The organism is Streptomyces sp. NPDC002092 (assembly GCF_053593775.1).
In genome coordinates this window covers 1-57,671 of the sequence record NZ_JBSFDG010000030.1, presented here as the reverse complement: position 1 = coordinate 57,671, position 57,671 = coordinate 1, and the positions used below count along the sequence as shown (strand labels likewise).

46 protein-coding genes and 3 pseudogenes (1 of these 49 running past the window's edge) are annotated in these 57,671 nt (G+C 71.0%); 33 read left to right on the top strand and 16 right to left on the bottom strand.

Annotated elements, in window-relative coordinates; all coding sequences use genetic code 11:
* From ACWCRD_RS41770 to ACWCRD_RS41750, 5 genes are all read left to right on the top strand, one after another.
* Positions 1-457, top strand: partial view of an NADPH:quinone oxidoreductase family protein gene (locus ACWCRD_RS41770; protein WP_450970899.1) — the 3' end only. 521 nt of this gene lie to the left of the window's left edge; only the last 457 of its 978 coding nucleotides appear in the window; its start codon lies beyond the left edge, outside the window; the stop codon is at positions 455-457.
* Positions 454-1,635 (top strand): acyl-CoA dehydrogenase family protein, encoded by a 1,182-nt coding sequence (locus ACWCRD_RS41765; protein ID WP_450970898.1) that lies wholly within the window; start codon positions 454-456, stop codon positions 1,633-1,635. The genes ACWCRD_RS41770 and ACWCRD_RS41765 overlap by 4 nt, the downstream gene beginning before the upstream one ends.
* A complete protein-coding gene (locus ACWCRD_RS41760) occupies positions 1,632-2,732 on the top strand; it encodes an acyl-CoA dehydrogenase family protein (protein WP_450970897.1) in 1,101 nt (366 codons plus the stop codon). The genes ACWCRD_RS41765 and ACWCRD_RS41760 overlap by 4 nt, the downstream gene beginning before the upstream one ends.
* 181 nt (positions 2,733-2,913) lie before the next feature.
* Entirely contained in the window at positions 2,914-3,774 is an 861-nt protein-coding gene (locus ACWCRD_RS41755; RefSeq protein ID WP_450970896.1) for a phosphatidylinositol-specific phospholipase C/glycerophosphodiester phosphodiesterase family protein, read from the top strand.
* A 111-nt stretch (positions 3,775-3,885) separates the two neighbouring features.
* Positions 3,886-4,080, top strand: coding sequence for a hypothetical protein (locus ACWCRD_RS41750; protein ID WP_115914139.1), 195 nt, complete (start codon positions 3,886-3,888; stop codon positions 4,078-4,080).
* Between the two features lie 26 nt (positions 4,081-4,106).
* Here the strand turns inward: ACWCRD_RS41750 and ACWCRD_RS41745 are convergent, their stop codons facing one another.
* The 4 genes from ACWCRD_RS41745 to ACWCRD_RS41730 all read right to left on the bottom strand — a co-directional run bounded on the left by ACWCRD_RS41745 (position 4,107) and on the right by ACWCRD_RS41730 (position 7,721).
* Positions 4,107-5,258: a phosphodiester glycosidase family protein gene (locus ACWCRD_RS41745; RefSeq protein ID WP_450970895.1), complete on the bottom strand. Its 1,152-nt coding sequence runs from the start codon at positions 5,256-5,258 to the stop codon at positions 4,107-4,109.
* Between the two features lie 192 nt (positions 5,259-5,450).
* Positions 5,451-5,810 (bottom strand): DUF779 domain-containing protein, encoded by a 360-nt coding sequence (locus ACWCRD_RS41740; RefSeq protein WP_450970894.1) that lies wholly within the window; start codon positions 5,808-5,810, stop codon positions 5,451-5,453.
* A gap of 87 nt (positions 5,811-5,897) precedes the next feature.
* Positions 5,898-6,431 carry a GNAT family N-acetyltransferase gene (locus tag ACWCRD_RS41735; protein WP_450970893.1) on the bottom strand — a complete coding sequence of 178 codons (534 nt, stop codon included), beginning with the start codon at positions 6,429-6,431 and terminating at the stop codon, positions 5,898-5,900.
* 12 nt (positions 6,432-6,443) lie between these two features.
* The gene (locus ACWCRD_RS41730; RefSeq protein ID WP_450970892.1) at positions 6,444-7,721 is read right to left on the bottom strand and encodes a YhgE/Pip domain-containing protein; all 1,278 of its coding nucleotides are present in this window, start codon (positions 7,719-7,721) and stop codon (positions 6,444-6,446) included.
* Positions 7,722-7,857: 136 nt separating this feature from the next.
* Between ACWCRD_RS41730 and ACWCRD_RS41725 the strand changes: the two are divergent.
* The 3 genes and pseudogenes from ACWCRD_RS41725 to ACWCRD_RS41715 all read left to right on the top strand — a co-directional run.
* Positions 7,858-8,154: pseudogene (locus ACWCRD_RS41725) on the top strand ((2Fe-2S)-binding protein); the annotation flags it as partial.
* A 113-nt stretch (positions 8,155-8,267) separates the two neighbouring features.
* On the top strand, positions 8,268-11,642 hold the full coding sequence (locus ACWCRD_RS41720) for a pyruvate carboxylase (RefSeq protein WP_450970920.1): 3,375 nt from the start codon (positions 8,268-8,270) through the stop codon (positions 11,640-11,642).
* Between the two features lie 200 nt (positions 11,643-11,842).
* A complete protein-coding gene (locus ACWCRD_RS41715; RefSeq protein ID WP_450970891.1) occupies positions 11,843-13,774 on the top strand; it encodes a glycosyltransferase family 2 protein in 1,932 nt (643 codons plus the stop codon).
* A gap of 63 nt (positions 13,775-13,837) precedes the next feature.
* Here the strand turns inward: ACWCRD_RS41715 and ACWCRD_RS41710 are convergent.
* From ACWCRD_RS41710 to ACWCRD_RS41700, 3 genes and pseudogenes are all read right to left on the bottom strand, one after another.
* Positions 13,838-14,005 (bottom strand): annotated as a pseudogene (locus tag ACWCRD_RS41710) (glycine betaine ABC transporter substrate-binding protein); the annotation flags it as partial.
* On the bottom strand, positions 13,972-14,109 hold the full coding sequence (locus ACWCRD_RS41705; protein WP_450970890.1) for a hypothetical protein: 138 nt from the start codon (positions 14,107-14,109) through the stop codon (positions 13,972-13,974). The pseudogene ACWCRD_RS41710 and the gene ACWCRD_RS41705, both read right to left, overlap by 34 nt.
* 92 nt (positions 14,110-14,201) lie before the next feature.
* Positions 14,202-14,489 (bottom strand): sulfatase-like hydrolase/transferase, encoded by a 288-nt coding sequence (locus ACWCRD_RS41700; RefSeq protein ID WP_450970889.1) that lies wholly within the window; start codon positions 14,487-14,489, stop codon positions 14,202-14,204.
* 202 nt (positions 14,490-14,691) lie between these two features.
* On the opposite strand from ACWCRD_RS41700, the gene ACWCRD_RS41695 reads away from it, so the two are divergent.
* From ACWCRD_RS41695 to ACWCRD_RS41675, 5 genes are all read left to right on the top strand, one after another.
* Positions 14,692-15,777 carry an S-(hydroxymethyl)mycothiol dehydrogenase gene (locus ACWCRD_RS41695; RefSeq protein WP_450970888.1) on the top strand — a complete coding sequence of 362 codons (1,086 nt, stop codon included), beginning with the start codon at positions 14,692-14,694 and terminating at the stop codon, positions 15,775-15,777.
* Positions 15,777-16,406 carry an MBL fold metallo-hydrolase gene (locus tag ACWCRD_RS41690; protein WP_450970887.1) on the top strand — a complete coding sequence of 210 codons (630 nt, stop codon included), beginning with the start codon at positions 15,777-15,779 and terminating at the stop codon, positions 16,404-16,406. Before ACWCRD_RS41695 ends, ACWCRD_RS41690 begins: the two co-directional genes overlap by 1 nt.
* Before the next feature lie 199 nt (positions 16,407-16,605).
* The gene (locus ACWCRD_RS41685) at positions 16,606-16,968 is read left to right on the top strand and encodes a bifunctional 3-phenylpropionate/cinnamic acid dioxygenase ferredoxin subunit (protein ID WP_030928447.1); all 363 of its coding nucleotides are present in this window, start codon (positions 16,606-16,608) and stop codon (positions 16,966-16,968) included.
* On the top strand, positions 16,965-18,125 hold the full coding sequence (locus tag ACWCRD_RS41680; protein WP_450970886.1) for an NAD(P)/FAD-dependent oxidoreductase: 1,161 nt from the start codon (positions 16,965-16,967) through the stop codon (positions 18,123-18,125). The genes ACWCRD_RS41685 and ACWCRD_RS41680 overlap by 4 nt, the downstream gene beginning before the upstream one ends.
* Before the next feature lie 172 nt (positions 18,126-18,297).
* On the top strand, positions 18,298-19,428 hold the full coding sequence (locus ACWCRD_RS41675; RefSeq protein WP_450970885.1) for an aromatic ring-hydroxylating oxygenase subunit alpha: 1,131 nt from the start codon (positions 18,298-18,300) through the stop codon (positions 19,426-19,428).
* Position 19,429: 1 nt separating this feature from the next.
* Here ACWCRD_RS41675 and ACWCRD_RS41670 read toward each other — a convergent pair whose 3' ends face one another.
* A complete protein-coding gene (locus ACWCRD_RS41670) occupies positions 19,430-20,176 on the bottom strand; it encodes an IclR family transcriptional regulator (RefSeq protein WP_232653007.1) in 747 nt (248 codons plus the stop codon).
* 202 nt (positions 20,177-20,378) lie between these two features.
* Between ACWCRD_RS41670 and betA the strand changes: the two genes are divergently transcribed.
* Both betA and ACWCRD_RS41660 read left to right on the top strand, forming a co-directional pair.
* Entirely contained in the window at positions 20,379-22,046 is a 1,668-nt protein-coding gene (betA, locus tag ACWCRD_RS41665; protein ID WP_450970884.1) for a choline dehydrogenase, read from the top strand.
* Positions 22,047-22,052: 6 nt separating this feature from the next.
* Complete coding sequence (locus ACWCRD_RS41660) at positions 22,053-22,889, top strand: 5,10-methylenetetrahydrofolate reductase (RefSeq protein WP_450970883.1); 837 nt, start codon at positions 22,053-22,055, stop codon at positions 22,887-22,889.
* Between the two features lie 211 nt (positions 22,890-23,100).
* On the opposite strand, the gene purU is transcribed toward ACWCRD_RS41660, so the two are convergent.
* Positions 23,101-23,973 carry a formyltetrahydrofolate deformylase gene (purU, locus tag ACWCRD_RS41655; protein ID WP_450970882.1) on the bottom strand — a complete coding sequence of 291 codons (873 nt, stop codon included), beginning with the start codon at positions 23,971-23,973 and terminating at the stop codon, positions 23,101-23,103.
* Positions 23,974-24,191: 218 nt separating this feature from the next.
* On the opposite strand from purU, the gene ACWCRD_RS41650 reads away from it, so the two are divergent.
* The 10 genes from ACWCRD_RS41650 (at position 24,192) to ACWCRD_RS41605 (ending at position 39,752) form a co-directional block, all read left to right on the top strand.
* Positions 24,192-25,661 (top strand): aldehyde dehydrogenase family protein, encoded by a 1,470-nt coding sequence (locus ACWCRD_RS41650; protein ID WP_450970881.1) that lies wholly within the window; start codon positions 24,192-24,194, stop codon positions 25,659-25,661.
* A 20-nt stretch (positions 25,662-25,681) separates the two neighbouring features.
* The gene (locus ACWCRD_RS41645; protein ID WP_450970880.1) at positions 25,682-26,770 is read left to right on the top strand and encodes a quaternary amine ABC transporter ATP-binding protein; all 1,089 of its coding nucleotides are present in this window, start codon (positions 25,682-25,684) and stop codon (positions 26,768-26,770) included.
* Entirely contained in the window at positions 26,770-28,770 is a 2,001-nt protein-coding gene (locus ACWCRD_RS41640; RefSeq protein ID WP_450970879.1) for an ABC transporter permease, read from the top strand. Before ACWCRD_RS41645 ends, ACWCRD_RS41640 begins: the two co-directional genes overlap by 1 nt.
* 13 nt (positions 28,771-28,783) lie before the next feature.
* Positions 28,784-29,746, top strand: a complete 963-nt coding sequence (locus tag ACWCRD_RS41635; protein ID WP_450970878.1) for an ABC transporter substrate-binding protein — start codon at positions 28,784-28,786, stop codon at positions 29,744-29,746.
* A gap of 230 nt (positions 29,747-29,976) precedes the next feature.
* The gene (locus tag ACWCRD_RS41630; protein ID WP_450970877.1) at positions 29,977-32,415 is read left to right on the top strand and encodes a GcvT family protein; all 2,439 of its coding nucleotides are present in this window, start codon (positions 29,977-29,979) and stop codon (positions 32,413-32,415) included.
* Positions 32,416-32,535: 120 nt separating this feature from the next.
* The gene (locus ACWCRD_RS41625; RefSeq protein ID WP_450970876.1) at positions 32,536-33,396 is read left to right on the top strand and encodes a bifunctional methylenetetrahydrofolate dehydrogenase/methenyltetrahydrofolate cyclohydrolase; all 861 of its coding nucleotides are present in this window, start codon (positions 32,536-32,538) and stop codon (positions 33,394-33,396) included.
* Positions 33,393-34,679: a serine hydroxymethyltransferase gene (gene glyA / locus ACWCRD_RS41620; RefSeq protein WP_450970875.1), complete on the top strand. Its 1,287-nt coding sequence runs from the start codon at positions 33,393-33,395 to the stop codon at positions 34,677-34,679. Before ACWCRD_RS41625 ends, glyA begins: the two co-directional genes overlap by 4 nt.
* A complete protein-coding gene (locus tag ACWCRD_RS41615; RefSeq protein ID WP_030928490.1) occupies positions 34,676-35,908 on the top strand; it encodes a sarcosine oxidase subunit beta family protein in 1,233 nt (410 codons plus the stop codon). Before glyA ends, ACWCRD_RS41615 begins: the two co-directional genes overlap by 4 nt.
* 12 nt (positions 35,909-35,920) lie before the next feature.
* A complete protein-coding gene (locus tag ACWCRD_RS41610) occupies positions 35,921-39,157 on the top strand; it encodes a sarcosine oxidase subunit alpha family protein (protein WP_450970874.1) in 3,237 nt (1,078 codons plus the stop codon).
* Positions 39,150-39,752 carry a sarcosine oxidase subunit gamma gene (locus ACWCRD_RS41605; RefSeq protein ID WP_450970873.1) on the top strand — a complete coding sequence of 201 codons (603 nt, stop codon included), beginning with the start codon at positions 39,150-39,152 and terminating at the stop codon, positions 39,750-39,752. The genes ACWCRD_RS41610 and ACWCRD_RS41605 overlap by 8 nt, the downstream gene beginning before the upstream one ends.
* A 122-nt stretch (positions 39,753-39,874) precedes the next feature.
* On the opposite strand, the gene ACWCRD_RS41600 is transcribed toward ACWCRD_RS41605, so the two are convergent.
* From ACWCRD_RS41600 to ACWCRD_RS41590, 3 genes are all read right to left on the bottom strand, one after another.
* A complete protein-coding gene (locus ACWCRD_RS41600) occupies positions 39,875-41,251 on the bottom strand; it encodes an alpha-lytic protease prodomain-containing protein (protein ID WP_450970872.1) in 1,377 nt (458 codons plus the stop codon).
* Between the two features lie 216 nt (positions 41,252-41,467).
* Positions 41,468-42,700, bottom strand: coding sequence for a PP2C family protein-serine/threonine phosphatase (locus ACWCRD_RS41595; protein ID WP_450970871.1), 1,233 nt, complete (start codon positions 42,698-42,700; stop codon positions 41,468-41,470).
* Between the two features lie 196 nt (positions 42,701-42,896).
* The gene (locus tag ACWCRD_RS41590; RefSeq protein ID WP_450970870.1) at positions 42,897-44,099 is read right to left on the bottom strand and encodes an erythromycin esterase family protein; all 1,203 of its coding nucleotides are present in this window, start codon (positions 44,097-44,099) and stop codon (positions 42,897-42,899) included.
* Between the two features lie 58 nt (positions 44,100-44,157).
* Between ACWCRD_RS41590 and ACWCRD_RS41585 the strand changes: the two genes are divergently transcribed.
* From ACWCRD_RS41585 to ACWCRD_RS41575, 3 genes are all read left to right on the top strand, one after another.
* Positions 44,158-44,889, top strand: coding sequence for a TioE family transcriptional regulator (locus tag ACWCRD_RS41585; RefSeq protein ID WP_450970869.1), 732 nt, complete (start codon positions 44,158-44,160; stop codon positions 44,887-44,889).
* Positions 44,890-44,951: 62 nt separating this feature from the next.
* Positions 44,952-45,602 carry a DUF6629 family protein gene (locus tag ACWCRD_RS41580; RefSeq protein WP_450970868.1) on the top strand — a complete coding sequence of 217 codons (651 nt, stop codon included), beginning with the start codon at positions 44,952-44,954 and terminating at the stop codon, positions 45,600-45,602.
* A 168-nt stretch (positions 45,603-45,770) separates the two neighbouring features.
* Positions 45,771-46,694, top strand: a complete 924-nt coding sequence (locus ACWCRD_RS41575) for an RNA polymerase sigma-70 factor (RefSeq protein ID WP_450970867.1) — start codon at positions 45,771-45,773, stop codon at positions 46,692-46,694.
* 5 nt (positions 46,695-46,699) lie between these two features.
* On the opposite strand, the gene ACWCRD_RS41570 is transcribed toward ACWCRD_RS41575, so the two are convergent.
* Positions 46,700-46,954: an EF-hand domain-containing protein gene (locus tag ACWCRD_RS41570; RefSeq protein ID WP_450970866.1), complete on the bottom strand. Its 255-nt coding sequence runs from the start codon at positions 46,952-46,954 to the stop codon at positions 46,700-46,702.
* An 88-nt stretch (positions 46,955-47,042) separates the two neighbouring features.
* Positions 47,043-49,109, bottom strand: coding sequence for a SpoIIE family protein phosphatase (locus ACWCRD_RS41565; protein WP_450970865.1), 2,067 nt, complete (start codon positions 49,107-49,109; stop codon positions 47,043-47,045).
* 249 nt (positions 49,110-49,358) lie between these two features.
* Here ACWCRD_RS41565 and ACWCRD_RS41560 point away from each other — a divergent pair, with 249 nt between their 5' ends.
* Positions 49,359-51,830 (top strand): SpoIIE family protein phosphatase, encoded by a 2,472-nt coding sequence (locus ACWCRD_RS41560; protein WP_450970864.1) that lies wholly within the window; start codon positions 49,359-49,361, stop codon positions 51,828-51,830.
* A gap of 35 nt (positions 51,831-51,865) precedes the next feature.
* Positions 51,866-52,414: a dihydropteroate synthase gene (locus ACWCRD_RS41555; RefSeq protein WP_450970863.1), complete on the top strand. Its 549-nt coding sequence runs from the start codon at positions 51,866-51,868 to the stop codon at positions 52,412-52,414.
* 22 nt (positions 52,415-52,436) lie between these two features.
* On the opposite strand, the gene ACWCRD_RS41550 is transcribed toward ACWCRD_RS41555, so the two are convergent.
* A complete protein-coding gene (locus tag ACWCRD_RS41550; RefSeq protein ID WP_450970862.1) occupies positions 52,437-53,234 on the bottom strand; it encodes an IclR family transcriptional regulator in 798 nt (265 codons plus the stop codon).
* 277 nt (positions 53,235-53,511) lie between these two features.
* On the opposite strand from ACWCRD_RS41550, the gene ACWCRD_RS41545 reads away from it, so the two are divergent.
* The 3 genes from ACWCRD_RS41545 (at position 53,512) to ACWCRD_RS41535 (ending at position 56,368) form a co-directional block, all read left to right on the top strand.
* On the top strand, positions 53,512-54,693 hold the full coding sequence (locus tag ACWCRD_RS41545; protein ID WP_450970861.1) for an NAD(P)/FAD-dependent oxidoreductase: 1,182 nt from the start codon (positions 53,512-53,514) through the stop codon (positions 54,691-54,693).
* Complete coding sequence (locus tag ACWCRD_RS41540; RefSeq protein ID WP_450970860.1) at positions 54,690-54,914, top strand: hypothetical protein; 225 nt, start codon at positions 54,690-54,692, stop codon at positions 54,912-54,914. The genes ACWCRD_RS41545 and ACWCRD_RS41540 overlap by 4 nt, the downstream gene beginning before the upstream one ends.
* Positions 54,915-54,985: 71 nt before the next feature.
* A complete protein-coding gene (locus ACWCRD_RS41535; RefSeq protein ID WP_450970859.1) occupies positions 54,986-56,368 on the top strand; it encodes an L-serine ammonia-lyase in 1,383 nt (460 codons plus the stop codon).
* A 643-nt stretch (positions 56,369-57,011) separates the two neighbouring features.
* Here the strand turns inward: ACWCRD_RS41535 and ACWCRD_RS41530 are convergent.
* Positions 57,012-57,205, bottom strand: a pseudogene (locus ACWCRD_RS41530) (DNA-directed RNA polymerase subunit alpha); the annotation flags it as partial.
* Between the last annotated feature and the right edge of the window lie 466 nt (positions 57,206-57,671).

Here is a 57,671-nt window from a genome sequence, read left to right as displayed (position 1 = left end):
GGAGTCGGGCTGTGACGTCGTCATCGACCGCAAGAGCGAGGACGTCATCGCCGCCGTCAAGGAGGCCACGGGCGGCCGCGGCGTCGACGTCGTCTACGATCCGGTCGGCGGCGAGGCCTACGCCCAGTCGACCAAGGTCGTCGCCTTCGAGGGCCGGATCGTGGTCGTCGGCTTCGCCAGCGGCGTGATCCCCAGCCCGGGGCTCAACCACGCCCTGGTGAAGAACTACTCGATCCTCGGCCTGCACTGGGGCCTGTACGGCACCAAGAACCCGAAGCTGATCGCGCACTGCCACGAGCAGCTCACCGAACTGGCCGCCCGGGGCGCCATCAAGCCGCTGGTCAGCGAGCGCGTGCCGCTGGCCGGGGCCGCGGCCGCCGTGCAGCGCGTCGCCGACGGCGTGACCACCGGCCGGGTGGCCGTCCTGCCCTCCCTGGAGAACGGAGCCGCCGCATGACCGACGCAGCCGAACTGCGCAGCCGCACACAGGAGTTGCTGTCCGCCCACCCGCCGGCGACCACCGACCGCCTGGACTTCCTCAAGGCCCGCTTCGACGCGGGACTGGCCTGGGTGCACTACCCGCAGGGCCTGGGCGGGCTCGGTGTGCCCCGCTCCCTCCAGGCCGTCGTGGACGCCGAGCTGGAGGCCGCCGGCGCCCCCGACAACGACTCGCGCCGCAACGGCATCGGGCTCGGCATGGCCGCCCCGACGATCCTCAAGTACGGCACCGAGGAGCAGAAGCAGCGCTATCTGCGGCCGCTGTGGATCGGCGAGGAGGTCTGGTGCCAGCTGTTCAGCGAGCCCGGCGCCGGCTCCGACCTCGCAGCCCTCGGCACCCGGGCCGTGCGTGAGGGCGACGAGTGGGTGGTCAACGGGCAGAAGGTGTGGACGTCGGGCGCGCACAACGCCCGCTGGGCCATCCTCATCGCCCGCACCGACCCGAACGTGCCCAAGCACGCGGGCATCACGTACTTCATCTGCGACATGACCGACCCCGGCGTCGACGTCCGCCCGCTGCGGCAGATCACCGGTGAGGCCGAGTTCAACGAGGTGTTCCTCACCGACGTCCGCATCCCCGACTCCCGCCGCCTCGGCGAGATCGGCGACGGCTGGCGCGTCGCGCAGACCACCCTGAACAACGAGCGCGTCGCGATCGGCGGCATGCGCCTGCCCCGCGAGGGCGGCATGATCGCCCCCGTCGCCAAGACCTGGCGCGAGCGCCCCGAGCTGCGCACCCACGACCTGCACCAGCGGCTGCTGAAGCTGTGGGTGGAGTCCGAGGTCGCCCGGCTCACCGCCGAACGGCTGCGCCAGCAGCTCGTCGCGGGCCAGCCCGGCCCCGAGGGCGCCGGCATGAAGCTCGCCTTCGCCCGCCTCAACCAGGAGATCAGCGGCCTGGAGGTCGAACTCCTCGGCGAGGAGGGCCTGTTGTACGACGACTGGACCATGCGCCGCCCCGAACTGGTGGACTTCACCGGCCGTGAGGCCGGCTACCGCTACCTCCGCGCCAAGGGCAACAGCATCGAGGGCGGGACCAGCGAGGTCCTGCTGAACATCGTCGCCGAACGCGTCCTGGGCCTCCCGTCCGAGCCGCGCACTGACAAGGACGTCGCATGGAAGGACCTGACCCGATGACAGCACGGCGCGCACAGCCCGATCTTCTCTACTCCGAGGAGGAAGAGGCGCTGCGGTCCGCCGTACGGGACCTCCTCGCCGACCACTGCGACGCCCCCGGCGTCATCGCACGCACCGAGTCCGACGCCCCGCACGACCTCGCCGCCTGGAAGGCCCTCGCCGACGGCATGGGGCTGGCGGGCCTGCTCGTGCCCGAGGCGCAGGGCGGCCAGGGCGCCACCCACCGCGAAGTCGCCGTCGTACTGGAGGAGCTGGGGCGCGCGGTCGCCCCCGTGCCCTACCTCTCCAGCGCCGTCGTCGCCACCGAGGCCCTGCTGGAGTGCGGGGACGAGGAGTTGCTCGGCCGGCTGGCCACCGGGCGGGCCATCGGCGCGCTCGCGGTGGCGCTGCACCGCGCCCCCGGCACCGCCTTTCCCGCCGTACGACTGGAGAACGGCACCCTGCACGGGGAGCTGACCGGCATCGCGGACGCGGCTGCCGCGGACGTGCTGCTCGTACCGGCCGAGGACGGCGGGCTGTACGCGGTGGACGCCTCCGAGGCCACCGTCACCCCGCAGGTGTCCCTCGACCTCACCCGGCCGCTCGCGACCGTCACCCTGAACGGGGCGCAGGGGCGCCGGCTCGGTGACGCCGAACCCGCCGTACGACGTGCCCTGCGGGCCGCGGCCGGGCTGCTCGCCTCCGAGCAGTTCGGGCTCGCCGACTGGGCGCTGACGGAGACCGTGCGCTATCTGAAGGAGCGCAAGCAGTTCAACCGGCCCGTCGGCGGCTTCCAGGCCCTCAAGCACCGCCTCGCCCAGCTGTGGCTGGAGGTCGTCAACCTCCGTGCCGCCGCCCGCAACGCGGCCGACGCGCTCGCCAACGGGGAGTCCGCCGAGGAAGTGGCGGTGGCGGTGGCCGTGGCGCAGGCCTACGCGGCGCCGGTCGCGGTGCACGCCGCCGAGGAGGCGCTCCAGCTGCACGCCGGTATCGGCATGACCTGGGAGCACCCGATCCATCTGAACCTCAAGCGGGCCAAGGCCGACTCGATCGCCTACGGCACGGCCGGCGCCCACCGGTCCGCCGTGGCCGAACTCGTCGACCTCCAGGCACCCTGACGTCCCCTGACGGTCACCCGGTGAAGCCCGCCCCACCTGGGGCGGGCTTTTCCATGCCGTCCTGCGGCAGGAGTGAACGGACAACGGCAGTCCGGCCAACTCCTGGCAGGCGCAGGTCCATCGGGGCTCTTTCCGCCCGATACTCCCTGTGGTTCGGACCCGCCCCACAGGGAGGCAGAACATGGCCCTCGTCACCCGTCGCAGAGCCCTCACCGCGTTCGGCGCCACACTCGCGGCGGTGCTCGCCCCGCCCGCCGACAGCGCGTTCGCCGGTGAACACAAGCACCGTGTCCCGTTGTGGCGCGCCCACGCCCACAACGACTACGAGCATCCGCGCCCCCTCTTCGACGCCCTCGACCACCGCTTCGGCAGCGTCGAGGCCGACATCTTCCTCGTCGGCGACCAGCTCCTCGTCGGCCACACCGCGGACGAGCTCGACCCGAAGCGGACCCTGGAGTCCCTCTACCTCGACCCCCTGGCCGCACTCGTGAAGGCCGACCACGGTTCCGTGTACCGCGGCAACCGCAGGCCGCTCCAGCTGCTCATCGACATCAAGACCGAGGGCTCGTCGACGTACCTCGAACTCGACCGCCATCTCCGCCGCTACCAGCACCTGTTCACGACCTACGCCCACGGCCGTGTGCACCCGGGCGCGGTCACCAACGTGATCTCCGGCGACCGTGCCGCCCGTATCCCCATGGAGGCCCAGACCGTACGGCGGGCCTTCTACGACGGCCGGCTCACCGACCTCGGCACCTCGGCGCCCGCCTCCTTCATCCCGCTGATCAGCGACAACTGGCAGCTCAACTTCACCTGGCTCGGCGAGGGCACGTTCCCCGACGCCGAGCGGCAGAAGCTGCGCGGCATCATCGGCCAGGCGCACGCGCGCGGGCAGAAGGTGCGCTTCTGGAACACCCCCGACCTGGCCGGCCCCGCCCGGGACGCCCTGTGGGCCGAACTGTTCGACGCCGGTGTCGACTACTTCAACACCGACGACCTCGCCGGGCTCGAGGCGTTCCTGGACGCCCACCGGGTGGCGTAGACACCACACGTTCGGCGGACAGGTCAGCCGCACGGACGAACCCTCCGCTACGCCACACTTGCGGCCGAACGCCGCGAACCGGAAGTGGCGGCGCAGCGGAGGAGGTTGACAATGGCGATTTCCATCTCAGTGGTGGTGCTGCTGCTGGTCCTGGCGGTGATCTTCACCCGTAACGGCGGGCTGAAGATCTCCCACGCCCTGGTGTGCACACTGCTCGGCTTCTACCTGGCCGGCACGAACATCGCGCCCACCATTCACAGCGGCGTGACGGCGACCGCAGGCATCGTCAGCAGCCTCAGGCCCTGAGACTCACGACGGTTCACGACGCCGTCTCATGAGGTCGAGAACACCCCGATTCCGTTCGGGACCGGCCGTTCCGCACCGCCGGACGGATGATTGCGTACGGAGACGGTGGCCGCCCCGGGCGGGCGGGCGACCAGGGTCGTCGATCCGCCGCCGTCCAGACTGAAGGCGTCGGTCGAGCCCAACGCCCGCATGGTGTCGGCCACTTCGGCGATCGTCAGGCCCTTGCGGTAGGCGGGCGCACCGTCCAGGGCGAACAGCAGCAGCCGCTTCCCGCCGCCCGCGATGCCGACGGCCGTACGCACCGCCCCGGTCGCGTCGTCCAGGCCCGGGAGGGGCTGGCCGCCCTTCAGGACGGGGTAGCCGCCGAGCGCGAAGCTGTACGCCTTGCGGGTGGTGGCGGAGACCAGCCGGTGCGTCACCCTCACCGGCTCGCCCTTGAAGAACTTCCGCAGCCGCTGCGCGCCCGCCTCCCGGCCGACGAGCACCGTGGTCCCCGCGGCGATGGCGCCCTTGCCGGGAGTGCCGGACGTGGCGACGACCCGGCCCCTGCGGACCGTCACCTCGTAGGTTTCCGTGCTGCAGGCGGCCGCCCGGTCGGTGTCCGTGCCGCAGGTGGCGCGGACCCGGGAGACGCTGCCCCAGTCGGAGGTGAAGGCGCCGACCGCATTCTCCGGCAGCGCGTACTGGTTGAACCCGCCCAGCCGCAGCTGTCCCGCCGGAGTGCGGACCGACCCGGCGAGGGTCAGACGGTCCAGCCGGGCCCTGCGGTCCACGCCCACGCCGAGCACGTCCCGGGTGGTGGTCCCGGGTGGCAGGACCGGCCCGAAGCGCTGGCCGTCCGGCACCGACGCCTTGAGCACATGGCCGTTGGCGATCGCCGGACCGTCGGTCGAGCCCGTCACCTCGACGCCCGGGTGCTGGGACTCGGAGATGTCGAAGAAGTCGCCGTTGATGCCCGCGACGGCCCCTTGTGCGTCGGCCATCCTGGAGACGGCGGCACGTGCGGCCACGGCTCCCGGATACAGCAGGCCGAGGCGTACGTGCTTGTTGCGCAGGTCCACGGTGAGCAGATGGGCGTGGGCCACGCCCTTGGCTCCCTGGACGTCGAACTGCTTGTAGGTGACTCCCGGCGCGAGCGCGGTGCCGCTCTCCACACCGCTGGCCGGTGCCGCCCCCACCAGGGCCGCACCGGCCAGCGCGCCGAATGCCGTGAGAAACGCCAGTGCCGATCTGACCGACGTCCGAACCGTTGCCTCGGATCTGCCTGCTGCGAAACGCTTCTGATGACGCGTCACAGTTCCCCCTGAGGGATCGTCAACTGTCTCAGGTCTCAGGGGAAGTGCATCAGATCGCGGTGGTCCGCGGGACGGCTATGCGCCGACTACGCGAGAACGGGTGAGAAAACGCACCCCCTCGGGTGCTTCCAGCGAGAAACCGCTGCCACGGCCTGCTACGACGTCCACGATCAGCCGGGTGTGGCTCCAGACCTCGTACTGGCTGCGCGACATCCAGAACGTCACCGGCTCCGGCACCCCCTCGACCTGCAGCTCCGCGAGCAGCACATCCGAGCCGCCGGTGCGGAACTCGCCCTCCGGGTAGCACATGGGCGCGCTGCCGTCGCAGCAGCCACCGGACTGGTGGAACATCAACGGACCGTGCGTGGCACGCAGCCGGCGCAGCAGGTCGGCGGCGGCGGGGGTGAGCTCGACGCGCGGGGTCTCCTCATGCATACGTTCAGGGCAGCACGGCGGAGGTTGCGAGAGGGTTGCACGCGGCCACGACGTCGGCGGTGGCGGTCGCTGGGGGCTGGTCGGCCGTCACAGGGAGGGCCCGGGCGCCGCATAGCAACGCAGCGACACCACCTGCCCCGGTGCCCAGCGCTGTTCGACGACTTCGAGCAGCTCCCAGCCCAGGCGTTCGTACAGGGCCGTCGCCGTGGTGTCGGAGTCGACGACGTCGAGCACGGGATGCAGCCCCCTTGTCCGGGCCTCCTCGACGGCTCGTGCCATCAGGGCGGCGCCCAGCCCGTACCCGCGTGTGGCCGGTGACACGAACAACCGGCCGACCACGGCGGTGACGTCGACGCCGACCCCCGCGCGGGCGGCCCACACCGCGGGCGCCGCGTCCCCATCGGTAGCCCGGGACAGACTGAGATGGCCGGCCACGGAGCCGTCCAGCTCGGCCACCCAGGCCGCCAGCTGAGAGCGTGTGGTCAGCCAGTCGGCCGGGCGGCGGGGCCAGTTGACCGGATAGCCGCTGTGTCGGTGCACGTCGGCGAGAACCTCGACGCAGGCGGCGAGGTCACCGTCCGTTCGCGGCCGGACGAGATCGGACGGGTCGGTGGTCCTCATGATCAGCAAGTATCAGGTACGGTCAGGGACCGGCTGCGGCGTCAGTCGTTGGAGTCCCCTGCGGTCGTAGTAGCGCGTCATCGCGAAGCCGAAGAGCAGGCCCAGGGCCGCGCCGATCGCGATCATGATCCAGGAGCGGGTCAGGCCGGCGTCCCCGCGGGCCTCGAAGTACAGGATGGCGCGGACACCGTCGCTGAGCTGGCGCATGGGCTCGAAGTGGGACAGGAAGCGGTAGAAACCGGGGACGGCCTGGAGGGGGACGGTGGCGCCCGAGGACGGCAGGCCCAGGACGATGAACACGAACATGGACACCAGCTGGCCGATGCCTCCGAATGCCGCGTTGATGGCCTGCACGCCGAGGCCGACCGCGAGGGAGGCGCAGTAGGAGTAGATCCACAGCAGCGGAATGTGGGTGGCGTCCATGCCCAGGACGCTGATGGTGGCGAGCATGACCAGGCAGACGCTGATGACCGTGATGCCCGCGGTCATGGCCATCTTCAGCAGCAGGGTCTGGGTGCGGTTGATCGGGACGGTGGGGCGGCGGGTGTGCCAGGGGCCGATCTCGTTGTCGGCGTAGCCGAGGGCGGTGTCGACGGCGTTGTTGATGACGTTGCCGCCGAGGAAACCGGCCAGCACGAGCAGCAGCGTGTAGTAGAAGGCGCTCAGCCCGAGGCCGCTGTGGCTGCCGATCGGGTGGCCGACCTGGGTGACGACGTTCACCGGGTCGGCCAGCAGCAGCTTGGTCGTGGAGTTCGCCCGCGTTCCCACGGCCGCGGTCAGTTGTTTGCCGATGGTCTGCGAGGCCTGGTGCGCCGCCGCCGTGGTGATCTGACTGGCCAGGGACGAACCCAGGCTGCCCTTGCCGGGGTTGGTGAGCACCGTCATCGTCGGCCGGGCTGTGGCGCCGGGCGTGGTCAGTGCGGTGATGGACGCGGTGAAGTCGGAGGGGATGACCAGGGCGCCGTAGACCTTGCCGGAGTCGAGGTCGTCCCGCGCCTGGACGAGGGTTCGGGTGCGCCACTGGGCCTTGTCGTTCGACTTGTCGGCGGTGATCGCCGCGGCGATCTGCGTGCCCGCGTTCTGCTGCTGCCCGGCCGGCGGTCTGCCGGTGTCGGCGTTGACCAGGGCGATGGGCAGATGGTGCAGATCGTGCTGCGGGTTGACGATGCCGCCCATGTACAGCAGGGCCAGCAGGAAGGCGAGCAGTCCGGTCAGGACGGTGGGCATGAGCCACAGCTTGGGGTGGCCCAGCAGGGTGACGGCACGGGCCTGGGGGCTGGCGTCGGCCATGGCTCTCCGTAGGTTGTGGGGACGGGGACGTCCACCTCACGGCTCCTCTACAGCAAGCAGAGCCTACGGAGGAGCGGGCGCCGGAGCAGCCAGGCCGCGCGCGACAGGCCGGAACGGCACGGCGGCGTGACGACTCGAGTTCCAGCCCTGCGTCGTGAAGGTCAAGGACTGCGCGGACCGCAAGGTCACCACCATCGAGGGCCTGGCCGACGGCGACACCCTGCACCCCGTGCAGCAGGCCTGGATCGACTGCGACGTCTCGCAGTGCGGCTTCTGCCAGCCCGGCCAGATCATGGCCGCCGCGGCCCTGCTGAAGAAGACGCCCGAGCCGACCGACGCCGACATCGACGGCATCGAGAACGTCTGCCGCTGCGGCACCTACGCCCGCATCCGCGAGGCCGTCAAAAAGGCGGCAGCAGACCTCCATTCCTGACGATTCTTCGGTCTGCACGACGACACGCGGGGTGAGTGGCCCGGCTCACATGGCCAGAAGGGCATGCCACCGACACCATGGGGGACGTCATCCGCAGGCTGAAGGGAGCGGCGATGTTCCGCAAGGTGCTGGTAGCCAACCGTGGTGAGATCGCGATCAGGGCGTTCCGCGCAGGCTACGAGCTGGGCGCAAGGACCGTCGCCGTCTTCCCGCACGAGGACCGAAATTCGCTGCACCGGCTCAAGGCCGACGAAGCGTACGAGATCGGCCAGCCGGGCCACCCGGTCCGCGCGTATCTGTCCGTCGAGGAGATCGTCCGCGCGGCACGCCAGGCGGGCGCCGACGCCGTCTACCCCGGCTACGGCTTCCTGTCCGAGAACCCCGAGCTGGCCAAGGCCTGCGAGGAGGCGGGCATCACCTTCGTCGGGCCGAGCGCGCAGACCCTCGAACTGACCGGCAACAAGGCCCGCGCGGTGGCCGCCGCCCGCGCGGCCGGCGTCCCGGTGCTCGGCTCCTCCGCGCCCTCCGACGACATCGACGAACTCGTCCGCGCGGCCGACGAGATCGGCTTCCCGGTGTTCGTGAAGGCGGTCGCGGGCGGCGGCGGCCGCGGCATGCGCCGCGTCGAGGACCCGGCCCAGCTGCGCGAGTCCATCGAGGCGGCCTCCCGCGAGGCGGCCTCCGCGTTCGGCGACTCCACCGTCTTCCTGGAGAAGGCCGTCGTCGACCCCCGCCACATCGAGGTGCAGATCCTCGCCGACGGCCAGGGCAACGTCATCCACCTCTACGAGCGCGACTGTTCCGTGCAGCGCCGCCACCAGAAGGTCATCGAGCTGGCCCCCGCACCCAACCTCGACCCGGAGCTGCGCGACCGCATCTGCGCCGACGCGGTCCGCTTCGCCCGCGAGATCGGCTACCGCAACGCGGGCACCGTCGAGTTCCTGCTGGACCGCGACGGCAACCACGTCTTCATCGAGATGAACCCGCGCATCCAGGTCGAGCACACCGTCACCGAGGAGGTCACCGACGTCGACCTCGTCCAGTCCCAGCTGCGCATCGCCTCCGGCGAGACCCTCGCCGACCTCGGCCTGTCCCAGGAGACGGTGAAGCTGCACGGCGCGGCCCTGCAGTGCCGCATCACCACCGAGGACCCGGCCAACGGCTTCCGCCCGGACACCGGCCGCATCAGCGCCTACCGCTCGCCCGGCGGCTCCGGCATCCGCCTGGACGGCGGAACCACCCACGCCGGTACGGAGATCAGCGCCCACTTCGACTCCATGCTGGTCAAGCTCACCTGCCGGGGCCGGGACTTCAGGGCCGCGATCGGCCGGGCCCGGCGCGCCGTCGCCGAGTTCCGCATCCGCGGTGTCTCCACCAACATCCCGTTCCTCCAGGCGGTCCTTGACGACCCGGACTTCCAGGCCGGGCGGGTGACGACGTCGTTCATCGAGCAGCGCCCCCACCTGCTCACCTCCCGCTCCTCCGCCGACCGCGGCACCAAGCTGCTCACCTACCTCGCCGACGTGACGGTGAACAAGCCGAACGGCGAGCGTCCCGAGCTGATCGAGCCCGTGAGCAAGCTGCCGGTGCTGCCCGCGGGCGAGCCGCCCGCCGGGTCGCGTCAGCGGCTGGTCGAGCTCGGCCCGGAGGGGTTCGCCCGCGCGCTGCGGGAGTCGCCGACCATCGGCGTCACCGACACCACCTTCCGCGACGCCCACCAGTCCCTGCTCGCGACCCGCGTCCGCACCAAGGACCTCCTCGCGGTCGCCCCGGTGGTCGCGCGGACGCTGCCCGAGCTGCTGTCCCTGGAGTGCTGGGGCGGAGCGACGTACGACGTCGCCCTGCGCTTCCTCGCCGAGGACCCCTGGGAGCGCCTCGCCGCTCTGCGGGAGGCCGTCCCCAACATCTGTCTGCAGATGCTGCTGCGCGGCCGCAACACCGTCGGCTACACCCCGTACCCGACGGAGGTGACCGACGCCTTCGTGCAGGAGGCCGCCGCCACCGGTATCGACATCTTCCGCATCTTCGACGCCCTCAACGACGTAGGGCAGATGCGCCCCGCCATCGACGCCGTACGCGAGACGGGCACGGCGATCGCCGAGGTGGCCCTCTGCTACACCTCGGACCTGTCGGACCCGAACGAGCGCCTGTACACGCTGGACTACTACCTCCGCCTCGCCGAGCAGATCGTCGAGGCGGGTGCGCACGTCCTGGCCGTCAAGGACATGGCGGGCCTGCTGCGCGCCCCGGCCGCCGCCAAGCTCGTGTCCGCGCTGCGCCGCGAATTCGACCTCCCGGTCCACCTGCACACCCACGACACGGCGGGCGGCCAGCTCGGCACCTACCTCGCCGCGATCCAGGCGGGCGCGGACGCGGTGGACGGCGCGGTGGCGTCGATGGCGGGCACTACGTCCCAGCCGTCGCTGTCGGCGATCGTCGCCGCCACGGACCACTCCGACCGCCCGACCGGCCTCGACCTCCAGGCGGTCGGCGACCTGGAGCCGTACTGGGAGAGCGTCCGCAGGGTCTACGCACCCTTCGAGGCGGGCCTCGCCTCCCCGACCGGCCGCGTCTACCACCACGAGATCCCCGGCGGTCAGCTCTCCAACCTGCGCACCCAGGCCGTCGCGCTCGGCCTCGGCGACCGCTTCGAGGAGATCGAGGACCTGTACGCCGCCGCCGACCGGATGCTGGGCCGACTGGTCAAGGTCACCCCGTCCTCCAAGGTGGTCGGTGACCTCGCCCTGCACCTGGTGGGCGCGGGGGTGGACCCGGCCGAGTTCGAGGCGACCCCGAACCGGTACGACATCCCGGACTCCGTCATCGGCTTCCTGCGCGGCGAGCTGGGCACCCCGCCCGGCGGCTGGCCGGAGCCCTTCCGCACCAAGGCACTCGAGGGCCGCGCCGAGCCCAGGCCCGTGCAGGAGCTGAGCACGGAGGACCGCGAGGGCCTGGCCAAGGAGCCCCGCGCCACCCTCAACCGGCTGTTGTTCCCCGGCCCGACCCGCGACTTCGAGACCCACCGCCAGGCCTACGGCGACACCAGCGTGCTGGACAGCAAGGACTTCTTCTACGGGCTGCGCCCGGGCAAGGAGTACGCCGTCGACCTCGAACCCGGCGTCCGGCTGCTGATCGAGCTGGAGGCGGTCGGCGAGGCCGACGAGCGCGGCATGCGGACCGTGATGTCCACCCTGAACGGCCAGCTCCGCCCCATCCAGGTCCGCGACAAGGCGGCCGCCTCCGACGTCCCGGTGACGGAGAAGGCCGATCGCACCAACCCGGGCCATGTCGCCGCGCCGTTCGCCGGCGTGGTCACCCTCGCGGTCGCCGAGGGCGACGAGGTGGACGCCGGTGCGACGGTGGCCACCATCGAGGCGATGAAGATGGAGGCCGCGATCACCGCCCCCAAGGCGGGCACCGTCGGCCGGCTGGCCATCAACAAGATCCAGCAGGTGGAGGGCGGCGACCTGCTCGTCGAGATCGGCTGACCCGCCGCTCACACCGTTTCCGGCGCCGGCACCCGCGCCTGTGCCGGAGGGCCGGCCCCACCTCTTGATCGGTGGGGCCGGCCCTCCGGCGGCTCGTCAGCCCTGCGCTTCCCCTTCGGCCGCCCCGCGTTCGCCGGCCGCCCCCATGTAAGCCCCGGCCAGGAATGACGTCCTTCCGGTGGCCGGGTAAGGTCTCTGGGATGCCGAGAGTCAAGGTCAGTGTCGTCGTCCCCGTGTACAACACCGGGAAGTACGTCGACGAGTGCGCGCCGTCGCTGCTGGGGCAGTCCCTGCCCGCCGACGAGTACGAGGTCATCTACGTCGACGACGGTTCGACGGACGACACCCTGGACCGTCTGGAGAAGATCGCGGCACAGCACCCGAACGTGCAGGTGCACACCCGCCCCAACTCGGGCTGGCCGGGCGCACCGCGCAACCTGGGCATGAGCCGTGCCCGGGGCGAGTACATCCAGTTCGTCGACCACGACGACACCCTCGGCCCCGAGGCGCTGGAGCGGCTGTACGAGTTCGCCAAGCGCAACGACGCCGACGTGGTGCTCGGCAAGATGTCCACCACCATGGTCCGGCCCCGACGGCTGTTCCGGCACACGGTGGACGCCTGCACCATCGAGAACGACGAGCTCATGCAGAGCATGTCGCCGCACAAGATGTTCCGGCGCGCCTTCGTCGAGGAGCACGGCCTGCGCTTCCCTGAAGGCCCCTGGATCCTGGAGGACCTGCTCTTCGTCAGCTCCGCCTACCTCAAGGCGGAGCGGATCTCGATCCTCGCCGACTACCCCTGCTACTACTGGATGAAGCGGGACGACGGCGGCAACAACACCCAGCACCGGTTCAGCCCACGGCACGGCTTCTGGCGCAATTGCCGCACCATCGTCCGCCAGATCAAGGACGGCACCGAGGCTTCCGACGACATCGACGCCCTGCAGAACCGCCTACTGCACCGCCTCTACCACGTCGAGATCCTCTCCCGCACCCGCGAGCCCGAGATCCTCCGCGAGGACCCGGCCGAGCAGAGGCAGCGCTTCGAGGCGGCCCGCGAACTGGCGCTGACGGAGTTCCCGGCGGCCGTACGCGAAGGCCTGCCCACCGTGTCCCGACTACGTGCCGAACTCCTCGAGCGCGGCGACTTCGACGGCGCGTCGGCTCTGGCCGAGCGGGTCCGCGAGGTGAAGGCCCGCAGCGAGGTCGGCGCACTGCGCTGGGAGGGCGGCCGGCTGCTTGCCGACGTCACCCTCGACCTGCTGCGCGGTGACGGCGAGCCCCTGGTCCTCGTCGAGCGGGACGGCAAGCGATGGCTGGACCCCGAGCTGCTGGCCGGCGTGCCCGGCGCGGAGGACGGCTGGGAGGTCCGCGACCCGTTCCGGCTGGCGTACGCGGAACTGGTGGTCAAGGACCGCGACCGTGAGGACTGGTGGTACCCCGAGGGCGACCTGGAGGTGCGCCTGGAGCCGCTCGGCGAGGGCCGCTCACGGCTGGTCGCCTCCGGACGGCTGCTCCTCGACCCCGAGCGCCTGGCCGGCGGCCGTCCGATGGAGCGCGGGGTGCACGACGTGTGGGCGTACGTCCAGCTCCTCGGCATCGACCGGATGGTCCGCCTCACCGGCGACGGCACCCCGGGCGCCCCGGCCACGGGCCCGGCACTGACCGGCGGCCGCCTCGCGCTCGCGTACTGGACGGCCGGCGGCCAGCTAGCCCTCGACGTGGACCAGCGCCAGCGCAGGCTCGGCCCCGACACGGCCGATGCCGCCGCGGCGAACGCCGGACGCGGCAGACGTTCCCTGCCACTGCCGTACATGGCGGCGGGGGCAGCCGGAGCCCCGGCCCGCATCAAGGTCACGGTCTCCTCCCTGACCCTGGACGCCGAGCTGGTCCCCGCCCCCGACGGCACAACGGCCGAACTGCGCCTGCCCGCCCGGCTCGCCCTCCCGGCCGGCCGCCACCCGGTCACCCTCCCGAAGACGGACACGCCCATCGCCCACGCCGTCGTCCGCGACGGCACCCTGCTCCGCCTGGAGGGCCCGGCGTACCAGCCCGGCACCGGCCGCCGACTCCTCGACTCGGTCGCGGACAACGGGCAAGTGCGTCGGGTACGGCGACGCTTGGGCCGCTGAGCGTTCCGCCGCGCCGACCGCGAACTCGCCGGGCAGCGGAGAGGTCCGGTCGGCCGACCCGGACTACCCGAGCCAGGCCTTGACCTTGTCGGGGTTCGCCTCGACCCACTTCTTCGCCGCCGCCTCCGGCGTCATCTTGTCCACCGCGATGTACTTGGCCACGGTGTTCTGGTCGGCGTTGGTCCAGGTGAAGTGCTTCACCAGGTCATAGGCCGGGCTGCGGACTTGTGCGAGCGGTTCTTGATGTTGGGGGTGGTCTCCTCGGTGAACCGGCGCATTCCGGCCCGGTAGGTGACGGATGTCCGGTGGCCGAGCAGATCGATGCGGCCGGCCACGGCGGGGTTCTCCCGCTCGGTGACCGGGTCGTCCAGCGGGAAGACCTGGTACTTCGCCGCTTCGATCAGGAACAGGTCCTGGAGCGGCGCAGCTAGCCAGTGGGGACCCCCTCGGCCCAGGGGGCGAGCTCCGCGTCCTCGGGCACGACGCCGAGTTCCCTCTGCCGCCGCAGGGTCACCTCACGTTCGTGGTCCCAGCCGTGGCCGAAGCGCCCGCGATACTTCTCCTGCCATCCCCGCCGGCATGAGAAGCGGGTGTAGCGCAGCCCGCCGTCGGCCAGACGTTCGACGGCCGGCATCTCGCAGGGTCCGCCGAATGCGCTGGAGGTGCCGAAGCCGAGGTCGTCCACGAGCACGATCACCACGTTCGGTGCGCCCATGGGCCAGCCGGCGTCGTTCCATCGGCTCTCCGTAAATCCCGGGCCACGCCATCACCGGCCGGGTGGGGACGGCGCCGGTCGAACGGCGCATCCGAGACCTTGACCCCCGGTCTGCGCTCCACGATGCTGTGTTGCGGCACATGAGATGTGTGCCGCATTGAGCAACATCAGACTCAGGTCTCGTACCAGCCGAGGAGTGGCCATGACGCACCAGGTCCGTGGAGTCGTCGCGCGGGGCAAGGGCGCCCCCGTCAGCCTGGAGACGATCATCGTGCCCGACCCCGGACCGGGCGAGGCGCTGGTGAAGATCGAGGCCTGCGGGGTCTGTCACACCGATCTGCACTACCGCGAGGGCGGCATCAACGACGACTTCCCCTTCCTGCTGGGCCACGAGGCCGCGGGCGTGGTGGAGTCGGTGGGGGAGGGCGTCACCGATGTCGCCCCCGGTGACTTCGTGATCCTCAACTGGCGTGCCGTGTGCGGGCAGTGCCGGGCCTGTCTGCGCGGGCGCCCCTGGTACTGCTTCAACACCCACAATGCCAAGCAGAAGATGACCCTGGAGGACGGCACCGAGCTGTCCCCGGCGCTGGGCATCGGAGCCTTCGCGGAGAAGACGCTGGTCGCGGCGGGGCAGTGCACCAAGGTCGACCGCGCCGCCTCCGCGGCCGCCGCCGGTCTGCTGGGCTGCGGCGTGATGGCGGGCATCGGCGCCGCGATCAACACCGGCAACGTCGGCCGCGGCGACAGCGTGGCGGTCATCGGCTGCGGCGGCGTCGGCGACGCCGCGATCGTCGGGTCGAACCTGGCCGGCGCCGCGAAGATCATCGCGGTGGACCTGGACGACCGGAAGCTGGAGACCGCCCGCAAGCTGGGCGCGACCCACACCGTCAACTCCAAGGAGTCCGACCCCGTCGAGGCGATCCGCGAGCTGACCGGCGGTCACGGCGCCGACGTCGTCATCGAGGCGGTGGGCCGCCCGGAGACGTACAAGCAGGCCTTCTACGCCCGCGACCTCGCCGGCACGGTCGTCCTGGTCGGTGTGCCGACCCCGGAGATGAAGCTGGAGCTGCCGCTCCTGGACCTGTTCGGGCGCGGCGGATCGCTGAAGTCGTCCTGGTACGGCGACTGCCTGCCCTCCCGCGACTTCCCGATGCTCATCGACCTCTATCTGCAGGGCCGCCTGAACCTGGACGCCTTTGTCACCGAGACCATCGCCCTGGACGAGGTCGAGAAGGCCTTCGAGCGGATGCATGGCGGCGATGTGCTGCGCTCGGTGGTGGTGTTCTGATGGCCGCCCGCATCGAACACCTCGTCACCTCGGGCACGTTCTCGCTGGACGGCGGCACCTGGGACGTCGACAACAACGTATGGATCGTCGGCGACGACCACGAGGTGATCGTGATCGACGCGGCCCATGACGCCGAGGCCATCGCCGAGGCCGTCGGCGGCCGGGCCCTGCGGGCGATCGTGTGCACCCACGCCCACAACGACCACATCGACGCCGCGCCCGACCTCGCGGCGCGCACCGGGGGCCCGGTCCTCCTCCATCCCGACGACCTGCCGCTGTGGAAGCAGACGCACCCGGAGCGGGCGCCCGACGCGGAACTGGCCGACGGCCAGGTGCTGACGGTGGCGGGCGTCGACCTGGCCGTAGTGCACACGCCCGGCCACGCCCCCGGAGCGGTCTGCCTGTACGCGCCGGCGCTCGGCGCACTCTTCAGCGGTGACACGCTCTTCGCGGGCGGACCGGGGGCCACGGGAAGGTCGTACAGCCACTTCCCGACCATCATCGAGTCCATCCGGGAACGGCTGCTGTCCCTGCCCGGTGACACCGTCGTGCACACCGGCCACGGGGACACGACCACCATCGGTGCGGAGGCCCCGCACCTGCAGGACTGGATCGCACGCGGTCACTGACCTGCTGACCTGCTCGAACGCGCTGATCCCGGCGCCGGCCCCTGCCTTCTTGCTGTTGCTTATAGTGCTCGATGTTGCATGAAATGCAACACCCGGCAGGGGTCATCGGAGACCCTGAACTCCTTGACAAGGGTTCAGGGCGACCTCAGACTGATGTTGCGCTTACCGCAATCCGTTTCGTTATACGCACCGAGGTGTCATGATGATTCCCGTGTGCCGTCTCGCGGATCTCCCGCGAGGTGAGGCCTTCCGGCTCGACATCGATCCGCCGGTCTCGGTGTTCCATACCGATGACGGCGAGGTCTTCGCCATCGACGACACCTGCACCCACCAGGACGCCTCGCTCGCCGACGGCTGGCTGGAGGGCTGCGAGGTGGAATGCCCGCTGCACGCTTCCAAGTTCGACCTGCGCACCGGCGCCGTCGACGCCCCGCCGGCCAAGCTGCCGGTGCGGACGCACGAGGTGGTCGTCGAGGACGGCATGATCTACGTCCAGGTGTCCACCGACGCCCCCAACCTGCCGCCCTGCATCGCCTCCCGCCTCGCCGGAGGTCCCGCGTGAGAACGGTCGCCGTGGTCGGCGCCTCGCTCGCCGGCCTGTCGGCGGCGCGCTCACTGCGCAAGCAGGGCTACGACGGGCGGCTCGTCGTCATCGGCGACGAGACCCACCGGCCGTACGACAGGCCTCCGCTGTCCAAGGAGTTCCTGGCCGGCACGATCGGCGAGGCCGACCTCGTGCTGGAGACGGACGACGAGGACCTGGGGGCCGAGTGGCTGCTCGGCGCCCGCGCGAGCGGCCTCGACCGCGACCGCCGTGCCGTGCGGCTCGCCGACGGCAGTCAGCTCCGCGCCGACGGCATCGTCATCGCGACCGGTGCCGCCGCGCGCACCCTGCCGGGTGCGGAGGGCCTTTCCGGGGTGCACACCCTGCGCACCCTGGACGACGCCCGCGCCCTGCGGGACGAACTGGCCCGCGGTGGACGCCTCGTGGTGATCGGCGGCGGCTTCATCGGCGCCGAGGTCGCCTCCACGGCCCACGCCCTCGGGCTCGACGTGACGGTGATCGAGGCGGCCCCGACGCCGCTCGCCGGCCCGCTCGGCGAGACCATGGGCGCCATCGTCTCCGCGCTCCATGCGGATCACGGCGTACGGCTGTTGTGCGGCGTGGGCGTCAAGGGGCTCAGCGGCGAGCGTCAGGTCGACGCCGTCCTGCTGGAGGACGGCCGCAGCGTCCCCGCCGACATCGTCGTCGTCGGTGTGGGTGCCCGCCCGTGCGTCGAGTGGCTGGAAGGCTCCGGCGTCGCCCTCGACAACGGGGTGAAGTGCGGCGCGGACGGCCGCACCAGCCTGGCCGGTGTGGTCGCGGTCGGCGACTGCGCCAACTGGTACGACCCCCGCGCGGGCACCCATCGCCGCGTGGAGCACTGGACAGGTGCGCGCGAGCGCCCCGACGCCGCCGTCGCCACGCTGCTGGCGGGCGGCGCGGTGGAGCCGGGTGTGCCCCGGCCGCCGTACTTCTGGTCCGACCAGTACGGTGTGAAGATCCAGTTCGCCGGTCATGCGGCCGGCGCCGACAGTGTGACGGTGGAGGAGGGCGCTGCGGACGACCGCAACGTCCTGGCCGTCTACCGGCGTGCCGGACAGCCGGTCGCCGTGCTCGGGATGAACCAGCCGCGGCTGTTCACCCGCTGGCGCAAGCAGCTTGGCGCTCCGCGGTGAGCAGCGAAATGGGTTGTTGTTCTTCCGCGGCGCCGTTGTGGCTGGTCGCGCCCCGCGGCGGAGCCGCATGTCGATACAGTCCCGCGCCCCTACGGGGCGCTTCCCCAAGCTTGCTGCTGACGACTGCGGCCCGCAGCGTAGCCCGTCTCCCACGTTCCCCGAGGAGTGCACCGTGACCTCGACCAGCCTGCCGGACAGCCTGATCGCCACCCTTCCCGGCTCCTCCTACACGGATCCGGCGATCTTCGCCCAGGAGCAGGAGCGCATATTCGAGACCATGTGGTTCTGCGTGGCGCGCTCCTCCGAGCTGGCCAAGCCCGGCGCCTTCCGCACCGTCGACGTGGGCCGCGAGAGCATCCTCGTCACCCGCGCCCGGGACAACTCGATCCGCGCGTACTTCAACGTGTGCCGCCACCGCGGCGCCAAGCTCTGCACGGAGGAGACCGGTGAGGTCAAGCGGGCCTTCCAGTGCCCGTACCACGCGTGGACCTACGACCTGAACGGCAAGCTGGTCGCGGCCCCCAACCTCACCAAGATGCCCGACGTCGGCCGCACCGAGTACGGCCTGGTCAGCGTGGCCGTGCGCGAATGGCTCGGCTACGTCTGGGTGTGCCTGGCGGAGAACCCGCCCTCCTTCGAGGAGGACGTCATCGGCGAGGTGGTCTCCCGACTCGGCGACGTGGAGTCGATCGAGCACTACGACATCGACAACCTCTCCGTGGGCAAGCGGATCGTCTACGACGTGAAGGCGAACTGGAAGCTCATCATCGAGAACTTCATGGAGTGCTACCACTGCGCCACGATCCACCCCGAACTCACCGAGGTGCTCCCGGAGTTCGCCGACGGCTACGCCGCGCAGTACTACGTCGGGCACGGCGCCGAGTTCGGTGAGGAGGTGCAGGGCTTCACCGTCGACGGCTCCGAGGGCCTGGACCGCATCCCGGGGGTCGCCGAGGACCAGGACCGCCGCTACTACGCGATCACGGTCAAGCCGCAGGTCTTCATCAACCTCGTCCCCGACCACGTGATCTTCCACCGGATGTACCCGGTGGCCGTCGACCGCACGATCGTCGAGTGCGACTGGCTCTACCTCCCGCACGTCGTCGAGAGCGGCAAGGACGTCAGCCGGTCCGTGGAGCTCTTCGACCGAGTCAACCGCCAGGACTTCGACGCCTGCGAGCGCACACAGCCGGGCATGAGCTCCCGGATGTACGCCAAGGGCGGCGTGCTGGTGCCCAGCGAGCACCACATCGGAGCCTTCCACGACTGGGTGAACGAGCGCCTGGGCCTGTCCCAGGGGTGACTCAGCCCAGGTAGCCCATGCGGTGACTGATCTCCTCCGCACCCTTGATCAGCACGGGCGCCAGCTCGCGCATCCGCTCCTCGGTGAAGCGGTACGAGGGCCCGGAGGCGGTGACCGCCGCGATGACCTCGCCGTCCCGGTCCAGGACCGGGGCGGCCATGGCGTGCAGACCGATCTCCAACTCCTCCATGGTCCAGGCGTAGCCGGCCTCCCGAGCCTCGGCGAGATGCTTCTCCAGCTTCGCCTTCGCGGTGATGGTGTGCGGAGTCACCTTCTTCAGACCCGCCTCGGCCAGCAGCGCGGCACGCTCCTTGGCGGGCAGGTATGCGAGCAGGACCTTGCCGCTCGACGTCGCGTGCAGCGGCGTCAGCTGGCCGACCCAGTTGTGCGCGGTGACCGCTCCGGGGCCGCGCACCTGGTACAGGTTGATCGCGTAGTGCTCCTGCAGCACCGCGATGTTGACCGTCTCACCGATCTCCTCAGCGAGCCGCTCGCAGACCGGGCGGCCCTGCTGGGTGATGTCGATGCGTCCCGTCACCGCGCCGGCCAGGCGTACGATGCCGAAGCCGAGCCGGTACTTGCCGCGCTCGCCCGCCTGCTCCACCAGACCGCGCGCCTCCAGGGCGCCGAGCAGGCGGAAGGCGGTGGACTTGTGAACATCGATCTCAGCGGCCACCTCACTGACGCCCGCCTCGCCGCGCTGCGCGAGGATCTCCAGGACGCTGATGGCTCGGTCGACCGACTGCACTCCGCCGGCCTGCGAATTTGACGTTTCGGTGTCTTGGCTGTGGTTGCTCACTCCGAAACTATACGCGCAGTAAACAACACGACTGCAAGTAACCGTGGCGAAATCAACACCCCGTAAGTTGCGTGGCTCGCAACCTAGTGCGTATAGCGCTACTGGTACTAGCATGCCTCGCGTATCTACGGCGCGAGCGAGACGAGGCACCATGGCTCCCCAATACGACTTCGTCATCGTCGGCGGCGGTTCGGCCGGCAGTGCACTGGCGAACAGACTCTCCGCTGATCCGGCGAACAAGGTGCTGGTCCTGGAGGCAGGCCGGTCCGACTACCCGTGGGACGTCTTCATCCACATGCCCGCGGCGCTGACGTACCCGATCGGCAGCCGCTTCTACGACTGGAAGTACGAGTCCGAGCCCGAGCCCCACATGGGCGGCCGGCGCATCTATCACGCGCGCGGCAAGGTGCTCGGCGGCTCCAGCAGCATCAACGGCATGATCTTCCAGCGCGGCAACCCCATGGACTACGAGCGCTGGGCGGCCGACCCCGGCATGGAGACCTGGGACTACGCGCACTGTCTGCCCTACTTCCGGCGGATGGAGAACTGCCTGGCCGCCGACCCGGACGACGAGTTCCGCGGCCACGACGGCCCCCTCGTCCTGGAGCGCGGCCCGGCCACCAACCCCCTCTTCGGCGCCTTCCTCAAGGCCACCCAGGAGGCGGGCTACGCCCCCACCGAGGACGTCAACGGCTACCGGCAGGAGGGCTTCGCCAAGTTCGACCGCAACGTCCACCGCGGACGCCGGCTGTCGGCCTCGAAGGCGTACCTCAAGCCCGCGAAGAAGCGGCCCAACCTCACCGTCACGACCCGCGCCCTGGTCACCCGCGTCCTCTTCGAGGGCAAGAAGGCCGTCGGCGTCGAGTACCAGCGCGGCAAGGGCGCCCTGAAGCAGGTGCGCGCCAAGGAAGTCATCCTGTGCGGCGGCGCGATCAACTCACCGCAGCTGCTGCAGCTGTCCGGCGTCGGCAACGCGGAGGAGCTGCGCGCCCTCGGCATCGACGTCGTGCACGACCTGCCGGGCGTCGGCGAGAACATGCAGGACCACCTGGAGGTGTACATCCAGTACGCCTGCAAGCAGCCCGTCTCCATGCAGCCGTATCTGGCCAAGTGGCGGGCCCCCTTCATCGGCCTGCAGTGGCTGTTCCGCAAGGGCCCCGCGGCCACGAACCACTTCGAGGCAGGCGGCTTCTGCCGCAGCAACGACGACGTGGACTACCCCAACCTGATGTTCCACTTCCTGCCCATCGCGGTCCGCTACGACGGCTCCGTGCCCGCCGGCGGCCATGGCTACCAGGTCCACGTCGGCCCCATGTACTCCGACGCCATCGGCTCGGTGAAGATCAAGAGCAGGGACCCGCGCGAACACCCGGCGCTGCGCTTCAACTACCTCTCCACCGAGCAGGACCGCCGGGAGTGGGTCGAGGCGATCCGCGTCGCCCGCAAGCTCCTCAACCAGCCCGCGCTCGCGCCCTTCAACGGCGGCGAGGTCTCGCCCGGCCCGTCCGTGGAGACGGACCAGGAGATCCTCGACTGGGTCGCCAAGGACGGCGAGACCGCCCTGCACCCGTCCTGCACCTGCAAGATGGGCACCGACGAGATGTCCGTCGTCGACCCCACCAGCATGCGCGTGCACGGCGTGGAGGGCCTGCGGGTCGTCGACGCGTCGGTGATGCCGTACGTCACCAACGGCAACATCTACGCCCCCGTGATGATGGTCGCCGAGAAGGCCGCCGACCTGATCCTCGGCAAGGAGCCCCTGGCGCCGTCGAAGGCCGCGTACTACCGCCACCGCGACGCCCAGAAGCAGGCCGGGTAGCCGGCCTTGGACGCCACCGGGCTGAGGGCGCTGCTGGACGGCGTCCGCTACGAGGTGCTGCCCGCGAAGGCCACCGAGGACAAGGTCCTCGCCCATGTCCCGCGCGACGTCGTGGTCACGGTCACGGCGTCGCCGGTCAAGGGCCTGGAGCCGACCCTCGACCTGACGGGCCGGCTCGCGGAGCACGGCTACCGCGTCGTGCCGCACGTGCCCGCACGGCTGCTGCGGGACGAGGTGCATCTGAAGGAGGTCGTCGAGCGGCTGCGCGAGGCGGGCGTGGACGACGTCTTCGTGCCGGCGGGGGACGCGGACCCGCCGGCCGGGGCCTACGACGGGGCCCTGCCGGTGCTGCGCAGGCTCACCGAGCTGGGCGAGCCCTTCGCCCACGTGGGCATCACCGGCTACCCCGAGAGCCATCCCCTCATCCACGACGACCTCACCATCCAGTCGATGTGGGACAAGCGCGCCCACGCCACGTACATCGTCAGCAACCTCTGCTTCGACCCGCGTGTGCTGGGGGAGTGGATCGCCCGGATACGGCGGCGGGACGTCTCCCTGCCCGTGTACGTGGGTGTCGCGGGGCCCGTGCAGCGGACCAAGCTGCTGGCGATGGCGACGAAGATCGGGGTGGGGGAGTCGACGCGGTTCCTGACGAAGCACGCCTCGTGGTTCCTGCGGTTCGCCGCCCCGGGGGGCTATTCACCTGACCGGCTGCTGGAGCGCAGCGAGGCTGCCCTCACGGCGCCCTCGGCGGGTGTGGCGGGCCTGCACGTGTTCACTTTCAACCAGATCGCCGAGACCGAAGTGTGGCGTCGGGCGGTGCTGGAGCGGCTTGGCGGCTGAGGGGGGTGCAGCGGGCGTGCTGGGGGCTGCCGCCCCCAGGCCCCCGCTTCGGCCCTGAAGGGGCCTCGTCCTCAAACGCCGGACGGGCTGGAATCGGCGGCCGGCGCCCACGATGCACCGTCTCGCGTATACAGCCAGATCACCTGTGCATCCGTATACAGAAAGCGGGCGGGGCTGGAAGACCAGCCCCGCCCGTCTCGTGCCGTACCGCTCAGCGGAAGACCACCGTGCGGTTGCCGTCCACCATCACGCGGCTCTCGCTGTGCCACTTCACCGCGTGCGCCAGCACCTGGGCCTCCACGTCCCGGCCGACCGTGACCAGCTCGCCGGGGTCGAGGGAGTGGTCGACGCGGACCACGTCCTGCTCGATGATCTGGCCCTCGTCCAGGTCCGAGGTCACGTAGTGCGCCGTCGCGCCGACGAGCTTCACTCCGCGGTCGTAGGCCTGGACGTACGGGCGTGCGCCCTTGAAGCTGGGCAGGAAGGAGTGGTGGATGTTGATCGCGCGGCCCTCCAGCTGCTTGCACAGGTCGTCGGAGAGGACCTGCATGTAGCGGGCGAGCACCACGAGATCGACGTCCAGGTCGCGCACCAGCTCCAGCAGCCGAGCCTCCGCCTCCGGCTTGGTCTCCTTGGTCACCGGGACGTGGTGGAAGGGGATGCCGTAGGTCTCCGCCAGGCCCTCGAAGTCCCGGTGGTTGGAGACGATCGCGGGGATCTCGATGTTGAGGGCGCCGGTGCGGCGGCGGAAGAGCAGGTCGTTGAGGCAGTGGCCGAACTTGGACACCATGATCAGCGTCCGGGTCGGGGTCGAGGCGTCCCACAGCTTCCAGGAGATGCGGTAGGCCTCGGCGACGGGACCGAACCGGTAACGCAGAGTTTCCAGATCCGCGTTTGGATCGGAAACGTCGAAGTGGACCCTCATGAAGAAGCGGCCCTGGAGTCGATCATCGAACTGCTGGCTTTCCAGGATGTTGCCGGAGTTCCTGACGAGGAAGCCGCTCACGGCGTGGACCAGTCCCGCGCTGTCGGGACACGAGAGAGTGAGGACGAACTCACGGCCGGGTTGCGGGCGAGGGGACATGTGCGGCCTCCGTCGGTGCGTATTGCACAACAAGGTGAGCGATACGCAACATGGTCGGGCCGTGGGGCCCCTCGGTCAAGAGAGGAAGGGGCATTGGCCCCCTTGCGAAATCGTCATCGGCCAACCTCTTGACGTCTGTCTGGACATTCGTCAGGGTGTTCCACCACAAGCAATTGAATGCACGATGCGCAACGAATTTCGGTTGAAAGGCTTGGCGCGTGGCAGATCTGTATGTGGACGGAGAGTGGCGCGAGCCGGTGGCCGGCGGGCGCCGCGAAATCCGCTGCCCCGCCGACGGCACCCTCTCGGCGACTGTGGCGGAGGGGACGCGTCCCGACACGGAGGCGGCGATCGCCGCAGCCCGCCGTGCCTTCGACGAGGGCCCCTGGCCCCGCACCCCCGAGCGTGAGCGCGGCGCCCTGCTGCTGCGCACCGCAGACATCCTCGAGCGCGACGCCAAGGAGTTCGCCCGCGCCGAGTCGCTGGACACCGGCAAGCGGCTGGTGGAGAGCGAGTACGACATCGCCGACGTCGTCTCCTGCTTCCGCTTCTACGGCGGGATCGGCGGCACCGACGCCGGACGGGTGATCGACACCGGCCGCGAGGACGCCATCAGCCGCGTCGTGTACGAGCCGGTCGGCGTGTGCGGACTGATCACCCCCTGGAACTACCCACTGCTGCAGGCCAGTTGGAAGGTCGCCCCGGCGCTGCTCGCCGGCAACACGATCGTCCTGAAGCCCAGCGAGCTCACCCCCTCCACCTCCATCCTGCTGATGAAGGCACTTCAGGAGGCCGGGCTGCCGGCCGGCGCCGCCAACCTCGTCCTGGGCACCGGCCCGGAGGTCGGCGCACCGCTGTCCGAGGACCCGCGCGTCGACATGGTCTCCTTCACCGGGGGCCTGGAGACCGGCAAGCGGATCATGGCCACCGCGGCCGCCACCGTGAAGAAGGTGGCGCTGGAGCTCGGCGGCAAGAACCCCAACGTCGTCTTCGCCGACGCCGACTTCGAGACGGCCGTGGACATGGCTCTCACGGCCGTCTTCCTGCACTCCGGGCAGGTCTGCTCGGCCGGCGCCCGGCTGATCGTCGAGGACTCGCTGCACGACCGCTTCGTCGACGAGGTGGTCCGCCGCGCCCGGCAGATCCGCCTGGGCGGCCCCTTCGACCCCGACGCCGAGACCGGAGCGCTGATCTCGGCCCAGCACCTGGCGAAGGTCGAGGCGTACGTCGCCGCGGGCATCGCCGAGGGCGCCGTACTGCGCTGCGGCGGGAAGCGGCCCACCGACCCCGACCTCGCGAACGGTCACTACTACCCGCCGACCGTGCTCGACGCGTGCACGCAGGACATGCGGGTGGTGCACGAGGAGTCCTTCGGGCCCGTGCTGACCATCGAACGCTTCACCGACGAGGACGATGCCGTCCGCATCGCCAACGACACCGAGTACGGCCTCGCCGGCGCCGTCTGGACCCAGGACGCCGGCAAGGCCCAGCGGGTCGCCCGGCGGCTGCGCCACGGCACGGTCTGGATCAACGACTACCACCCCTATGTGCCGCAGGCGGAATGGGGTGGCTTCGGGCACTCGGGCACGGGCCGGGAGCTGGGACCGACCGGCCTGGACGAGTACCGAGAGCCCAAGCACATCTGGCAGAACATCCAACCCCGGCCGCAGCGCTGGTTCCGCGGCTGAACGCCGAAATGAGGTCGATCGTGACCCCCACACAGACAGAGGTGCCGCAGCGGCGTGGCACCCCCCAGGACTCGGACGGCACGCCCGTCATATCCGTGCGCAATCTGTGGAAGGTGTTCGGGCCGAAGGCCGACCGGGTGCCGGGCTCAGAGGAGCTGTGCGGTCTCTCGCGCCGCGAGCTGATGGACCGCACCGGCTGTACCGCCGCTGTCCGTGACGTGAACTTCGACGTCCGCAAGGGCGAGGTGTTCGTGGTCATGGGACTGTCCGGCTCCGGGAAGTCCACCCTCGTACGATGTCTGACCCGGCTGATCGAACCCACCTCGGGTGAGCTCGTCTTCGAGGGCCAGGACATCCGCGAGGCGGACGCGGCCCGGCTGCGCGACCTGCGCCGCCGCAAGTTCTCCATGGTCTTCCAGCACTTCGGGCTGCTGCCGCACCGCCGGGTCGTGGACAACGTGGCCTTCGGCCTGGAGATCCGCGGCATGAGCAAGGCGGAGCGCACCAGGCGGGCCATGGAAGTCGTCGAGCTGGTCGGCCTGGCCGGCTACGAGAACTCCTACCCGGACCAGCTCTCCGGTGGTATGCAGCAGCGCGTGGGCCTCGCCCGGGCGCTCGCCGGAGACCCGGACGTGCTCTTCTTCGACGAGCCGTTCTCCGCACTCGACCCGCTGATCCGCCGTGACATGCAGAACGAGGTCATCCGCCTGCACCACGAGGTCGGCAAGACCATGGTGTTCATCACCCACGACCTCTCCGAGGCCCTGAAGCTGGGCGACCGCATCCTGATCATGCGCGACGGCAAGATGGTCCAGTGCGGCACCGGCGACGAACTCGTGGGTGCCCCGGCCGACGACTACGTCCGCGAGTTCGTGAAGGACGTGCCCCGCGGCGACGTCCTCACCCTGCGCTGGATCATGCGGGCGCCGGCGGACGGTGACGAGCTGGACGGTCCCGAGCTGGGCCCGGACGTCGTGGTGAAGGAGGCCACCCGGGCGGTGCTCGCGGCCGACAAGCCGATCAAGGTCGTCGAGGACGGCAAGCTGCTCGGCATCGTCGGCGACGAGGAGATCCTCGCGGTGGTCGCCGGGCAGGAAGGCGGCGCGTGATGACCGTCGCCATAGAAAAGCCGGAGAAAGCGGAGGCCGCGGAGCCGGTCGCGCCCGTCAAGGCGGCGCGAAAGATCAGCCGGCCCATGGTGGTCGGCGCGATCGTGGTCGTCTGGCTGGTGCTGTTCGCCGTACTGCGCGGCAAGCAGACGCTGTCGCTGGCGGCGGCCGACCTGACCGATCTGCACCGGTGGATCAACGACTTCAACGACTCCATCGGCGCCAACCGCAACTCCAACCCGCTCTTCCTGTACTTCTTCAACGAGATCCGGCTGGTCATCGACAACCTGGTGACCTTCATCCAGCACCTGATCTCGCAGCCGTCCGGGGCCCGTCCGGTCCCGGAGATCGGCTGGCTCGGCGTCGTCGGCATCGCCGGCTACGTCTCCTGGGCCGTGGGCAACTGGCGGGTCGCGCTGCTGGCCGTGGCGGGGTTCACCTTCTTCGGGCTGCAGGGGCTGTGGCAGCAGAGCATGGACACCCTCTCCCTCACCCTCTCCGCGGTGTTCGTGGCGCTGCTGTTCGCGATCCCGCTCGGGGTGTGGGCCGGGCTGTCGGACCGGTTCAACCGGATCGTCACGCCGTTCCTGGACTTCATGCAGACGATGCCGACCTTCGTCTACCTGGCACCGCTGACCCTGTTCTTCCTCATCGGCGGCGCCTCCGCCACCATCGCCACCGTGATCTACGCGGCCCCGCCGACGATCCGCATCACCGCGCACGCCATCCGCAACGTCTCCAAGACGACGGTCGAGGCGGCCGACTCCCTCGGCGCCACCCGCCGGCAGTCGCTGCTGAAGGTCCTGCTGCCGATGTCCAAGCGGACCGTGGTGATGGGCGTCAACCAGACCATCATGGCCGCCCTGGCCATGGTGACCATCGCGGCCCTGATCAACGCACCGGGCCTCGGCGTGATCGTCCTGCAGGCACTGCAGTCGCTCGACGTCGGCACCGCCTTCAACGCGGGCCTCGCCATCGTCGTCATGGCGATCGTCCTGGACCGGGTGACCACCGCGGCGGCCGCACGCGAGGAGAACGCACGCAACGCCAAGCACGACTTCGCGAAGTGGCGGCGACCGCTGCTGGGCGCCGGAGCGGCCGTCACCGCGGTCCTGATCTACCTGTCGCACACCTATCTGTGGGCGGCCGACTTCCCCGGTGACGGCACCGTCGGCAGCCACATCGCGAGCGCGGCCGACAGTGCGACCAACTGGGCGCAGGACAGCCTCTCGGGCGTCACCAACGCCATCCGTGACGTCATCACCAACGGCCTGCTCAACCCGTTCCAGACGCTGGTCACGGACTCCCCGTGGTGGCTCGTGGGCGCGGTGCTGGTGGCGCTGGGCGTGGTGCTCGGCGGCTGGAAGTCCGGGGTCACCACGGCCGTCTGCGTGGGCCTGCTGGTCGGCACCGGTCTGTGGTCGGACGCCATGACCACGCTGGCCTCGACGCTCGTCGCGACGGTGCTGGTGATGGTGCTCGGCATCGTCTTCGGGGTGTGGATGGGCCGCAGCATGATGGTGGACCGGCTGATCCGGCCCACCCTGGACGCCGCCCAGGTCATGCCGCCCTTCGTCTACCTCGTGCCGTTCCTCGCGCTGTTCGGCCCCACACGCTTCACGGCCATCGTCGCCGCGATCGTCTACGGGGCCCCCGTCGCCATGAAGATCATCGCGGACGGGATCCGGGCGGTGCCCGAAACCACCGTGGAGGCGGCCACCTCCGCCGGGTGCAACACCTGGCAGATCATCACCAAGGTTCAACTGCCGATGTCACGCAGTGCCCTGACGCTCGCCACCAACCAGGGCCTGATCTATGTGCTGTCGATGGTTGTTGTGGGCGGCCTGGTAGGGGCAGGCGCTCTCGGCTACGACGTCGTGGCCGGTTTCTCACAGCAGCAGCTGTACGGGAAGGGGCTTGCCGCGGGTCTGGCCATCGTCCTTCTCGGAGTCATGTTCGACCGGATCACTCAGGCTGCGGCCCGCCGCGCCGGCGCTTAAGGAGCACCACACCATGGCAAGACACTGGCAAGCCGGAGCGGCCGGCCTGGCCGTCCTCGGCCTCACCCTCACCGCGTGCGGCGGAGCGAAGGTCGGCGACAGCTCCTCCGCGGGCTCGGGAAGCTCGGGCAAGTGCGGCACCTTCAACCTGGCCGTCAACCCGTGGGTGGGCTACGAGGCGGACGCGGCGGTCGTCGCGTACGTCGCCCAGCACAACCTCGGCTGTACGGTCAACAAGAAGAACCTCAAGGAAGAGATCGCCTGGCAGGGCTTCGGCACCGGCGAGGTCGACGCCGTCCTGGAGAACTGGGGTCATGCCGACCTGGTGAAGAAGTACATCAGCGGCCAGAAGACCGCCGTGGACGCCGGCCCGACCGGCAACAAGGGCATCATCGGCTGGTACGTGCCGCCGTGGCTGGCCAAGGCGCACCCCGACATCCTCGACTGGAAGAACCTCAACAAGTACGCGTCGAAGTTCCAGACCTCCGAGTCGGGCGGAAAGGGCCAGCTCCTGGACGGCGACCCGTCCTACGTCACCAACGACGCGGCGCTGGTCAAGAACCTCAAGCTGGACTTCAAGGTGGTGTACGCGGGCAGTGAGACGGCGCTGATCCAGGCCTTCCGCACCGCCGAGAAGAACAAGCAGTGGGTGATCGGCTACTTCTACGAGCCGCAGTGGTTCCTCTCCGAGGTCCCGCTGAAGAAGGTCGCCCTGCCCGCCTACAAGACGGGCTGTGACGCCGACGCGGCGAAGATCGCCTGCGACTATCCCGTCTACAACCTCAACAAGGTCGTCAGCGCGAAGTTCGCCAAGTCCGGCAGCCCCGCCTACAACCTGGTGAAGAACTTCACCTGGACGAACGACGACCAGAACGAGGTCGCCAAGTACATCGCCCAGGACAAGATGACGGACGACGCGGCCGCCAAGAAGTGGGTCGAGGCCCACAAGGACAAGGTGGACGCCTGGATCAAGTAGCCCGGCCCCGGAAGCCGGACTCGCGGACGGTCGAACATGCCCGGCGGGCGGCGTGCACCAGTGCACGCCGCCCGCCGGGCATCGCCATGTCCAGCTCGGCTTTTGAGGCCCGTTTTCCGACGTCACGCACCCCTTGACACCCCCTCCCGCGACAGGCACGCTGAGTTGCGCAACCTGAATCACGTTGCGCAGAAAGCAACTCGACGGTTTTGAATTTCGGAGGTGCGGCGATGGCGGGACCCCGAGTGGTGATCATCGGAGCGGGCGTCGTGGGAGCGGCCCTCGCTGACGAGATCTCCGCGCGAGGCTGGACCGAAGTGACCGTGGTCGACCAGGGCCCGCTGCCCGCCACGGGAGGCTCCACCTCACACGCGCCGGGCCTGGTCTTCCAGACCAACTCCTCCAAGACCATGACCGAGCTGGCCCGCTACACGGTCGAGAAGTTCTGCTCCCTCGACGTCGACGGCAAGCCCTGCTTCCTCCAGGTCGGCGGCCTCGAAGTGGCGACCACCCCCGAGCGCCTCGCGGAGCTGCACCGCCGCCACGGCTGGATCACCGCCTGGGGCATCGAGGCCCGGCTGCTGAGCGCCGACGAGTGCGTCGAGCAGCACCCGCTGGTCAACCGGGACAAGGTTCTCGGCGGCCTCCTCGTCCCCACCGACGGCCTGGCCAAGGCGGTCCTCGCCGTGGAGGCACAGATCCGCCGCGCCACCGAGCGCGGCGTGGCCTTCCTGGCCCGCCACGAGGTCCTGGACGTCCAGCAGGCCGACGGCCGCGTCACCGGCGTCCTCACCGACCAGGGCGAGATCCCGGCCGACGTCGTCGTGTGCTGCGCCGGCATCTGGGGCCCGAAGATCGCCCGCATGGTGGGCATGAACCTCCCGCTGACCCCGCTCGCCCACCAGCTCGCCTGGACCGGGCCCGTTCCGGCGCTCGCGGGGCAGACCGAGGAAGCCGTCCGCCCGATCCTGCGCCACCAGGACGCCGACCTCTACTACCGCGACCGCTTCGACGGCATCGGCATCGGCTACTACGGCCACCGCCCGATGCCCGTCACCGCCGACGAGATCCTCTCCTTCGACGAGTCCGCGCCCATGCCGTCGGTCCTGAAGTTCACCGAGGAGGACTTCGAACCGGCCTGGACGGAGACCCAGTCGCTCCTGCCCGCCACGCAGGAGGCGAAGATCGAGGAGGGCATCAACGGCCTCTTCTCCTTCACCACCGACAACTATCCGCTGCTCGGCCAGTCCCAGGACGTCAAGGGCTTCTGGGTCGCCGAGGCCGTGTGGGTCACGCACTCCGCGGGCGTCGGCCGGGCCATGGCCGAGTGGCTGGTCGACGGCTACTGCTCCTCCTTCGACCTGCACGAGTGCGACGTCAACCGCTTCGAGCCGCACCAGCTGTCCCCGGAGTACGTCCTGGCCCGCGACTGCCAGAACTTCGTCGAGGTCTACGACATCCTCCACCCCCTCCAGCCGTCCGGGAAGCCGCGCCCGATCCGCACCAGCCCCTTCCACGCCCGTCAGCAGGAGCACGGCGCCTTCTTCCTGGAGGCGAACGGCTGGGAGCGCCCGCAGTGGTACGAGGCCAACGCCTCCCTGGTCGAGGGCCGCAACATCCCGACGCCCAACGACTGGGCGGCGCAGTTCTGGTCGCCCATCGTCGGAGCGGAGGCGCAGGCCACCCGCGAGACCGTCGCGATGTACGACATGACGGCCCTCAAGCGCCTGGAGGTCAGCGGCCCCGGCGCCGCCGACTTCCTGGAGCAGCTGGTCACCGGCAAGGTCGCCAAGTCGGTCGGCTCGGTGACGTACACCCTCCTGCTCGACCACGACGGCGGCATCCGCAGCGACGTCACCGTCGCCCGCCTGGCCCGCGACCTCTTCCAGGTCGGCGCCAACGGCAACCTGGACCTCGACTGGTTCACCCGCCACCTCCCCGCCGACGGCACCGTCCAGGTCCGCGACATCACCCCCGGCACCTGCTGCATCGGCCTGTGGGGCCCGCTGGCCCGCAAGGTGCTGCAGCCGCTGACGGACGAGGACTTCTCCAACGACGGCCTGAAGTACTTCCGCGCCAAGCGGGCCTACGTCGGCTCGGTGCCGGTGACCGCGATGCGCCTGTCGTACGTCGGTGAACTCGGCTGGGAGCTGTACACCACCGCCGACCAGGGCCAGAAGCTCTGGGACACCCTGTGGCAGGCGGCGAGGCCGCTCGGCGGCATCATCGCCGGCCGCGGCGCCTTCAACAGCCTCCGCCTGGAGAAGGGGTATCGGTCCTTCGGCACCGACATGACCTATGAGCACGACCCCTACGAGGCCGGCGTCGGGTTCGCCGTGAAGCTCGACAAGGGTGACTTCGTCGGCAAGGCGGCACTTGAGCGCCGCAAGGAGAACGTGCGGCGCAAGTTGACCTGCCTCACCATCGGCGACCCGCAGTCCGTCGTCCTCGGCAAGGAGCCGGTGTACGACGGTGACCGTGCGGTCGGGTACGTCACCAGTGCGGCGTACGGCTACACGATCGGTAAGGGCATCGCGTATGCGTGGCTGCCGGCTGAGGTTGCCGTGCCCGGCGCCAGGCTGCACATCGGGTACTTCGATCAGCGCATCGAAGCGGTCGTGGCCGAGGAGCCGTTGTTCGACCCGACGATGTCCCGTCTTCGTGGGTGAGTGGTTCGTAGTGCCGCGATCGGTTGTCGACTGGCTGCGGGTGTTTCGTGGCTGGTCGCGCAGTTCCCCGCGCCCCTGTCGGGGCGCTCAACTCCCGCCCAGTTTGAAGGAGTGCCGTCGGTGACTGCCCAAGTGCTAGACGGGAAGGCGACCGCCGCTGCGATTCGCCGTGAACTTGCCGAGCGTGTCGCGAAGTTGACCGCCACCGGCGGACGGCCGCCCGGGCTCGGTATCGTGCTGGTCGGGGACGACCCCGGCAGTCATGCCTATGTCGGCGGGAAGCACCGGGACTGTGCTCAGGTCGGGATCGCCTCCATCCGGCGTGATCTGCCCGCGGACGCGACCCAGCAGCAGGTCGAGGACGTCATCGACGAACTCAACGCCGACCCGGCCTGCACCGGCTACATCGTCCAGCTCCCGCTGCCGGGGCACCTGGACGCCAACGCCGTGCTGGCCCGTATGGACCCGGCCAAGGACGCCGACGGACTGCACCCCGTCAACCTCGGCCGGCTCGTCCTGGGCACCGAGGCGCCGCTGCCCTGTACCCCACGGGGCATCGTCGAACTGCTCCGCCGCTACGAGGTGCCCCTCGCGGGCGCCCGGGTGTGCGTCATCGGACGCGGGATCACCGTCGGGCGGCCCATCGGCCTGCTCCTCACCCGACGTTCTGAGAACGCCACCGTCACCCTCTGCCACACCGGCACCAAGGGCCTGTCCTGGCACGTGCGCGAGGCGGACATCGTCATCGCGGCGGCCGGGTCGCCCGGACTGATCACCAAGGACATGCTGCGCCCCGGCGCGGCCGTCCTGGACGTCGGCATCACCCGCACCGAGAACGGGCTGGTCGGCGACATCCACCCGGAGGCCGCCGAGGTCGCCGGCTGGCTCGCGCCGATGCCCGGGGGTGTGGGCCCCATGACCCGCGCGATGTTGCTGGCCAACGTCGTCGAGGCCGCCGAGAGGAACGCGAACGCCGTATGAACGCGCTGAACACACCCCTGGCGGAGCTGGACCCCGAGGTCCACGAAGCGCTCGCCGCCGAACTCCACCGTCAGCAGTCCACCCTCGAAATGATCGCCTCCGAGAACTTCGCGCCCACCGCCGTGATGGAGGCCCAGGGCTCGGTCGCGACCAACAAGTACGCCGAGGGCTACCCCGGCCGCCGCTACTACGGCGGCTGCGAACACGTCGACGTCACCGAGCGGCTGGCGATCGAGCGCATCAAGTCCCTGTTCGGGGCCGGTTACGCCAACGTCCAGCCGCACTCGGGCGCCCAGGCCAACACCGCCGTCTTCTTCGCGCTGCTCCAGCCGGGCGACACCATCCTCGGGCTCGACCTCGCGCACGGCGGACACCTCACCCACGGCATGCGCATCAACTACAGCGGCAAGATGCTGAACGTGGTGCCCTACCACGTCTCCGAGGCCGACAACCTGGTCGACATGGACGAGGTCGAGCAGCTCGCCAAGGAACACCGCCCCAAGATGATCATCGCGGGCTGGTCGGCCTACCCCAGGCAGCTGGACTTCGCGGCCTTCCGCCGGATCGCCGACGAGGTCGGCGCCCTGCTGATGGTCGACATGGCGCACTTCGCGGGCCTGGTGGCGGCGGGGCTCCATCCGAACCCGGTCCCGCACGCCCATGTCACCACCACGACCACCCACAAGACGCTCGGCGGCCCACGCGGCGGAGTCATCCTCACCAACGAGGCGGACCTCGCCAAGAAGATCAACTCGGCGGTGTTCCCCGGCATGCAGGGCGGCCCCCTGGAGCACGTCATCGCCGCGAAGGCGGTGTCCTTCAAGGTCGCCGCGTCCCCGGAGTTCGCCGAACGCCAGGCCCGCACGCTGGCCGGCTCCCGCATCCTGGCCGAGCGCCTCACACGGGCGGATGCGGCGGCCGCGGGCGTGAAGGTCCTGACCGGCGGTACGGACGTCCACCTGGTCCTTGTGGACCTGCGGGAATCGCCGCTGGACGGCCGCCAGGCGGAGGACCTCCTCCACGAGATCGGCATCACCGTCAACCGCAACGCCGTCCCCTTCGACCCCCGCCCGCCCATGGTCACCTCCGGCCTGCGCATCGGCACCCCGGCGCTGGCCACCCGCGGCTTCACGGAGGAGGACTTCACGGAGGTCGCCGACGTGATCGCGCTGGCCCTGCAGCCGGAGCCCGACATCGCGGCCCTGCGCGCCCGCACCGCGGCCCTGGCCGCCAAGCACCCGCTCTACCCGCACCTTTCCGGTACTTCAGGAGACGCCCGATGAGCCCCACCACCCCCGGCGCCGACCTCCCCGACCACCCGGACTTCCTGTGGCGCAACCCCGAGCCCAAGCGGTCGTACGACGTGGTGATCGTGGGCGGCGGCGGCCACGGCCTGGCCACCGCCCACTACCTGGCCAAGAACCACGGCATCACCAACGTCGCCGTACTGGAGAAGGGCTGGCTCGCGGGCGGCAACATGGCCCGCAACACCACGATCATCCGCTCCAACTACCTGTGGGACGAGAGCGCCGGCATCTACGAGCACGCCCTCAAACTCTGGGAGGGCCTGGACGAGGAACTTGACTACCCGATCCTCTTCTCCCAGCGCGGTGTGCTGAACCTCGCCCACAGCCTCCAGGACGTCCGCGACAGCGTCCGCCGTGTCGAGGCCAACCGCCTCAACGGCGTCGACGCCGAGTGGCTCGACGCCGAGCAGGTCAAAGAGGTCTGCCCGATCGTCAACATCTCACCCGACGTGCGCTACCCGGTCCTCGGCGGCACCTACCAGCCCCGCGCCGGCATCGCCAAGCACGACTACGTGGCCTGGGGCTTCGCCCGCTCAGCGGACGCGGCCGGCATCGACATCATCCAGAACTGCGAGGTCACCGGCCTGGACGTGGTGGGCGGCCGGGTCGTGGGCGTCCGGACCAACCTCGGCCCGATCGCGGCCGGCAAGGTGGCCCTCTGCTCCGCGGGCCACACCTCGGTCCTCGCCGCCATGGCCGGCATCGACCTCCCGGTGCAGAGCCACCCCCTTCAAGCCCTGGTGTCGGAACTCCTGGAACCGGTGCACCCCACCGTGGTGATGTCCAACGCCGTCCACGTGTACGTCAGCCAGGCGCACAAGGGCGAACTGGTGATGGGCGCGGGCATCGACGCGTACAACTCCTACACCCAGCGCGGCGCCTTCCACATCATCGAGGACCAGATGGCGGCGGCCCTGGAACTCTTCCCGGTCTTCGCCCGTGCGCATGTGCTCCGCACCTGGGGCGGCATCGTCGACGTCAGTCCCGACGCCTCGCCGATCGTCGGCCTCAGCCCCGTCGACAACCTCTACCTCAACTGCGGCTGGGGAACGGGCGGTTTCAAGGCCACGCCGGGCGTCGGCTGGGTCTACGCCCACACCATCGCCCACGACACGCCTCACCACCTCAACGCCCCCTTCTCGCTCGACCGTTTCACCACCGGCGCGCTCGTCGACGAGCACGGCGCTGCCGCGGTGGCCCACTAGGGAGCCCGAACCATGCTGTTGATCTCATGCCCGTGGTGCGGGCCCCGCGACGAAGCCGAGTTCCACTACGGCGGCCAGGCGCATGTGGCGTACCCGCAGGACCCGTCGGCGTTGACCGACGAGGAGTGGGCCAAGTACCTGTTCTTCCGCGACAACCCGAAGGGCCCCTTCGCCGAACGCTGGAGCCACTCGGCGGGCTGCCGCCGCTGGTTCAACGCGGTACGGGACACGTCGACGAACGAGATCCTGGCGGTGTACCGGGCAGGTGAGCAGCGCCCGGCCGCTGTCGAGCCCCGGCGGGTCACCCCAGCCTCACTCACGGCCACTGCCGAGCCCCGGCCGGCACAACCAGCCCGTCCGGCGTTTGAGGACGAGGCCCCTTCAGGGCCGATCGGGGGTCTGGGGGCGGAGCCGCCAGCACGGCACGACAGCCAACCTCATCGTCTGGCTGCGGGTGGCCGAATCGACCGTGACACCCCCCTCACGTTCACTTTCGACGGCACCGAATACCAGGGCTTCCGCGGCGACACCCTGGCGTCGGCACTGCTGGCCAACGGAGTGATCACCGCAGCGACCAGCATCAAGCTCGGCCGCCCCCGAGGCATCTTCTCCGCCGGTGTGGAAGAACCCAACGCCGTCATCCAGATCGAGGAACCCTTCCCCGAGCCCATGCTCCCCGCGACGACCGTCGAGCTCTACGACGGCCTGGTCGCGACCAGCCTCCCCGGCCAGGGCCGCCTGGCCACCCGGCCGGACCCCGCCCGCTACGACGCCGTACACACCCACTGCGACCTGCTGATCGTCGGCGCCGGCCCCGCCGGCCTCGCGGCGGCAGCGGCCGCGGCGAGCAGCGGCGCCCGCGTCATCCTCGCCGACGACCGCCCCGAACTCGGCGGCAGCCTCCTCGGCACCGGCGAACTCCCCGGCTGGGCAGACGAGTCGGGTGCCCGGCTGGAGTCCGCCCCCGAGGTGCGCGTGCTGCGCCGTACCACCGTCTTCGGCTACTACGACGACAACCACCTCCTCGCCGTGGAGCGCCGCACCAACCACCTCGGCGCCGCGGCCCCCGAGAACGTCTCCCGCGAGCGCGTCCACCGCATCCGCGCCCGCCGCGTCGTCCTCGCCACCGGCGCCCACGAGCGCTCGCTGGCCTTCGCGGACAACGACCGCCCCGGCATCATGCTGGCCGCCTCGGCCCGCACCCACCTGCACCGCCACGGCGTCCTGCCCGGCCGTCACGCGGTCGTGTTCACCACCAACGACAGCGCCTACGCCGCCGCACTGGACCTCGCCGCGGCGGGCGTCCAGATCGCGGCGATCGTCGACACCCGCCCCGCACCCGGCGAGTGGGCGGACCGCGCCCGCGCCGCGGGCATCGAGGTGCTCGCCGGATACGCGGTGACCGGCACCGAGGGCGAGGCGCGGCTGACCGCCGTGAGCGTGGCGCCGTACGGGGAGACCGCGGCGCAGCGGGAGTTCGCCGCGGACCTGCTGCTGGTCTCCGGCGGCTGGAACCCGGTGGCGCACCTGTTCAGCCAGGCGGGCGGCAAGCTCCGCTACGACGAGGCGCTCGGCACCTTCGTGCCCGACGTCGTCCGGCAGGCCGTCGAGGTCGCGGGCAGCGCGAACGGCGCCTTCGACCTGGCCGCAGTGCTCGCCCAGGGTGCCGCCGCCGGTGCCCGGGCGATCGAGGCCGAGGGCTACACCCCGGACGCCCCGGCGCTCCCGGCCGTGCCCGCCCAGCCGCAGGGCACGCCTCCCATGCAGGTCTTCACCGTCCCCGGCCGCGAAGGCGCCCCCCGCTTCGTCGACCTCCAGCGCGACGTCACCGTCGACGACCTGGCCCGCGCGACCGGCGCCGGCATGCGCTCGGTCGAACACACCAAGCGCTACACGACGGCCGGCACCGCCAACGACCAGGGCAAGACCTCCGGCGTCCTGGCCGGCGGTGTGGTCGCCGACCTGCTCGGGGTGGACATCTCCGCGCTCGGCACGACCACCTTCCGGCCGCCCTACACGCCCGTCTCCTTCGCCGCCCTGGCCGGCCGGGACCGGGGCGCGCTGAGCGACCCGGTCCGCACCACCGCCCTGCACGGATGGCACGTCGAACACGGCGCGCTGTTCGAGAATGTCGGCCAGTGGAAGCGCCCCTGGTACTACCCCCAGGACGGCGAGGACATGGAGACGGCCGTGCTGCGCGAATGCGCGGCCACCCGCGAGAGCGTGGGGTTCATGGACGCCTCCACCCTCGGCAAGATCGACGTACAGGGCCCGGACGCCGGCGTCTTCCTCGACCTGCTCTACACCAACATGATGAGCACCCTGAAGGTCGGCATGATCCGCTACGGCGTGATGTGCAGGCCGGACGGCATGGTCTTCGACGACGGCACGGTCATCCGTCTCGCCCCGGACCGCTTCCTGGTCACCACGACCACCGGCAACGCGGCGACCGTACTGGACTGGATGGAGGAGTGGCTGCAGACCGAGTGGCCTCAGCTGAAGGTGCACTGCACCTCGGTCACCGAGCAGTGGGCCACCGTCGCCCTGGTCGGCCCGAAGTCCCGCGACGTCCTCGCCTCGCTCGCGCCTCAACTCGCCGTCTCCAACGACGACTTCCCGTTCATGGCCTGGCGGGAGACGACCGTCGCGGGCATCGAGGCGCGCGTGTGCAGGATCAGTTTCTCCGGTGAACTCGCCTACGAGATCAACGTGTCGCCGTGGCAGGCCCTCGCCCTGTGGGAGGCGGTGTACGAGGCCGGTGCCCCGTACGGCATCACCCCGTACGGCACCGAGACCATGCACGTCCTGCGTGCCGAGAAGGGCTACCCGATCATCGGGCAGGACACCGACGGCACCATCACCCCGCACGACCTCGGGATGAGCTGGGCGGTGTCGAAGAAGAAGCCCGACTTCATCGGCAAGCGCTCCTTCGCCCGCGCCGACACCGTCCGCCCCGACCGCAAGCACCTGGTCGGCCTGCTCCCGGAGGACCCCGGCACCTTCCTCCCGGAGGGCACTCAGCTGGTCGCCGACAGCGAGCTGCCCGCGCCGCCCGTCCCGATGCTCGGCCACGTCACCTCCAGCTACCGCAGCGCCGCCCTCGGCCGCACCTTCGCGCTGGCCCTGATCAAGGGCGGCCGGGAGCGCATCGGCGAGCGGCTGTACGCCCCCGTCGGCGACCGCCTGGTCCCGGTGACCGTCGCCGGCCCCGTTCTCTACGACCCCGAGGGAGCCCGCCGCGATGGCTGACACCGCACTCACCGCCCCGCCCCGCAGCCCCCTGGCGCCCTACGCCGACCGCCTGGCCGCCGCGACCCGCACCTCCCAGGGTGCGGTCCGGCTGGCCGAACTCCCCTTCCTGGCCCAGGTGAACGTCCGCCTGGACGCCAAGGGCGGAGCGGCCGACGCGGTCGGGCTCGCACTGGGCCTGCAGCTGCCGCTCGAACCCAACACGGCCATCCGCGCGGGGGAGTTGACCGCGCTGTGGCTCGGTCCGGACGAATGGCTGGTGGTGGGCCCGCCGGGCAGCGAGCGGGACCTGGAGACCCGGATCCGGGCGGCCGTCGGGGAGGAGCCCGTCTCCGTCACCGACGTCTCCGCCCAGCGCACCACCCTCCTCGTCTCCGGCCCCAGCGCCCGCGACCTGCTCGCCCACGGCTGCGCGCTGGACCTGCATCCGCGCGCCTTCGGCACCGGCCGCTGCGCCCAGACGACGCTGGGCCGCACCCAGGTCGTCCTGGTCGCCCGGGACGAGGCCGGCGCCGGATTCTGGGTCCTGGTCCGTTCGTCCTTCGCCGGCTACCTGACGGACTGGTTGCTGGACGCGGCGGCCGAATACATCTAGATGCACACCCATTCCGGCGTGGACGGCTGGAGTGGCTGCTGGGCAAGGCGATCAGGGCCGCGGAACTCGTCCGCTGAGCGGGCGGTGCGGGGGCCGCGCCCCCGCACCGCAACCCTCGGCGGTTACATCCGCTGCCACAGCGCCGGGGTGCCCTCCGGCGACCAGGCACCCTGCGCCTGGTGGGTCTGCAGGCACTGGTAGCGCACGCCCGCGACGGTCACCGTGGCGCCCACCTCGTAGACGCGGCCGACGGACCATGCGCTCGCCGTGGCCGAGCCCTGCGGCGCGGGCGGGCCGGTCTGCACGGACGCGGTCTTCAGGGTGAGGCCGAAGGTGCTGAGGATCGGGTTGACCGGCTGGAAGAAGGTGGTCCCGCCGGCCGTGCAGTCGCCCGAGCCGCCGGAGGTGACGCCCTGCGCCTGGGCGCCGGAGAGGAACGGCCCGCCGGAGTCACCCGGTTCGCTGCACACCGTGGTCCGGGTCAGACCGTCGACGGTGCCCTGGGCGTAGTCGACCGACGCGTTGTGCTGCTCGATCGTGCCGCAGTGCCATCCGCTGGTGGAGCCGGAGCGGCAGACCGACGCCCCGACGAGCCCCTGGACCGAGCCGGCGACCTGCGTGTTCCTGCCGCCCGAGCCCTTGACGTCGGCCGTGGCGGTCCAGTTGCTGTTGACGGCCACCCAGGACATGTCCTTGCCGGGGAACGTGGACGCCTGGAAGGTGCCCTGGTCGGCCTTGTTGTAGCCGGTGGTCTTGTCGCCGGCCTTGCCGCAGTGGCCGGCGCTGACGAAGCCCTGCTGCTGGCTCTTGGTGACGGAGAAGCCGATGGAGCAGCGGGCGGCGTTGTTGATGTAGTAGGCCTCGCCGCCGACGAGGTCCGCCATCAGCCGCGGCCGCTCCTTGGTCAGCCGGACCGCCACACCGCGGTCCTCCACGCCGGCGGCCTTGAGGAAGGCGGCGGCCGCCGACTGCCTGGTCGCCTCGACGACGACCCGGTTCGCCGGCATGTCGACGTACCAGACCGGGGTGTCGTGCGTCTTCACACGGACGGCGGCCGCGTCCAGCTTCGCCTTGACGGCATCGAGGGCGCTGAGCGGCGCCTTGACGACCACGGCCTTGGCGCCCTGCGCCTTGATGGCGGGCACGTCCTGAGCATGGGTGGTCGCGACGGTGAGCTCTGCGGAGGTCTTCCCGCTCACCCAGGCTCCGGCGAAGTGCCCGCCCAGGGCGTTGTGCAGCCGGCCCGCACGGGTGCCCGCCTCCTCCTCGTTGACCAGTCGGGTGGCCGCCTGCGCCCGCGTCAGATGCAGGTCTCGCTGCATCGCGCTGAGGATCTGCGCGGAGGGTTTGTCGGCGCCCAGTGACCGGTTCCCGGCGGGCAGGGGTCCGGGTGCGGGCGGCGGAGCCGCCGAGGCGACCGCGGGGATCGCGGTGAGGACGAGGGTGCCGAGTGTGGCCAGGGCGGCGCGGTGCCTGCCCGCTGCATGTCTGCCGACCATGCGGTGTACCTCCTGCTGAGTACGGGGGAGACTGAGGCGAATCCGTAGGCGGCCTTGCCGCAAAGGCCCGGAACGATGTCAAAGGCGAGGGTCTTTCGCGCTTTGGGGGACGCCTGGGGTGCCATGTGCAGTACGACGGGCATGGGTGAGCGCCGGCCGGAGGCAGTGCCCATGCGGCCGTCTTGGCGGGAGCGCTTCGGTAGGTCGGGCCCTCGGCTACAGGCTGACGACGACCAGGGCGGTGTCGTCGGTGTTGCCCGTGGCGGGGAGAAGGTCGGCCAGCAGGGCGTCGGCCAGGGTCTCGGGAGCGGTCCGGCGGTGGCGGGCCAGGCAGTCGGCGAGGCGGCCCAGGCTGGTGTCGATGTCCTCGCTGCGGCGCTCGATCAGACCGTCGGTGTACAGCACCAGGGTGTCGCCCTCCGCGAAGGGCACACGGGCCTGCGGCCGGGCGACGCGACCGGGGCGCGCGTCGATCGGCGGGTCGGTTGCCCGGTCGAGGAAGGACACGGTGCCGTCCGGGTGCAGCACGGCGGGCGGCGGATGGCCGGCGCAGCTGTAGGTGATGCTGTGCCCGCCCCAGTCGATGAAGGTCGTCGCCACCGTGGCGGACTCGGCCCCGTCGACGGAGCAGGCGTACATGTCGAGGGCCTCCAGGGCCTGCGCCGGTCCGTCGGCGACCCGGGTGGCCGCGCTCAGCGCGCTGTGCAGCTGCCCCATGGCGCAGGCGGCCGCCAGACCGTGGCCGACGACATCGCCGACCGCGACCGCCATCCGGTCGCCCGGCAGGTCCACCAGGTCGTACCAGTCACCGCACACGTTGAGGTCACCGATGGCGGGCCGGTAGCGCACGGCCGCCTGATGCGGACCGAGATGCCTCGGGGTGGGCATCATCGCCGTCTGCAGGGCAAGGGCCACCTCGCGCTCATGGGCGTGGGCCCTGCGCAGCCGCTCGTTGACCTCCTGCAGTTCCCGGGCGCGGGTGTAGAGCTCGGCCTCCAGCACGCTTGCCCGGTCGCTGTCGGTCAGGCTGCCGCGGGCACGCAGCAGCTCGGTGACCTCCTCCACCCGGTGCACGACCAGCACCACCTTCCCGTCCGGGCCGAGGACGGGGGCGTTGACCGGGCTCCAGAAGTGCTCCTGCCAGTGGCCGGGCCGCTGGGCGTCCTCGATGTCGTAGCGGAGCACGGCCATGGTGTCCCGCTCGCCGGTGGCCACCACGCGCAGCATCGACTCCCTGGTCTCCCGCATTCCGGCGGCGGCCGGGTCGTTCGGGTTCTCCGGAAAGACGTCGAAGATGTAGCGCCCGAGGAGCTGCTCCCGGGAGCGCCCGGCCAGCTGCGCGAAGTCGTCGTTGACGTCGACGTACACCAGCTCGGGCGTCAGCAGCGCCACCATGCCCGGCAGGGCCTGGAAGACCGCCGCGTAGTCGATCGGTTGCGGTTTCCTCATGTGCTGCCTGCCTTGGCGCCAACCATCAGTGTGTTCCCACGATAGAAGCGAATGCGGCAGGCGGCTGTTCCACGGCCTCGTGCGCAGCGCCCGCGGCGACCGTTCAGAGCGCAGGCCGCGAGGCCGGCATACGGGTCGCCGCGTGGCGCGCTGCGTGCGTTCGGTGGTCATGAGCCACCGAGGGGCGGTTGCGACATCAGCTCTGCGGGAGGTCCTTGACGAATACGATCCCGTCGCTGTCCGCCAGGTGGGCCGGGTCGAACGGGGCGTAGCCGAACCAGGGGGACACGCGGAGCGCGGGCCGGGTGTCGCCGAGGGCGGCGGCCAGCCGGGAGGCGTCCACGACGCACTGGTCCTCGGGGAGGGCGTACAGGAGCCCTTCGAGGGTGTCCGGCGGCGGGGTGTCCACTCCCTGGTGCCGGATCGTGCCGAGGGCCGTGGCCACGAAGGCGTACGCCTCGCCCAGTCGGGTGCTCGCGAGCGCGCCTGCGCTCCACCACTCCAGCCGCATCCCGCCCATCCGCATCGAGCTCTTCTCCCGCTGGAGATGCGCGTTGTGGGCGTGGACGAGCACCGGCCCCCGTTCGGCGACGGCGAGCAGGTTGTCGGCCATCATCTGGCCGCGCACGCTCGCCAGTCGGCTCAGGCGGGCCGTTGAGGTGTCGGCCATCCAGTGGTGGTAGCGCAGCAGACCGGTTGCGGTACGTCCGTACAGACGCGCCCGGTCCCAGTCGTCCCGGGAGGTCGCCGTGATCAGGTGCGGTGTCTGCGCGTCGAGCAGCGCCACCAGATCGTCGGTGAGAAGTCTCAGCTCCCGGGCCTCGCCCGACCGTCCCACGGACCGGGCCGGGTCCGTCATCACTGCCGGATCGGTCCACCGGTCGTCGGTGCCGAGCAGGCGGTCGAGGGTTGCCGCGGTGCAGGGGAGCAGGGCCGTGTCCACCCGGGCCGCCAGGTAGTCGTGGAGCGCGGTGAGGGCCTCGCGGGGGCTCGCGGCGCCGGTCATCTCCAGGGGGCCGTCGAGACCGGCGAAGCGGAGCCGCTCGGACTCGGGGCGGCCGTCGTTGTGGGAGCGCATCCAGCGGACCAGTTCGCGGTTGGCCGCCAAGGCGCCCCAGCCGTGGCTGAATCCCTGCTCCATGACCGCGTCGAGGGTGCCCGTACCGGTGCTGACGTACTCGTCCACGATCAGGCCCATCAGGCAGTCGCTCTCGATCGCGATCGTCCGGTAGCCCTCCTGCTCGACCAGCTGCCGGAAGAGCTCGTTGCGCAGTTCGAGCAGGGCGTCCTCACCGTGGGTGGGCTCGCCCAGCGCGAAGATCCGCGGCCGGGCCGGAAGCAGCCTCGTGACGGCGGCCGCCTCGAAGGCATGCGTGGTGTCCTTGATGTCGGGTGCCATGCCTTCAACGCTATCGTTGAACCTTCGGTGGAGACTTTTGCGCGGAATCGGCTGGCCGATGGGATCAAACCTTCAAAGCGGTGAGCGGCTCAGGCCGGTTGATCTGGCGCGCGCTCATGGTCTGTCGACGCAGGCGGTCAGGAACTACGAGGAGGCCGGCATCCTTCCGGCCGCCGCTCGCACACCCCACGGCTACCGCACCTACACCCGGATGCACGCGGCAGCCCTGCGCGCGTTCCTCGCCCTGCTGCCCGGCCACGGCCACCGGACGGCGACGTCGATCATGCGGGCCGTGAACGAGGGCGCGGCCGAGGACGCGTTCCGCCTCATCGACGAGAGCCACGCCCAGCTCCTCGAAGACCGCCGTACCCTCCAGGCCGTGGAGAGCGCCCTGCGGGACCTGGGCCCCCTCTCGGCGTCCGAGCCCGATGCGGGCGCCGGGCCCGGCGGCACGTTCATCGGTCCACTGGCGGACAGGCTCGGGATCCGGCCCGCGACCCTGCGCCAATGGGAGCGCGCCGGGCTGGTGCACCCCCGTCGCGACCCGCTGACCGGGTACCGCGTCTACGACGAGTCCGATGTGCGGGACGCCCGGCTGGCCCACCAGCTCAGACGGGGCGGCTATCTGCTGGAGCAGATCGCCCCGCTGATCGCCCAGGTGCGGGCGGCCGGCGGTCTTGAGCCGCTGGAGGCTGCACTGAGCGACTGGCGCAGCCGGCTGTCCGCCCGCGGGCGGGCGATGCTGACCGGCGCCGCCGAGCTGGAGGCGTACCTCCGCAAACGTGGCTGAGACTCCTGGTTCGCAGGAGGCAGCGCTGGAATTGACGAGCGGTCGCCGCCAAGGTTGGTGCCATGTGCTGGAGTGCGACGGCCGATCTCGCGGCGGGTGCCGGGATCACCTGCGTCGGTGTGGCCTGCGTGACGCGCGTGCACCGGATCGGCGATCTTCCCCTTGCCGCGCTGCCGGTGCTGCTCGGCGTCCATCAGCTGGTCGAGGCGCGGGTCTGGCAGGTCGGGGGCGGCACCGGATGGGCCACCGCCGCCTGGGCCGTGATCGCCCTTCCTCTGCTTGCGGTGTGGGTGCCGCTGGCCGTGCTCGGCGCCGTCCCGCGGGATGCCGCAGCCCGGCTGACGGTTCCCCTGGTCTCCGGAGTGGCGACCGCGGCCGTGCTGGCGTACGCCGTCGCCACCCGTCCCGTGCGGGCCGAGATCCGCGGGCACACCGTCGGCTATGTCATCGGGCTGCCGTATGCGGGCGTGCTCATCGCGGGCTATCTGCTGGCCACGGTCGGCGCGTTGCTGCTGTCCGGTGACCGCCGGCTGGTGGCGCTCGGCGTGCTGGCCGGGGTGGGGGCGCTGGTGTGCTGGGCGCTGTGGCGGCTGGAGTTCGTCTCGACCTGGTGCGCGTTCGCGGCGGTGTGCTCGGTGGTGGTGTTCGGGTGGGTGGCGGGGCGGCGGCCGAGGTCTCGCAGCAGAGTTCGGCCTGCCCCCGACAGGGTGTGAACCGGCGCGCTGAGGGAGCTTTCCGCGGCCGGGAGACGCAGGTCACATTCGGTCATGTCACAGGGGGACCCGGCCACCCCGTCTCAGAGGGTGTGGCCGCTGACGACGACAGAGGAGCACACCATGGACGCGCGACGGGGGAGCACCTCGGGGGGAAGGGGATCGGCCGTGAGCAAGGTCGAGGAGTTCGAGGAGCTGCGGCCGCTGCTGTTCTCGATCGCCTACCGGATTCTGGGCAGCGTGAGTGAGGCCGAGGACGCGGTGCAGGAGGCGTGGCTGCGGTTCGACGGCGCGGCGACCCGGCCCACCTCGGCCAAGGCGTATCTGTCGGCCGTGGTGACCCGGATCTCGATCGATGTGCTGCGTTCCGCGCGGGTACGGCGGGAGGAGTATGTCGGGCCGTGGTTCCCCGAACCGCTGCTCAGCGACCCGTACCAGGATCCGGCGCGGTCGGTGGAGCTGGCCGACTCGGTGTCGATGGCGGCGCTGGTGCTGCTGGAACGGCTCAGCCCGCTGGAGCGGGCGGTGTTCGTGCTGCGCGAGGTGTTCGCCTTCGGGTTCGACGACATCGCGGCGGCGGTGGGGCGTTCGCAGGCGGCATGCCGGCAGCTGCTGGTACGGGCCCGCCGGCACATGCAGGACGGACGGCCCCGGTTCGCGGCGGACCGCGAGGACCGCGAGGAGCTGGCGACGCGGTTCTTCGACGCGTTGAAGAACGGTGATGTGGGCGGGCTGCAGGACCTGCTGGCCGCCGATGTGCAGCTGGTCGGGGACGGCGGCGGCAAGGCCCCGCAGCTGGCCAGGGCGGTCATGGGCGCGGAGAACGTGGCCCGGCTGCTGGGCACGGTCTTCCCCTGGCTGATCCGGGTCGACGTGACGTTCGAGCCGCACGAGGTCAACGGCCAGCCCGGCGCGATCTTCCGCGACCGCGACGGCAGGATCCTGCAGACCATGGCCCTCGAGGTCCTCGACGGCCGGATCCGGACCGTCCGCGCGGTGCTCAACCCCGACAAGCTCGGCCACCTCGGCCCGGTCGGAGACGCCTGGGCCGTCGACCGCGAGGTCAAACAAGCCCGCCGCCAGGGCAACTGACCGCGTCACTGCCAGCCGAACCGGCGGTCCACCAGGGCCGCGAACTCCTCCAGGGTCAGTATGGCGTCGCCGTTCCGGTCGGCTGCGTCGAAGAGGGCGGAGGAGGCCTCGGCGTCCCCCAGGGCCCAGAACGGCAGATCTCCCGACGCGGCCAGGGTCGGGCCCTTGGTCCGCAGGGCGATGATCACCTCTTCGCGGGTCAGCGTTCCGCTGTTGTCGAGATCGAGCGCCTCGAACAGCTTCCGTGCCTTGTCACTCATCTTGTCGCCCCCGTTTCCTTTCACCCGTCACGAAGGAGAACGCCTCTCCCGTCACCCCGGTTCCCCGCCGCGCCCGCCTGGGCCTGGCCTAGAGGGCCCGGGCGACGAGCAGGGCGACGTCGTCGTGGTCGTCGGGATGGCGTAGGCCGTAGAGCAGGAGATCGCAGGTTTCCTCCAGGGGGCGGTGGGGTTCGTCGAGGAAGCCGAGCAGGACGTCGAGGCGGTCGTCGATGGGGTGGTGGCGGGTCTCGACGAGGCCGTCGGTGTACAGGACCAGCAGGTCGCCGGGGTCGAGCCGGGCGGTGGTGGTCTCGAAGGCGACGCCGCCGACGCCGAGCGGGGCGCCGGCGGGCAGATCGACCAGCGCGGCGGCGCGGCCGGGGCCGGCCAGGGCGGGCGGCATATGGCCGGCGTTGGCGAACTGGCACCGCCGCGTGCGCGGGTCGTACACCGCGTAGATGCAGGTGACGATGTAGTGCTCCAGATCGCAGGTGATCTTGTCGAGGTGCTGGAGCACGGCGTCGGGGGCGAGGTCGAGGTCCGCGTAGGCGCAGGTGGCGGTCCGCAGCCGGCCCATGGTGGCGGCGGCGTCGATGCCGTTGCCCATGACGTCGCCGACGACCAGAGCGGTCCGGTCGTCGCTGAGGGGGATGACGTCGTACCAGTCGCCGCCGACCTCGCTGGTGGCCTGGGCGGGCTGGTAGCGGTAGGCGAGTTCGAGTCCCGCGTGCTGTGGCGGGTGGTCGGGCAGCAGGCTGCGCTGGAGGGTGAGGGCGGTGTTGCGCACGCTCTGGAACCAGCGGGCGTTGTCGATGGCCACGGCCGCGCGCCCGGCCAGCTCGCTCGCGAGGACGACGTCGTCCTCGTCGAAGGGGAGCGGGTTGGTGGTGCGCTTGAGGTCGAGGGCGCCGAGTATCTCGCCATGGGCGATCAGCGGTACGGCCAGGTAGGAGTGGACGCCGGCGCGCGCCAGCAGCGAGCCGGCCTCGGCGTCCCGGGCGATGCGCGGCAGATCGCGCTCGCCGACGTGCCGTACCAGGACCGGCCGGCCGGTGTGTACGCACAGGGTGACCAGGCGGTCCCCCTCGTAGGCCGCGAGTCCGCCGGGCGGGTCGGCCGCGCGCAGTGCCACGGTCGGCTGGGCCGCCTTGAGAGCGAGGGCACGGAAGAGCTCCGGGCCGTCGTCCGGGCGACGTGAGCGACGGCAGGCGAGGGCCGAGTCGAGGACGTCCACGGCGACCACGTCGGCGAGCTGCGGCACGGCGATCTCGGCCAGCTCGCGGGCGGTCTCCTCCACCTCCAGCGTGGTGCCCACCCGCACCGAGGCGTCCGCGATGAGGGCGAGGCGGCGCCGGGCCCGGTCGGCCTCGGCGGCCGCCCGGTGCCGTTCGGTGACGTCGACGACCGAGGCGGCCGCACCCAGCACCCGCCCGCCGGGGTCCTCCAGACGGTAGAAGGACAGCGACCAGGCGTGCTCGTGGTCGGGATCGGTCCGCGGGCGGCCCACGTGGTACTGGTCGAGCAGCGGGGTCCCGGTGGTGAGTACCTGCAGCAGCGCACTCTCGATGGTGCCCACGTCGGGCAGGGGCAGAGTCTCCCTCAGGGCACGGCCCACATGGTCCTCGGCGGGGATGCCGTCGATGCGCTCCAGCGCCGGGTTGACCAGGAGGTACCGCAGATCGGGGTCGAGGAGGGCCAGCCCGATCGGGGACTGGTTGATCAACCGCTCGCACAGGGCCAGATCCGTCTCGACGCGCTGCAGCAGGTTGTGGTCGGCGGCGATGCCGAGGGCGTACATGTCCCCGAGGTCGTCCTGGAGCCGCATGTTGCGGAACTCCATCAGGCGGGTGCTGCCGTCCTTGTGCCGGATGGGGAAGGCGCCCGCCCAGCTCCGCCCCGTCTCCAGCACCTCCGCGAACAGCTTGACCACCGACTTCAGATGCTCGGGGTGGATGAACAGCCGGGCCGCGTACTTGCCGAGCGCCTCCTGCGCGCTGTATCCGAACAGCTCCTCGGCCTGCGGGGTCCAGAACACGATGCGTCCATCGGCGTCGACGACCGTCGCGGCCACGCTCAGGACGTCCAGCAGACCGGTCGGCGGCGGCGACTCGAAATCGCCCGGAGCGCCGTCGGACCGGAAGGATTCGGCTGTCATCCCGCAACCACCTCCACCGTGCGGCGGGGCCTCGCGACGTCCGCCCCTGCCGACCTGCTTTCTGCCGGAGGTCGGGGGTCGCCCCCGGAATGGTGCAGTACCGCCACCCGGGTTCCGACCAGCGGCACTTCCATGCTCCCTCCGGTCCGGGAAGGGCGGAAGCGCTGCGGACGGGGCGGGGGAGTCCGCCAGGGCCGTGCGGATCGGGCGGACAAGCAGGAACATGGTCGTGTAGAGGACGGCACCCGGATGGCACCCATGGATCCTGCACGAGAAACATCCGATGGGCCGACGCCCTCAGGGCCGCGCGAACTCCTCGACGCGTCCACCGACGCGGCGGCGGTCGTGTCCGCGGCGGGCGTCGTGCTCGGCTGGACCCGGGGCGCCGAAGCACTGCTCGGCCGCCCCGCGTCCGAGGTGGTCGGCGGCTCCGCCGCGCGCCTGGTGGCGATGCCCGCCGACCCGGCCCGGTTGGCCGCCGTGGCGCAGCGGTGCCGCGCTGGCATGGGCTGGAGCGGCCTCATCTCCGTGCGGCACCGCGACGGCCGGAGCCTCGACGTCGACCTGCGGGTCTCCGCGTCCTTCCGGATCGGCGCGGACGAGTGCTTCCTGCTGTCGGCGCGGGAGCGGCGGGAGCAGTGGTCGGTCGGCCAGTCCGTCCTCGACGGGTTCCTGACCCGTTCCCCCATCGGCATGGCCGTGATGGACGAGGAACTGCGTTACGTCTGGCTCAACGACACCCTGGAACGCTTCGGTGGAGTCCCCCGCGAGCAGCGGCTGGGACGCCGGCTGAGCGAACTGCTGCCCGGGCTGCAGGCGGCCGCCATCGAGGGGCTGATGCGCAAGGTCCTGGACACCGGGGTCCCGGTCACCGACTACGAGTACCTCGGCTGGAGCTGGGCCGACCCGCACCGCCAGCACGCCTACTCGACGTCCTTCTTTCCGCTGGTGGACGCCGACGACTCCGTCACCGGAGTCTGCTACATGGTCCAGGACGTCACCGAGCGGTGGACCGCCCGCCGGCTGCTGACGCTGGTCAACGAGGCCGGGACGTGCGTCGGCACCACCCTGGACGTGATGCGGACGGCTCAGGAACTCGCCGACTTCGCCGTACCCCGCTTCGCCGACTTCGTCGTCGTGGACCTGCTGGAGCCGGTGCTCAGCACCGAAGGCCACGGCGCATGGCTGACCGACGCCGGGCCCGCCTCCGTCGGACCGGTGATGCGCCGCGCAGGAATGAGCTCGGTGCGCGAGGGCTGCCCGGAGGCCGTGGTCCGGGTCGGGGACCGGACGGGCTTCCTGCCTCCCGCGCACGACATGAACCTGCTCATCGACGGCGAGCCGATCCTGCTGCCCGTGCTCGACCCGTCCGACGAGCGATGGATCACCGAACAGCCCGAACGAGCGGAAAAGATAAAGGAGTTCGGGTTGCACTCCTTCATCGCCGTGCCGATGCGGGCACGCAACACCATCCTGGGTCTGACCACGTTCATGCGGTCGCTCAACCCCGTCCAGTTCCAGTCCGACGACGTCCTGCTGGCCCGGGAGCTGGTGGCGCGGGCGGCGCTGTGCGTCGACAATGCCCGCCGCTACACCCGGGAACACACCGCGGCCGTCACCCTGCAGCGCAGTCTGCTGCCGCAGGCCCTGACCGGCGGAACCGCGGTGGAGGTCGCCTCGGCCTATCTGCCGGCGGATCCGACGGACGGGGTGGGCGGCGACTGGTTCGACGTGATCCAGCTGTCCGGGGGCCGGGTCGGCCTCGTCGTCGGCGATGTGGTGGGGCACGGCATCACCGCCGCGGCGACCATGGGACGGCTGCGCACGGCGGTGCAGACCCTCGCCGACATGGAGCTGCCGCCCGACGAACTGCTCGCGCACCTCGACGACCTCGTGCTGCGGCTGAGCGCCGAGCGGACCGACGACGAGACGGCCCACCGCAGCACCACCGCCTTCCTCGGGGCGACCTGCCTGTACGCCGTCTACGACCCGGTCACCCGGCGGTGCACGATGGCCCGCGCCGGACACCCGCCGCCGGTCGTCCTGGCACCCGACGGTCAGGTGTCCTTCCCGGAACCGCCGGCCGGGCCGCCGCTCGGCCTCGGCGGGATGGCGTTCGAGGCCACCGAGATCGAACTCGCCGAGAACAGCCTGATCGGCCTCTACACCGACGGCCTCATCGAGGGCTCCGACGGCGACATGGAGCTGGGCATGTCCCGGCTCGGTGAGCTGCTGGCCCGCTCCGACCTCGACCTCTCCACGCTGTGCACCTCAGCGGTACGGCAACTCGTGCCCGTGCCGCAGCCCGACGACATCGCCCTTCTCCTGGCGCGCACCCACGCCCTCGGCGCCGACCACGTCGCCTCGTGGCAGGTGCCGGTGGACCCGGCCGCCGTCGCCGACGTCCGCGCCCGCGCCACCCGCCAGGTCGCAGCCTGGGGGCTGGAGGACCTGGCGATGACGACGGAACTCGTCGTGAGCGAACTGGTCACCAACGCGATCCGCTACGCCGAACCGCCCATCCGGCTGAGGCTCATCCGCGACTCCCACCTGACCTGCGAGGTCGCCGACGCCAGCAGCACGGCCCCCCGGCTGAGGCATGCCCGCAGCACGGACGAGGGCGGCCGCGGTCTCTTCCTGGTCGCCCAGCTGACCGACCGCTGGGGCGCCCGGTACACGCCCGACGGAAAGATCATCTGGGCGGAGCAGGAGATTCCCTGACGGGGTGCGGCGGGGCCCGCCGGCACGGGTGCTCCGTGGCGGCAGCCGCTGGGCGTCTTCGTGACTGCGACGTCTCGGGCGGCCTGGCCGACCCCGCGATGCTGGCGACGACGGCCCGCGCCGACGTGCCGTACGTGCTGATGCACTGGCGCGGACACGCCACCGCCATGCAGGCGAACGCCGTCTACGGCGACGTCGTCGCCGAGGTGGCCGACGAACTGCGCCTGAGGGTCGAGGCCGCACTGCGGGCGGGCATCCGACCCGGCTGCCTGATCCTCGACCCCGGCCTGGGCTTCGCCAAGGAGGCGGACCACAACTGGCAGTTGCCGGGCCGCCTCGGGGAGGTCCGCCTGCTGGGCCACCCCGTCCTGGTGGGCGCCTCGCGCACGTCGCTCCTGGGGCGTCTGCCGGCGGATCCGGAGACTGGGCGGCCCCGCCCGGCCCGACAGCGCGACGCCGCAACCACCGCCGTCTCCGCACTCGCCGCCGCACAGGGCGCCTGGTGCCTACGGGTGCACGACGTGACGTCGACACTCGACGCGGTGCGGGTGACGGCCCGCTGGGGCGCGGAGACACCTGCCTGACGGCAACCGAGCAGCGCAGTGCCTAGCCCAGATACCCCATCCGATGGCTGATCTCCTCCGCCCCCTTGAGCAGCACCGGGGCCACCTCGCGCATCCGCTCCTCGGTGAACCGGTACGCGGGCCCGGACGCACTCAGCGCCGCGATGACCTCGCCGTCACGTGAGCGGATCGGCGCCGCCATGGCGTGCAGCCCGATCTCGAGTTCCTCCAGCGTCACCGCGTACCCGCGCTCCCGCGCCGCGGTCAGGTCCTTCTCCAGCTTCGCCCGGGCCGTCAGCGTGTGGGGCGTGAGCTTCTGCAGCCCGGACGCCGCGAGGACGTCGGCGCGTCCCTCCGGCGACAGATGCGCCAGCAGGATCTTCCCGCTGGACGTGGCGTGCACCGGGGTGAGCTGTCCGACCCAGTTGTGCGTGCCGACCGCGCCCGGTCCGCGTACCTGGTAGAGGTTGACGGCGTAATGCTCCTGCAGGACCGCGATGTTGACGGTCTCGCCGATCTCCTCGGCGAGCCGCTCGCACACCGGCCGGCCCTGCTGGGTGATGTCGAGCCGGCCGGTGACCGCACCGGCCAGCCGTACGATCCCGAAGCCGAGCCGGTACTTGCCGCGCTCGGCCGTCTGTTCCACCAGACCGCGTGCCTCCAGCGCGCCGAGCAGGCGGAACGCGGTCGACTTGTGGACGTCGATCTCGCCGGCCACCTCGCTGACGCCCGCCTCGCCGCGCTGGGCGAGGATCTCCAGGACGCTGACGGCACGGTCGACGGACTGCACCCCGTTCACCGCGGGAGCAGCTGTTTCGCCGTCTGCCGGGTAGTTGCTCATGGCGCAACTATACGCATTTCGTGGTGGGCGTCAGCGGAAGACGACGGTGCAGTGCCCGTTGACCAGGACAGGGCTCTCGCTGTGCCGCTGCACGGCCCGGGCGAGCACTGCGCCGCCCTCATGAGGTTGCGCATCGCGCAACTTCCTGCGCTATTGCGCACTGATACCGCCCGTCTCTTGACAAGCGCCCGACCTCACCCCAAGCATGTTGCGTATAGCGAGTTTTGTTGTGTAATTCGAGACACCTGGTCGGGCACCCGCAACCCGGAGGTTCCCCATGAGCATCACCGTCGTCGGCGCGTCGCTGGCAGGCCTGAGCACGGTCCGCGCGCTGCGCGCGGAGGGCTACGACGGCGAGATCGTCGTCGTGGGGGAGGAGCGGCACACCCCCTACGACCGCCCGCCGCTGTCCAAGGACTTCCTCAAGGGGGACATCGACGCCGGCGCGCTCGCGCTCGGCGACGCCGACGAGTACGAGGCCCTCCAGGTCACCTGGCTGCTCGGCGAGCGTGCCGTACGCCTCGACCCCGCGGACCGGTCCGTCACCCTCGCCGGAGGGCGCCGGCTGCGCAGCGAGGGCGTCGTCGTCGCGACCGGTGCCGGTCCCCGCCTGCTCCCCGGCATGGACGGCCTGGCCGGGGTCCACACCCTGCGCACCCTCGACGACGCCGAGGCCCTGCGCACCGAACTGCTCGACGGACTGCCCCGGGTCGTCATCATCGGCGCCGGCTTCATCGGTGCCGAGGTGGCCTCCACCGCCCACCGGCTCGGCCTGCACGTCACCGTCGTGGAGGCCGTCGACGTCCCGCTGGAACGCCAACTGGGCCGCGAGATGGGCCTGGTGGTCTCCTCGCTGCACACCGACCACGGAGTGCGCCTGCTGTGCGGAACCGGCGTGGCGGGACTCACCGGCGAGGACCGGGTCACCGGGGTGCGGCTGGCGGACGGGCGCCTGCTGCCCGCCGACATCGTCGTGGTCGGGGTGGGCGTACGGCCCGCCACCGACTGGCTCGCCGGTTCCGGTGTGCAGGTGGACGACGGCGTGGTGTGCGACGCGGGCGGCGCGAGCAGCGTCCCGGGCGTGGTCGCCGTCGGCGACGTCGCCCGCTGGCCCAACCCGTTCACCGGACGCCACGCCCGCATCGAGCACTGGACCAACGCCACCGAGCAGGCGAAGACCGCCGCCCGCACGCTGCTCACCGGCGAGTCGGCCGCGCCCGTCCGGGTCACCGCCCCGTACTTCTGGTCCGACCAGTACCAGGTGCGCATCCAGCTCGCCGGACACGTCGCCCCCGGCGACCGACCCGAACTCATCGAGGGCAGCCTCGACAGCCGCTCCTTCGTCTCCGTCTACCTGCGCGAGGGCACCCCCGTAGCCGTGCTCTCCCTGAACCAGCCGAAGCTGTTCAACCGGCTCCGCCGCACCCTCGCCCCCGCCACCGCGGCCGCCGTGCCATGAACCCCACGCCTCAACAGCCACGGAAGGACGCGCAGACGACCGCCGTCCCGCGGCACCTGCGCTACACCTGGGACCACGAGTGGCTGGTCGTGGACGAGGGCAACGCCACCGTCGGCATCACCGCGTTCGCGGCCGAGGCCCTCGGCGACGTCGTCCACCTGCGGCTGCCCGAGGCCGGCAGCCGCGTAGAGGCGGGCGAGAGCTGCGGAGAGATCCGGTAAACGACAACCAGCCCGCAGGGGCGTGCCCGCGACCCGCATCGGCACGCCCCGCCAATCCCCCGGAGTATGGCGTGGCAATCAGCGTCTTCGACCTGTTCTCCATCGGCATCGGCCCGTCCAGTTCGCACACCGTCGGCCCGATGCGCGCCGCCGCGATGTTCGCCGCCCGGCTGAAGCAGGACGGCCTGCTCGCCCAGACCACCGCAGTACGGGCGGAGCTGTTCGGCTCCCTCGGCGCCACCGGCCATGGCCACGGCACCCCCAAGGCGGTGCTGCTCGGCCTGGAGGGCAACGAGCCGCACACGGTCGACGTCGCCCAGGCCGACCTCGATGTCGAGCGCATCCGCTCCACCGGGCGCATCCGCCTCCTCGGCGCCCAGATCGGGCCGGCCCACGAGATCGGCTTCGACGTCTCGACCCAGCTGGTCCTGCACCGTCGGCGGTCGCTGCCGTACCACGCCAACGGCATGATCCTCTTCGCCTACGACGCCGACGGCGTGCCGCTGCTGGAGAAGACGTACTACTCGGTCGGCGGCGGCTTCGTCGTCGACGAGGACGCCGTCGGGACGGACCGCATCAAGCTCGACGACACGGAGCCGGCCCACCCCTTCAGCACCGGCGACGAACTGCTCCGACTGGCCCGGGAGACCGGCCTGTCCATCTCCGCCCTGATGCTGGAGAACGAGAAGGCCTGGCGCACCGAGGACGAGATCCGCTCGGGGCTCCTCGACATCTGGCGGGTCATGGAGGGCTGCGTGTCGCGCGGCCTGGCCCTGGAGGGAATCCTCCCGGGCGGTCTGAAGGTACGGCGCCGGGCCGCGGCCGCGGCCCGCCAACTGCGCGGCGAGGGCGATCCGTTGGCCCGCGCGATGGAGTGGGTCACGCTCTACGCGATGGCGGTGAACGAGGAGAACGCGGCGGGCGGCCGGGTCGTCACCGCTCCCACGAACGGCGCCGCGGGCATCATCCCGGCCGTCCTGCACTACTACCTGAACTTCGTGCCGGGCGCCGACGAGGACGGCATCGTCCGCTTTCTCCTCGCGGCAGGCGCGATCGGCATGCTCTTCAAGGAGAACGCCTCCATCTCGGGCGCCGAGGTCGGCTGCCAGGGCGAGGTCGGCTCCGCCTGCTCGATGGCCGCGGGCGGCCTCGCCGAGGTACTGGGCGGCAGCCCCGAGCAGGTCGAGAACGCCGCCGAGATCGGCATGGAACACAACCTCGGCCTCACCTGCGACCCGGTCGGCGGCCTGGTCCAGATCCCGTGCATCGAACGCAACGGCATGGCCGCGGTCAAGGCGGTCACGGCCGCCCGGATGGCACTGCGCGGCGACGGTCGCCACCACGTCTCCCTCGACAAGGTCATCAAGACCATGAAGGAGACGGGCGCCGACATGAAGGTCAAGTACAAGGAGACGGCGCGGGGCGGGCTGGCGGTCAACGTCATCGAGTGCTGAGGGAACAGGCCCTGACCTGCGCGTTCGTTTCTTTCAGCGCTGTCGGGGCCTTCCCTTCTTACGCGGTGGAAAGTCCCTGGAAACTCCCTGGGACAGACGTGAAAGTCCCTGAAAAGTCCCTGGGAAGCTCCCATGGAAGGGGCTCTTGACCTGCGGGTTCGCGGCACGTGATCAACGCCGGATACGGCCTGGGGCGGGGCCGGTCGTGGAATCCGTCGTAGCCGAGGCTGCCGTATGCAGCATCCGCCATGGCAACTTCCGGCATCACGCGTTCGACAGCGTGGACGGATGAGAACACGCGGGGCGGCATCAGGGCAGGGGACACCAGCACGGGGGACACGAGCGCAGGGAGCACGAGCGCGGCGGAGTTCGGGTTCAAGGAGTATGCGAGCGCGGTGGCAAGCGGAACATCTGGCGGGACAAGGACGCAGCGGCATTCGTCCGCTCCGTCGCGGACGGGAACGAGACGGTGCCCACCGTCACCGTCGTCGGGCACGCCATGGTCAACCCGTCGAAGCGACAACTGCTGGACGCGGTCCGCGAGCACGCACCGCATCTGCCGGCGTCCTGACCCGGCGCTGAGAGCAGAGGGCCGTGGCCGACGGCCTCCGGACGGCCCGGAGCCATGCGCGCAGTGCAGCGTTCAGTACTCCTCGGTCTCGACGAACCTGGCGTCCGCGTCGCCGTCGGGACAGAAGGCGTCAGCGGCGGCGGGGGGAATCCGGGCGGGCCGTCCTTCAGGGCCAAGCCCACGCCGGCTGGCTTCGCCTTGACCTCATCGATCGACTTCGCACCGACGTTGCGGATGTCCAGGAGGCCGGCCCCGGAGCACGCCACGCGCAGGATCGCAAATGCGACCGGGCCGCTAGAGGACGCCCTCGCCCGCACCACCCAGCCTCAACCCGCCATCGAACCGGCCCATACGGCACCACCACCCCACCCGGAAGCCCCGCGGACACCGCCTCGATCCCACGTCTCCCGTACTGACGCCCTGTTACCCAAGGCCTGCTGGCGCTATTTACCCAAGGTCTGCTGGCGCTATCTGGATCCGATCGCACGGGGCCCGACCTCTTCCGTGACTCCCCCTCAGGGCTGGCGCGGTAGTGGCCAGCCGCCCTCCGCTTCCAAAGTTTCCGGAATACGCGCCTACCCAGGATCGATTGTTCCGGGCGAGACCATCGAGGCGGACGGGGGAAGCCGGTGAACGATCTAGCCTCGAACTTTCGTGATGGTCCGCCGACGGAGTTGGTGGACCATCAGGCGTTCTGCGGCTGAGCGTGGGCAGGCCAGCGGCCCGAGTGTC

Coding starts and splice junctions, on each gene's coding strand:
- ACWCRD_RS41765 (WP_450970898.1), top strand. CDS start 454: ATGACCGACGCAGCCGAACTGCGCAGCCGCACACAGGAGTTGCTGTCC.
- ACWCRD_RS41760 (WP_450970897.1), top strand. CDS start 1,632: ATGACAGCACGGCGCGCACAGCCCGATCTTCTCTACTCCGAGGAGGAA.
- ACWCRD_RS41755 (WP_450970896.1), top strand. CDS start 2,914: ATGGCCCTCGTCACCCGTCGCAGAGCCCTCACCGCGTTCGGCGCCACA.
- ACWCRD_RS41750 (WP_115914139.1), top strand. CDS start 3,886: ATGGCGATTTCCATCTCAGTGGTGGTGCTGCTGCTGGTCCTGGCGGTG.
- ACWCRD_RS41740 (WP_450970894.1), bottom strand. CDS start 5,810: ATGCATGAGGAGACCCCGCGCGTCGAGCTCACCCCCGCCGCCGCCGAC.
- ACWCRD_RS41735 (WP_450970893.1), bottom strand. CDS start 6,431: ATGAGGACCACCGACCCGTCCGATCTCGTCCGGCCGCGAACGGACGGT.
- ACWCRD_RS41730 (WP_450970892.1), bottom strand. CDS start 7,721: ATGGCCGACGCCAGCCCCCAGGCCCGTGCCGTCACCCTGCTGGGCCAC.
- ACWCRD_RS41720 (WP_450970920.1), top strand. CDS start 8,268: ATGTTCCGCAAGGTGCTGGTAGCCAACCGTGGTGAGATCGCGATCAGG.
- ACWCRD_RS41715 (WP_450970891.1), top strand. CDS start 11,843: ATGCCGAGAGTCAAGGTCAGTGTCGTCGTCCCCGTGTACAACACCGGG.
- ACWCRD_RS41700 (WP_450970889.1), bottom strand. CDS start 14,489: ATGGGCGCACCGAACGTGGTGATCGTGCTCGTGGACGACCTCGGCTTC.
- ACWCRD_RS41695 (WP_450970888.1), top strand. CDS start 14,692: ATGACGCACCAGGTCCGTGGAGTCGTCGCGCGGGGCAAGGGCGCCCCC.
- ACWCRD_RS41690 (WP_450970887.1), top strand. CDS start 15,777: ATGGCCGCCCGCATCGAACACCTCGTCACCTCGGGCACGTTCTCGCTG.
- ACWCRD_RS41685 (WP_030928447.1), top strand. CDS start 16,606: ATGATGATTCCCGTGTGCCGTCTCGCGGATCTCCCGCGAGGTGAGGCC.
- betA (WP_450970884.1), top strand. CDS start 20,379: ATGGCTCCCCAATACGACTTCGTCATCGTCGGCGGCGGTTCGGCCGGC.
- purU (WP_450970882.1), bottom strand. CDS start 23,973: ATGTCCCCTCGCCCGCAACCCGGCCGTGAGTTCGTCCTCACTCTCTCG.
- ACWCRD_RS41640 (WP_450970879.1), top strand. CDS start 26,770: ATGACCGTCGCCATAGAAAAGCCGGAGAAAGCGGAGGCCGCGGAGCCG.
- ACWCRD_RS41635 (WP_450970878.1), top strand. CDS start 28,784: ATGGCAAGACACTGGCAAGCCGGAGCGGCCGGCCTGGCCGTCCTCGGC.
- ACWCRD_RS41630 (WP_450970877.1), top strand. CDS start 29,977: ATGGCGGGACCCCGAGTGGTGATCATCGGAGCGGGCGTCGTGGGAGCG.
- glyA (WP_450970875.1), top strand. CDS start 33,393: ATGAACGCGCTGAACACACCCCTGGCGGAGCTGGACCCCGAGGTCCAC.
- ACWCRD_RS41615 (WP_030928490.1), top strand. CDS start 34,676: ATGAGCCCCACCACCCCCGGCGCCGACCTCCCCGACCACCCGGACTTC.
- ACWCRD_RS41610 (WP_450970874.1), top strand. CDS start 35,921: ATGCTGTTGATCTCATGCCCGTGGTGCGGGCCCCGCGACGAAGCCGAG.
- ACWCRD_RS41605 (WP_450970873.1), top strand. CDS start 39,150: ATGGCTGACACCGCACTCACCGCCCCGCCCCGCAGCCCCCTGGCGCCC.
- ACWCRD_RS41600 (WP_450970872.1), bottom strand. CDS start 41,251: ATGGTCGGCAGACATGCAGCGGGCAGGCACCGCGCCGCCCTGGCCACA.
- ACWCRD_RS41595 (WP_450970871.1), bottom strand. CDS start 42,700: ATGAGGAAACCGCAACCGATCGACTACGCGGCGGTCTTCCAGGCCCTG.
- ACWCRD_RS41590 (WP_450970870.1), bottom strand. CDS start 44,099: ATGGCACCCGACATCAAGGACACCACGCATGCCTTCGAGGCGGCCGCC.
- ACWCRD_RS41585 (WP_450970869.1), top strand. CDS start 44,158: ATGGGATCAAACCTTCAAAGCGGTGAGCGGCTCAGGCCGGTTGATCTG.
- ACWCRD_RS41580 (WP_450970868.1), top strand. CDS start 44,952: ATGTGCTGGAGTGCGACGGCCGATCTCGCGGCGGGTGCCGGGATCACC.
- ACWCRD_RS41570 (WP_450970866.1), bottom strand. CDS start 46,954: ATGAGTGACAAGGCACGGAAGCTGTTCGAGGCGCTCGATCTCGACAAC.
- ACWCRD_RS41565 (WP_450970865.1), bottom strand. CDS start 49,109: ATGACAGCCGAATCCTTCCGGTCCGACGGCGCTCCGGGCGATTTCGAG.
- ACWCRD_RS41560 (WP_450970864.1), top strand. CDS start 49,359: ATGGCACCCATGGATCCTGCACGAGAAACATCCGATGGGCCGACGCCC.
- ACWCRD_RS41550 (WP_450970862.1), bottom strand. CDS start 53,234: ATGAGCAACTACCCGGCAGACGGCGAAACAGCTGCTCCCGCGGTGAAC.
- ACWCRD_RS41545 (WP_450970861.1), top strand. CDS start 53,512: ATGAGCATCACCGTCGTCGGCGCGTCGCTGGCAGGCCTGAGCACGGTC.
- ACWCRD_RS41540 (WP_450970860.1), top strand. CDS start 54,690: ATGAACCCCACGCCTCAACAGCCACGGAAGGACGCGCAGACGACCGCC.